The sequence below is a fragment of the Promicromonospora noduliphila genome, from assembly GCF_056951025.1.
In genome coordinates, this window is sequence record NZ_CM167806.1 from 2515771 (window position 1) to 2571648 (window position 55878).

Annotated in this window: 52 protein-coding genes and 1 tRNA gene (2 of these 53 cut by a window edge); 31 read left to right on the forward strand and 22 right to left on the reverse strand. The window is 72.3% G+C overall.

The features are described 5' to 3' along the window. On the forward strand, window positions 1-855 hold the 3' portion of the coding sequence (locus AC0QU1_RS11015; protein WP_483576416.1) for an ATP-binding protein. It extends 2289 nt beyond the left edge of the window; only the last 855 of its 3144 coding nucleotides appear in the window; its start codon lies beyond the left edge, outside the window; it ends in the stop codon at window positions 853-855. Window positions 856-934: 79 nt separating this feature from the next. Here AC0QU1_RS11015 and AC0QU1_RS11020 read toward each other — a convergent pair whose 3' ends face one another. The 5 genes from AC0QU1_RS11020 to AC0QU1_RS11040 all read right to left on the reverse strand — a co-directional run bounded on the left by AC0QU1_RS11020 (window position 935) and on the right by AC0QU1_RS11040 (window position 5115). After that, window positions 935-1882: an ATP-binding cassette domain-containing protein gene (locus tag AC0QU1_RS11020; RefSeq protein WP_483576417.1), complete on the reverse strand. Its 948-nt coding sequence runs from the start codon at window positions 1880-1882 to the stop codon at window positions 935-937. Between the two features lie 142 nt (window positions 1883-2024). Continuing rightward, a complete protein-coding gene (locus tag AC0QU1_RS11025; protein ID WP_483576418.1) occupies window positions 2025-2834 on the reverse strand; it encodes a CPBP family glutamic-type intramembrane protease in 810 nt (269 codons plus the stop codon). An 89-nt stretch (window positions 2835-2923) separates the two neighbouring features. Then, entirely contained in the window at window positions 2924-4168 is a 1245-nt protein-coding gene (locus tag AC0QU1_RS11030; RefSeq protein ID WP_483576419.1) for an acyltransferase, read from the reverse strand. Window positions 4169-4260: 92 nt separating this feature from the next. Further along, complete coding sequence (locus AC0QU1_RS11035; RefSeq protein ID WP_483576420.1) at window positions 4261-4506, reverse strand: hypothetical protein; 246 nt, start codon at window positions 4504-4506, stop codon at window positions 4261-4263. Between the two features lie 198 nt (window positions 4507-4704). Continuing rightward, entirely contained in the window at window positions 4705-5115 is a 411-nt protein-coding gene (locus AC0QU1_RS11040) for a helix-turn-helix transcriptional regulator (protein WP_483576421.1), read from the reverse strand. An 85-nt stretch (window positions 5116-5200) separates the two neighbouring features. Here AC0QU1_RS11040 and AC0QU1_RS11045 point away from each other — a divergent pair, with 85 nt between their 5' ends. Together AC0QU1_RS11045 and AC0QU1_RS11050 are read left to right on the forward strand one after the other, a co-directional pair. Next, window positions 5201-5824: a TetR/AcrR family transcriptional regulator gene (locus tag AC0QU1_RS11045; protein WP_483576422.1), complete on the forward strand. Its 624-nt coding sequence runs from the start codon at window positions 5201-5203 to the stop codon at window positions 5822-5824. 47 nt (window positions 5825-5871) lie between these two features. Continuing rightward, window positions 5872-6729, forward strand: a complete 858-nt coding sequence (locus tag AC0QU1_RS11050; protein ID WP_483576423.1) for an NmrA family NAD(P)-binding protein — start codon at window positions 5872-5874, stop codon at window positions 6727-6729. A gap of 73 nt (window positions 6730-6802) precedes the next feature. Here AC0QU1_RS11050 and AC0QU1_RS11055 read toward each other — a convergent pair whose 3' ends face one another. Beyond that, window positions 6803-7966, reverse strand: coding sequence for an epoxide hydrolase family protein (locus AC0QU1_RS11055; RefSeq protein ID WP_483576424.1), 1164 nt, complete (start codon window positions 7964-7966; stop codon window positions 6803-6805). A 93-nt stretch (window positions 7967-8059) separates the two neighbouring features. On the opposite strand from AC0QU1_RS11055, the gene AC0QU1_RS11060 reads away from it, so the two are divergent. Next, a complete protein-coding gene (locus AC0QU1_RS11060) occupies window positions 8060-8644 on the forward strand; it encodes a TetR/AcrR family transcriptional regulator (RefSeq protein WP_483576425.1) in 585 nt (194 codons plus the stop codon). Window positions 8645-8679: 35 nt separating this feature from the next. Here AC0QU1_RS11060 and AC0QU1_RS11065 read toward each other — a convergent pair whose 3' ends face one another. Beyond that, window positions 8680-9708, reverse strand: a complete 1029-nt coding sequence (locus AC0QU1_RS11065; protein ID WP_483576426.1) for an SDR family NAD(P)-dependent oxidoreductase — start codon at window positions 9706-9708, stop codon at window positions 8680-8682. An 88-nt stretch (window positions 9709-9796) separates the two neighbouring features. Between AC0QU1_RS11065 and AC0QU1_RS11070 the strand changes: the two genes are divergently transcribed. Next, window positions 9797-10255, forward strand: a complete 459-nt coding sequence (locus AC0QU1_RS11070; protein WP_483576427.1) for a MarR family winged helix-turn-helix transcriptional regulator — start codon at window positions 9797-9799, stop codon at window positions 10253-10255. A gap of 78 nt (window positions 10256-10333) precedes the next feature. Here AC0QU1_RS11070 and AC0QU1_RS11075 read toward each other — a convergent pair whose 3' ends face one another. From AC0QU1_RS11075 to AC0QU1_RS11085, 3 genes are all read right to left on the reverse strand, one after another. Continuing rightward, complete coding sequence (locus AC0QU1_RS11075; protein WP_483576428.1) at window positions 10334-10618, reverse strand: SGNH/GDSL hydrolase family protein; 285 nt, start codon at window positions 10616-10618, stop codon at window positions 10334-10336. 223 nt (window positions 10619-10841) lie between these two features. Next, window positions 10842-10915 (reverse strand) — tRNA-Pro (locus AC0QU1_RS11080). Window positions 10916-11067: 152 nt separating this feature from the next. Continuing rightward, the gene (locus AC0QU1_RS11085) at window positions 11068-11628 is read right to left on the reverse strand and encodes a TetR/AcrR family transcriptional regulator (RefSeq protein ID WP_483576429.1); all 561 of its coding nucleotides are present in this window, start codon (window positions 11626-11628) and stop codon (window positions 11068-11070) included. Window positions 11629-11757: 129 nt separating this feature from the next. Here AC0QU1_RS11085 and AC0QU1_RS11090 point away from each other — a divergent pair, with 129 nt between their 5' ends. Continuing rightward, entirely contained in the window at window positions 11758-13623 is a 1866-nt protein-coding gene (locus tag AC0QU1_RS11090; protein WP_483576430.1) for an ABC transporter ATP-binding protein, read from the forward strand. Window positions 13624-13690: 67 nt separating this feature from the next. Here the strand turns inward: AC0QU1_RS11090 and AC0QU1_RS11095 are convergent, their stop codons facing one another. The 4 genes from AC0QU1_RS11095 to AC0QU1_RS11110 all read right to left on the reverse strand — a co-directional run bounded on the left by AC0QU1_RS11095 (window position 13691) and on the right by AC0QU1_RS11110 (window position 17048). Next, entirely contained in the window at window positions 13691-15061 is a 1371-nt protein-coding gene (locus AC0QU1_RS11095) for a phenylacetate--CoA ligase family protein (protein ID WP_483576431.1), read from the reverse strand. After that, a complete protein-coding gene (locus AC0QU1_RS11100) occupies window positions 15058-15687 on the reverse strand; it encodes a TetR/AcrR family transcriptional regulator (RefSeq protein ID WP_483576432.1) in 630 nt (209 codons plus the stop codon). The genes AC0QU1_RS11095 and AC0QU1_RS11100 overlap by 4 nt, the downstream gene beginning before the upstream one ends. Before the next feature lie 73 nt (window positions 15688-15760). After that, complete coding sequence (locus tag AC0QU1_RS11105) at window positions 15761-16027, reverse strand: zf-HC2 domain-containing protein (RefSeq protein ID WP_483576433.1); 267 nt, start codon at window positions 16025-16027, stop codon at window positions 15761-15763. A gap of 223 nt (window positions 16028-16250) precedes the next feature. Next, the gene (locus AC0QU1_RS11110) at window positions 16251-17048 is read right to left on the reverse strand and encodes an IclR family transcriptional regulator (RefSeq protein ID WP_483576434.1); all 798 of its coding nucleotides are present in this window, start codon (window positions 17046-17048) and stop codon (window positions 16251-16253) included. Window positions 17049-17225: 177 nt separating this feature from the next. Between AC0QU1_RS11110 and kduI the strand changes: the two genes are divergently transcribed. The 8 genes from kduI (at window position 17226) to AC0QU1_RS11150 (ending at window position 31023) form a co-directional block, all read left to right on the forward strand. After that, window positions 17226-18044 (forward strand): 5-dehydro-4-deoxy-D-glucuronate isomerase, encoded by an 819-nt coding sequence (kduI, locus tag AC0QU1_RS11115; RefSeq protein ID WP_483576435.1) that lies wholly within the window; start codon window positions 17226-17228, stop codon window positions 18042-18044. After that, on the forward strand, window positions 18041-18832 hold the full coding sequence (gene kduD, locus AC0QU1_RS11120; protein WP_483576436.1) for a 2-dehydro-3-deoxy-D-gluconate 5-dehydrogenase KduD: 792 nt from the start codon (window positions 18041-18043) through the stop codon (window positions 18830-18832). The genes kduI and kduD overlap by 4 nt, the downstream gene beginning before the upstream one ends. A gap of 59 nt (window positions 18833-18891) precedes the next feature. Beyond that, the gene (locus tag AC0QU1_RS11125; RefSeq protein WP_483576437.1) at window positions 18892-19974 is read left to right on the forward strand and encodes a sugar ABC transporter substrate-binding protein; all 1083 of its coding nucleotides are present in this window, start codon (window positions 18892-18894) and stop codon (window positions 19972-19974) included. A gap of 2 nt (window positions 19975-19976) precedes the next feature. Next, window positions 19977-21002: an ABC transporter permease gene (locus AC0QU1_RS11130; RefSeq protein WP_483576675.1), complete on the forward strand. Its 1026-nt coding sequence runs from the start codon at window positions 19977-19979 to the stop codon at window positions 21000-21002. Next, window positions 20999-22570: a sugar ABC transporter ATP-binding protein gene (locus tag AC0QU1_RS11135; RefSeq protein ID WP_483576438.1), complete on the forward strand. Its 1572-nt coding sequence runs from the start codon at window positions 20999-21001 to the stop codon at window positions 22568-22570. Before AC0QU1_RS11130 ends, AC0QU1_RS11135 begins: the two co-directional genes overlap by 4 nt. Window positions 22571-22572: 2 nt before the next feature. Continuing rightward, window positions 22573-23565 (forward strand): ABC transporter permease, encoded by a 993-nt coding sequence (locus tag AC0QU1_RS11140; RefSeq protein WP_483576439.1) that lies wholly within the window; start codon window positions 22573-22575, stop codon window positions 23563-23565. A 48-nt stretch (window positions 23566-23613) separates the two neighbouring features. Further along, complete coding sequence (locus AC0QU1_RS11145) at window positions 23614-25101, forward strand: aldehyde dehydrogenase family protein (protein ID WP_483576440.1); 1488 nt, start codon at window positions 23614-23616, stop codon at window positions 25099-25101. 234 nt (window positions 25102-25335) lie between these two features. Continuing rightward, on the forward strand, window positions 25336-31023 hold the full coding sequence (locus AC0QU1_RS11150) for a LamG-like jellyroll fold domain-containing protein (protein ID WP_483576441.1): 5688 nt from the start codon (window positions 25336-25338) through the stop codon (window positions 31021-31023). 95 nt (window positions 31024-31118) lie between these two features. Here the strand turns inward: AC0QU1_RS11150 and AC0QU1_RS11155 are convergent, their stop codons facing one another. Next, complete coding sequence (locus AC0QU1_RS11155; protein WP_483576442.1) at window positions 31119-31343, reverse strand: tautomerase family protein; 225 nt, start codon at window positions 31341-31343, stop codon at window positions 31119-31121. Between the two features lie 211 nt (window positions 31344-31554). On the opposite strand from AC0QU1_RS11155, the gene AC0QU1_RS11160 reads away from it, so the two are divergent. From AC0QU1_RS11160 to AC0QU1_RS11185, 6 genes are all read left to right on the forward strand, one after another. Further along, entirely contained in the window at window positions 31555-32244 is a 690-nt protein-coding gene (locus AC0QU1_RS11160) for a YcnI family copper-binding membrane protein (RefSeq protein WP_483576443.1), read from the forward strand. Further along, complete coding sequence (locus AC0QU1_RS11165; protein ID WP_483576444.1) at window positions 32241-34004, forward strand: copper resistance CopC/CopD family protein; 1764 nt, start codon at window positions 32241-32243, stop codon at window positions 34002-34004. The genes AC0QU1_RS11160 and AC0QU1_RS11165 overlap by 4 nt, the downstream gene beginning before the upstream one ends. A gap of 93 nt (window positions 34005-34097) precedes the next feature. After that, on the forward strand, window positions 34098-35270 hold the full coding sequence (locus tag AC0QU1_RS11170) for an epoxide hydrolase family protein (RefSeq protein ID WP_483576445.1): 1173 nt from the start codon (window positions 34098-34100) through the stop codon (window positions 35268-35270). 155 nt (window positions 35271-35425) lie between these two features. Beyond that, window positions 35426-35965 (forward strand): hypothetical protein, encoded by a 540-nt coding sequence (locus AC0QU1_RS11175; RefSeq protein WP_483576446.1) that lies wholly within the window; start codon window positions 35426-35428, stop codon window positions 35963-35965. A gap of 102 nt (window positions 35966-36067) precedes the next feature. Next, window positions 36068-36640: a DUF305 domain-containing protein gene (locus AC0QU1_RS11180; protein ID WP_483576447.1), complete on the forward strand. Its 573-nt coding sequence runs from the start codon at window positions 36068-36070 to the stop codon at window positions 36638-36640. Window positions 36641-36698: 58 nt separating this feature from the next. Then, the gene (locus AC0QU1_RS11185; protein WP_483576448.1) at window positions 36699-38156 is read left to right on the forward strand and encodes a copper resistance CopC/CopD family protein; all 1458 of its coding nucleotides are present in this window, start codon (window positions 36699-36701) and stop codon (window positions 38154-38156) included. 10 nt (window positions 38157-38166) lie between these two features. On the opposite strand, the gene AC0QU1_RS11190 is transcribed toward AC0QU1_RS11185, so the two are convergent. Further along, complete coding sequence (locus tag AC0QU1_RS11190) at window positions 38167-39456, reverse strand: prolyl oligopeptidase family serine peptidase (protein ID WP_483576449.1); 1290 nt, start codon at window positions 39454-39456, stop codon at window positions 38167-38169. 173 nt (window positions 39457-39629) lie between these two features. Between AC0QU1_RS11190 and AC0QU1_RS11195 the strand changes: the two genes are divergently transcribed. Next, on the forward strand, window positions 39630-40640 hold the full coding sequence (locus tag AC0QU1_RS11195) for a DUF2157 domain-containing protein (RefSeq protein ID WP_483576450.1): 1011 nt from the start codon (window positions 39630-39632) through the stop codon (window positions 40638-40640). Here AC0QU1_RS11195 and AC0QU1_RS11200 read toward each other — a convergent pair whose 3' ends face one another. Next, a complete protein-coding gene (locus AC0QU1_RS11200; protein ID WP_483576451.1) occupies window positions 40641-41288 on the reverse strand; it encodes a TetR/AcrR family transcriptional regulator in 648 nt (215 codons plus the stop codon). A gap of 94 nt (window positions 41289-41382) precedes the next feature. Between AC0QU1_RS11200 and AC0QU1_RS11205 the strand changes: the two genes are divergently transcribed. Next, complete coding sequence (locus AC0QU1_RS11205) at window positions 41383-42612, forward strand: FAD-dependent monooxygenase (protein WP_483576452.1); 1230 nt, start codon at window positions 41383-41385, stop codon at window positions 42610-42612. An 8-nt stretch (window positions 42613-42620) separates the two neighbouring features. On the opposite strand, the gene AC0QU1_RS11210 is transcribed toward AC0QU1_RS11205, so the two are convergent. Further along, entirely contained in the window at window positions 42621-43118 is a 498-nt protein-coding gene (locus tag AC0QU1_RS11210; RefSeq protein ID WP_483576453.1) for a DoxX family protein, read from the reverse strand. A gap of 70 nt (window positions 43119-43188) precedes the next feature. Between AC0QU1_RS11210 and AC0QU1_RS11215 the strand changes: the two genes are divergently transcribed. Next, complete coding sequence (locus tag AC0QU1_RS11215) at window positions 43189-44133, forward strand: LysR family transcriptional regulator (RefSeq protein WP_483576454.1); 945 nt, start codon at window positions 43189-43191, stop codon at window positions 44131-44133. A gap of 29 nt (window positions 44134-44162) precedes the next feature. Here the strand turns inward: AC0QU1_RS11215 and cuyB are convergent, their stop codons facing one another. Both cuyB and AC0QU1_RS11225 read right to left on the reverse strand, forming a co-directional pair. Further along, the gene (gene cuyB / locus AC0QU1_RS11220; RefSeq protein WP_483576455.1) at window positions 44163-44933 is read right to left on the reverse strand and encodes a cysteate racemase; all 771 of its coding nucleotides are present in this window, start codon (window positions 44931-44933) and stop codon (window positions 44163-44165) included. After that, on the reverse strand, window positions 44926-46188 hold the full coding sequence (locus AC0QU1_RS11225; protein WP_483576456.1) for a carboxylate--amine ligase: 1263 nt from the start codon (window positions 46186-46188) through the stop codon (window positions 44926-44928). Before AC0QU1_RS11225 ends, cuyB begins: the two co-directional genes overlap by 8 nt. Window positions 46189-46319: 131 nt before the next feature. Between AC0QU1_RS11225 and AC0QU1_RS11230 the strand changes: the two genes are divergently transcribed. After that, window positions 46320-46532 (forward strand): alpha/beta fold hydrolase, encoded by a 213-nt coding sequence (locus AC0QU1_RS11230; protein WP_483576457.1) that lies wholly within the window; start codon window positions 46320-46322, stop codon window positions 46530-46532. 119 nt (window positions 46533-46651) lie between these two features. Here AC0QU1_RS11230 and AC0QU1_RS11235 read toward each other — a convergent pair whose 3' ends face one another. Further along, window positions 46652-47746 carry an amidohydrolase family protein gene (locus AC0QU1_RS11235; RefSeq protein WP_483576458.1) on the reverse strand — a complete coding sequence of 365 codons (1095 nt, stop codon included), beginning with the start codon at window positions 47744-47746 and terminating at the stop codon, window positions 46652-46654. A 222-nt stretch (window positions 47747-47968) separates the two neighbouring features. On the opposite strand from AC0QU1_RS11235, the gene AC0QU1_RS11240 reads away from it, so the two are divergent. The 6 genes from AC0QU1_RS11240 (at window position 47969) to AC0QU1_RS11265 (ending at window position 54089) form a co-directional block, all read left to right on the forward strand. After that, a complete protein-coding gene (locus tag AC0QU1_RS11240; RefSeq protein ID WP_483576676.1) occupies window positions 47969-48853 on the forward strand; it encodes an SIS domain-containing protein in 885 nt (294 codons plus the stop codon). A gap of 107 nt (window positions 48854-48960) precedes the next feature. Beyond that, window positions 48961-50289 (forward strand): ABC transporter substrate-binding protein, encoded by a 1329-nt coding sequence (locus AC0QU1_RS11245; RefSeq protein WP_483576459.1) that lies wholly within the window; start codon window positions 48961-48963, stop codon window positions 50287-50289. Then, on the forward strand, window positions 50286-51230 hold the full coding sequence (locus tag AC0QU1_RS11250; RefSeq protein ID WP_483576460.1) for a carbohydrate ABC transporter permease: 945 nt from the start codon (window positions 50286-50288) through the stop codon (window positions 51228-51230). The genes AC0QU1_RS11245 and AC0QU1_RS11250 overlap by 4 nt, the downstream gene beginning before the upstream one ends. Beyond that, window positions 51227-52114, forward strand: coding sequence for a carbohydrate ABC transporter permease (locus tag AC0QU1_RS11255; protein ID WP_483576461.1), 888 nt, complete (start codon window positions 51227-51229; stop codon window positions 52112-52114). Before AC0QU1_RS11250 ends, AC0QU1_RS11255 begins: the two co-directional genes overlap by 4 nt. Beyond that, window positions 52111-53139 (forward strand): carbohydrate kinase family protein, encoded by a 1029-nt coding sequence (locus AC0QU1_RS11260; RefSeq protein ID WP_483576462.1) that lies wholly within the window; start codon window positions 52111-52113, stop codon window positions 53137-53139. The genes AC0QU1_RS11255 and AC0QU1_RS11260 overlap by 4 nt, the downstream gene beginning before the upstream one ends. Continuing rightward, complete coding sequence (locus AC0QU1_RS11265) at window positions 53136-54089, forward strand: PfkB family carbohydrate kinase (protein WP_483576463.1); 954 nt, start codon at window positions 53136-53138, stop codon at window positions 54087-54089. The genes AC0QU1_RS11260 and AC0QU1_RS11265 overlap by 4 nt, the downstream gene beginning before the upstream one ends. Window positions 54090-54185: 96 nt before the next feature. On the opposite strand, the gene AC0QU1_RS11270 is transcribed toward AC0QU1_RS11265, so the two are convergent. Beyond that, the gene (locus AC0QU1_RS11270) at window positions 54186-54992 is read right to left on the reverse strand and encodes a DeoR/GlpR family DNA-binding transcription regulator (protein ID WP_483576464.1); all 807 of its coding nucleotides are present in this window, start codon (window positions 54990-54992) and stop codon (window positions 54186-54188) included. Window positions 54993-55091: 99 nt separating this feature from the next. On the opposite strand from AC0QU1_RS11270, the gene AC0QU1_RS11275 reads away from it, so the two are divergent. Next, window positions 55092-55878, forward strand: partial view of an alpha-glucosidase/alpha-galactosidase gene (locus tag AC0QU1_RS11275; protein ID WP_483576465.1) — the 5' portion only. The gene runs 542 nt beyond the window's last position; only the first 787 of its 1329 coding nucleotides appear in the window; its start codon is at window positions 55092-55094; the stop codon falls past the right edge of the window.

Sequence of the window (55878 nt, forward strand, 5' to 3'; positions counted from 1 at the left end):
GAGGACCCCTGGGCGGGCGCGCTGGCCCGGCTGCAGCTCGGCAAGCTGCGGATCATGGCCGGCGAGGACGAGCAGGACGCGGACCGGTATCTCGAGCAGGCGCTCGCGGAGTTCCGGCCGCTGGGCGAACGGTTCGGGATCTCGTTCGCCCTGTCGGAGCTGGCGGACCGGACCGCGGTCCGCGGTGAGTTCGCCCAGGCGTGCGAGTACTACGAGCAGGCGGTCGCGGCCGTCGCGGCGGTCGGTTCCACGGACGACGTCATGCGGATGCGGTCGCGACAGGCGCAGCTCTACTGGCTGCTCGGCGACGAGGATGCGAGCCAGGCCGCCCTGGCCGAGGCCCGGCGGTGCGCCGAACAGGTCACGTGGCCGGGTTCGCTGGCCATCCTGGCCCTCGCGCAGGCCGAGCTCGCCCGCTGGCGCGGCGACGCCGAGGAGGCGACCCGGCAGCTCGACGTCGCGACGGCCCTGTTCGGTGACACGGCGGAGCAGGCGTACGTCCGCGCGCTGCGCCACGACGTCATGGGCTACCTGGCCGACGACGTCGACGAGGCCAGGGAGCACCGCGCCGCGGCCTGCCGGTCGGCCGCGGAGGCGGGGCAGGCGCCCATGCTCGCGCAGGCGCTCGTCGGGGTCGCGGACCAGGCGCTGCGCGACGGCCGGCCCGAGCAGGCCGCTCGGCTGCTCGCGGCGAGCACCGTCGTGCGCGGGCTGCCGGACCGTTCCCACCCGGATCCGGCGCGGATCGAGCGGGAGGCGCGCAGCCGCCTCGGTGACGCGGGGTTCGCCGAGGCGGCGCGGGAGGGCGCCGAGACGGGCTGGGACGAGCTGGTGGCGGTCACGCTCGGTCCGTGAGGTGTTCGGCCTCCGCGCGGGTTTCGGTCTCGGTGACGCGTTCGGTTTCCGTGCGGTTATCCGACGGCGCGGCACGCGGTCACCGTCGAGCCGGGCCCGCTGCCACCTGTGCGGGGCGCCCGGTCAGGGCGAGCAGGACGTCGTCCAGGCCGGGAGCGTGCACGGAGTACTCGTCGGCGCTGAGCGCGTACTCGTCGAGCCGGTCCAGCAGGGTGCGGAGCGATCTTGTCCCGGTGCCGCCAGGCACCCGCAGCGTGAGCGGATCGTCGTCCCGCATGGAGTCGGTGAGGACCCGGGCGGCGACGTCGCGCTCCGCGGCCGTGCCGAACCGGAGCCGGACGTGCGGTCCGGGAACGCGGCGCTTGAGCTCGTCGGGAGTGCCCTGGGCGACCACGCGGCCCCGGTCGAGCAACCCTATCCGGTTTGCGAGCTCGTCAGCCTCCGCCGGGTCCTGGGTGGTGAGGAAGAGCGTCGCGCCGTCGGCCACCAGGTCGCGGAAGACCGACCGGACGGTGCCGCGGCCGCGGGGGTCCAGGCCCGCCGTCGGACCGTCCAGGAAGATGACCCGCGGGTTGTGGATCAGGGCCATCGCCAGGTCGAGCCTGCGGCGCATGCCGCCGGAGTAGGTCGAGGCGGGCTGCGATGCCGCGTCGGTCAGGTCGAACCGCTCCAGCAGCTCGGTGACGGCTCGCGTGCCGTCGGGCGCCGAGCGTAGCTTCGCCGTCCGCTTCAGGTTCTCGCGGCCGGTCAGCAGGTTGTCCACGGTGGCGAACCGGCCGGCGATGCCGATCGCCCGGCGCACCGCCTCGGCGTCGGTGGCGACGTCGTGACCGGCGACCCGGGCCGTGCCGCCGTCGGCCCTGAGCAGGGTGGTCAGTATGTCGACCGTCGTGGTCTTGCCCGCCCCGTTCGGGCCGAGCAGGGCGAAGACCGTGCCCACGGGAACGTCGAGGTCGATGCCGTCCAGGACGGTCGTGTCGTGGTAGGTCTTCCGCAGCCCTGAGGCCGTGATCGCTGAGTCCGTCATGCGGTCAACTCTGGGCGGCGGTGCTGTCATGGCCCTGCCGTGTCCCTGACACGTCGGCAGTCGGTCTTCCCGCCGTCAAGCCCCGCCGACGTCGGAAAGGGGCGCCGCCCACCATGGACGGCGCCCCTCTCCGGTGGATCTGCTACATGAGCCCCAGCGAGAGGGCGACGAGGCCGCCGGCGGTCATGAGGAGCGCCGACCCGGGGTGCATCCAGATCGATCCCCGGAGGTCGTGCTTGCGCCAGACGAACCAGACGCCCGGGAACAGGAAGACGATCTTCGACAGGACCGTCCACGGGGCCCAGAAGTGGTACACCGAGAACAGGACCGTGTTGACCAGCGGCGCCCACGTGCCGAGCTGAGGCAGGCGCGGCAGCAGGAACCCGCGGAAGTAGTACTCCTCGATCAGCGGCAGAAGGAAGCCGGTGAACGGCAGGCAGATCAGCAGGGTGGTGATCAGTGCCTGCTGCGAGTACCCGTCGAGGTAGGTGGTGGCGGACGGGCCGGCACCCTCGTACTGGATCCAGGTGAAGGCCAGGTCGTAGACGAAGGTGTCCAGCGGGGCGAGCGAGAGGGACACGACCGTCATGTACAGCATGAGGCCGATGCCGATGGCCGTGATCTTCCCGCGGGAGAAGGGCTTGTCGAGGTAGTGCAGCACACCGTGCAGCGAGTAGCGGCCGGTGCGCCGGCGGCCCAGCCACAACAGGCCGAACAGGATCGGGAAGAGCACCACCGCCAGGGCGATGGCCCAGGCGAGGAACGGCGGGAAGCCGATCGCCCGGGTGAACGGTGCGGCGGCGAACGCGTAGACGGCGACGATCAGGGCGCCGGGCACGAGGTGCAGCGCGATGGACAGGGGCAGGGAGTGCTTGTCGGCGAGGAGTCGCTCGACGATGCCGCCGGGGCGGATGTTCTCGGGGGTGGGCGTGAGCCGCTGTGTGTTTTCCATGCGAGAGATGCTGGTCTCGGCCGCGAACACGGGGCTGACATGGCGCTGACACGGTGCGGGGGTGGGCTGACGGCGGCCCGGTGCGTCCCTCAGCGCGGTGCGTCGATCGGCGCCAGCCGGACCAGCGGCTCCGGGCGGTGCACACCGCGCGGCCAGTAGCCCAGGCAGTCCACGAGGCCGAGGTAGTCGGACAGGAGCCAGACGATGCTCAGCCACATCTCGGTGCCGAGCGCGTGGACCGCGCGAACAGGATGCGGGAGCCGTCCGCCGAGCAGCCGGACGGCGTAGCCGACGCTGAGCACGTGGTAGCTCGCGCTCCCGTCCGTCGGGACCAGAGGCTCGCCGGACGGGAGCGGTTGGGCCAGGCCCCGATCGGAGAGGTCGCCCGCAGGGATGAGCCCGGTCGCCGGGTCCTGCCGGGCGGTGAGCCGCCGGACCAGGTCCGCGGCCTCGAAGCCGGGCGGCGCGCCGTCGAGCAGCAGGTCGGCGATCTCGACGGCGTCGGCCCACGGGCGGACGGCCGGTTCGAGCGGTCCCGCGGCGGCGGAGGGGCGGTCGACGAACCGGCCGTCCTCGAAACAGCGGGCCAGGAGATCGCCGGCCTGGTCGCGTGTCCTCGCCGCGAAGGCCTGGAGCTCGGCCGTGAGATCCGAGGGTTGCGGGGCGGTCTCAGCTTGTGGGGCGTGTGTCTTGGTCCGTGGGGCGTTGGTCTGGGGCTGTGGGGTATGGGCGCCGGTCTCTGGGGTGTGGGTCTGTGGTGCGCGGGCCTCGGTCCGGCGGTTGCGGATGACGCGCGCGGGATTGCCCGCGACGACAGCCCAGTCGGGCACGTCCTTCGTGACGACGGCGGCGGCCGCGACCACCACATGGTCTCCCACCGTGACGCCGTCGAGGATCGTGGCGTTCGAGCCGATCCACACGTCGTCGCCGATGGTGATGCCCTTGCTCCAGGTGCCCTGCCGGAAGACCGGCAGCTCGTTGGACATGCGGTGGTTGAAGCCGAGCACCGAGCTGTGCGCGCCGATCCGCACGCCGTCGCCCATCCGGATGTCGCCGCGGACCACGGCATAGGGGTTGATCGAGCAGTCCGCACCGATCGTCACGTCACCCGTGACGTAGGCGAGCGCCGCGACGTAGCTGCGGTCGCCGATGGCGAGCCGGTCGCAGAAGACCGCCGAGTTCGGGGCGATGAAGACGCCCGCACCGACCCGGGCCCCGTCGGCGCGCAGCTCTTGGTGCCGGGCCGCCTGTGCCTCGGCCTCCTCCGACGTCGGGTCGTACTCCCAGGGCATGAAGTCGATACGCCGGACGCCGTCGGCGGCTGAGGGGTGCACGTCGGCAAGACTATCGGCGGGGGCTCGAGCGATCCCGGACGCCCGATCGGCAGCAGTCGTACGGGCAGCGTTGGTGGTCCAGGTTGGGACACTCAGCGCAGCGTCGGCCCTGCCACCTCGACCGGCCCGGGTGCGACCGGGTGCTCGATCTGCAGGTTGACGGTGCTGCGCGACGTCGGAATCACGGCGAGCTGGGCCTCGCTGCCGCTGGTGTCGATGGCGCGCACGTGCAGGTGCCCGTCCTTGAGACGGATCGCGAACTGGTCGGCCCCGGCGACGAAGCGTACCTCGCTGTCGTCGCTGATCACGGTGGGGCCAGAGGGCAAGGTCTTCGGCATGGGTACAGCATGCCTGGTGCGGCGTGGAGGGACCGCCGACGCCCACCGTATGACACGAGCGCCCGGCACGGGCTGCGGGGCGACCACGGCATCGTCCGCCGTCGCAAACCTACGCGGGCACCACGCACGAAGATAGAACGCGGACGCCAGCCGACGTGTCGCCGTCGTCCCATCACCCGGCGCCGCCGGCCTTGCCGGTCAGGGCAGCTCGTGCTCGTCGCGGGCACCGGTCGTGCGCGCGTAGTCGGTCGGCGTCATCCCGAACCGGCGTCGGAATGCCTGCGTGAGGTGGCTGCCGTCGGCGAACTGCCAGCGGGCAGCCAGCTCGGCGACGTTCGGCCGGCCGTGCGGTGCGTCGAGCGCGCGTCGGACGGCGTCGAGCCGCTGGTCGCGAACGTATTCCGCCACCGACGTGCCCTCCTTCGCGAAGGCGCGCTGCAGGGTGCGCCGGGACACCCCGAGCAGCCGTGCCAGCATCTCCGAGGAGAGCTCGGGGTCACTCAGCAGTCGAGTGGCCAGGTCCATGGCTGCGCGGGTGAGGTTCGACGCGAGCTGCGGCTTTTGTACCCACGGCCCGCCGCGGACCCACAGCGTCACGAGCACGCCCATCGCCAGAACCGTGACAGTTGCCAGAGGGCGCACTCCGGTGCTACTTTCGATACGCAACAGTAGCGTATCGAAAGTGAGAGAGGGCATGGCAAGCACATCGAGTGGCTCGCACGGTGACGGTTCGGCCCGGCTACCCGTCATGGGCCGACCACGTGATACCAGCCGCGACCTGGCCATCCTTGATGCGGCGCTGTCGTTGCTGACTGAGGTGGGCTACGAGCAGCTGTCCATGGAAGCGGTCGCGAGCCGTTCGGGGGCGGCGAAGACGACGATCTACCGTCGGTACCGCGACAAGGCCGCGCTGGTCGCGGCTGCGGTCGAGCGCCGCTCCTACGCCACACCTCCCGAGCCTGCCGCCCGCGACCTGCGAGGAGATCTCCTCGGGCTGGTCACCTGGTTGTGCCAGCAGATCGCCGAACAGGAGATCGGACTGCTGGGCGCGCTGTTCGCCGGTATGCGTAGCGACGCGCGGCTCGCAGAGGAGATGCGTCGCATTCTGCGCCGGGACCAGGCGGCGATGACTGACGAGCCCCTGGGCAAGGCGGTCCGGCACGGAGAACATCTGACACCCCAGGCTGCCCAACTCTTCGCCGAGGTCGCACCGGCCGTGATCGTCCACCGCATCGTGATCGTCGGAGAGCCGTGCGACCAACCGTTCATCGAGCACCTCGTCGACGACATCCTCCTGCCGCTCGTTCGCGGCCACTGAGCCCACACCGTGGGCGCGCAGCGCACCGCGGAACGAAAGGAAACCCCATGATCGTCATCACTGGAGCGACCGGTGCCCTGAACGGCGCCACCGTCGAACACCTTCTCGAGCTCGTGCCGGCTGAGGAAGTCGGTGTCAGCGTCCGCGACGTCGCCAAGGCGCGCCACTTCGCCGACCGTGGTGTGCGGGTGCGTCAGGGCTCCTACGAGGACCCGGCCGCGCTGCGGCACTCGTTCGAGGGGGCCGATCAGGTCCTGCTCGTCTCCTCCAACGATCCGCATGCCGATGCCGTCGGCTTGCACCGTGTCGGTATCGAGGCCGCCGTCGCGGTGGGAGCCCGGCGCATTCTCTACACCAGCCACCAGGGCGCCGGCGTCGACAGCCCGTTCCATCCGGCGCGTGACCATGCCGCCGCCGAACAGCTCCTGGCCGACTCGGGCGTCGCGTGGACCGCACTGCGCAACGGTTTCTACGCCCACAGCCTTGCCTGGCTGCTAGGCCCGTGGCAGCAGACCGGCACGATCACAGCTCCGGCAGACGGCCCGGTCTCCTGGACCGACCGGGCCGACGCCGCCGAAGCTGCAGCAGTCATCCTGGCCGGTGACCGAACCTTCGACGGCCCGGTAACGCTGACCGCCCGCGAGGCCGTGACGTTCGAGGACGTCGCCGTCATGGCGTCGAAGGCCAGCGGCCGTGAGATCAAGCGCGTCACCTTGGGCGACGAGGCCTGGATCGCGGAGAAGGTCGCCGCAGGTACACCGGAGGTGATGGCACGGATGAGTCTCACCACCTTCCAGGCCGCACGGGAAGGCCGCTTCGCGGCAGCCGAGCCGGTGCTCGCCGAACTGCTGGACAGGGAACCCCGCAGCGTCGCCGACCAGCTCGCCGACACGAATGCCGCCTGAGGCAGCGCCAGCGGTTTGCCTCGGAGCCCGCACGTGACGGGAAAGCGTGCGTTGCCGAGGTCGAGCGTTGGCGTCAGGCGCGCAGGGTGCGCAGGCCGGCGCGGATCTCGCGGACCAGGATCTCGGGCTGTTCCAGGGCCGCGAAGTGCCCGCCCTTGTCGGCTTCGCCGTAGTGGATCAGATTGCTGTAGGTGTCTTCGATCCAGCTTCGCGGCAGGCGCGGGATGTCCGCCGGGAAGACGGTGACCGCGACCGGAAGTGTCAGCTTCGGTCCGGCGAACGTGGCCGTCCTGTTCTCCCAGTAGATGCGGGCGGACGACGCCGCGCTGTTGGTGAACCAGTACAGGGAGATCGCGTCGAGCATGTCGTCCATGCTGAGGACGTCCTCGGCGAGCCCGTGGTTGTCGGTCTTGGACTGGAACTTCTCGTAGATCCAGGCCGCCTGGCCGGCGGGGGAGTCCGCCAGTGCGAATCCGACGGTCTGCGGCTTCGTGCCCTGAAGGTGGTTCGAACCACCGAGCTCGCCGGTGTAGCGGGCGAGGGTCTCCACGGCGTGACGCTGTTCGGGCGACAGGGTGTCGGGTACCTGTGCGGGAAAGGCGTACTGGGTGTTCAGATGAATTCCGAGGAGCCCCTCGGGGCGCATGGCCCCGAGCGCGGTGGTGACGACGGCGCCCCAGTCGCCGCCTTGCGCGGCCCATCTCGTGTAGCCGAGACGCTTCATCAGCTCCGCCCACGCACCGGCGATCCGCGATGCGGTCCACCCGGTCTCCGTGGGCTTCTGGGAGAACCCGAACCCGGGCAGCGATGGGACGACGACGTCGAACGAGTCGGCGGCGTCCCCGCCGAACGAGACCGGATCGGTCAGCGGGCCGATCAGCTTCAGGAACTCGACGATCGAGCCGGGCCAGCCGTGCGTGAGGATCAGCGGCATGGCGTGGGGATTCCTGGACCTGACGTGGAGGAAGTGGATGTCCAGACCATCGATCTCGGTCAGGAACTGGGGGAAGCGGTTGAGCTCGGACTCGAAGCGCCGCCAGTCGTAGCCGTGCGCCCAGTAGTCGACCAGGGATCTGGCGTTCTCCACGCGGACCCCTTGCGACCAGTCGCCCACCGTTTCCGGGTCCGGCCAGCGAGTTCCGGCCAGTCGCCGCTTCAGCTCGTCGATCTCCGAATCCGGGATCGACACGGTGAACGGGCGGACGAGGGTCGAGGGCGACGGTGTCGGTGCGGTCATTGCCTTCTCCTGAGCTTCGAGGCACAGCGCAACCTTCGTTGCACACTAGTGTGCAATCTACGCCGTTGCACACCAGTGTGCAACACTGGTGCCGTGCCCACCGAGTCCTCCCGTGCGCGCTCGATGAACGAGACACGCGATCGCATCCTCGACGTCGCCCTCGACGTGCTGGGACAGAACCCCGACGCCGGGATGGGCGACATCGCCTCCGCTGCCGGCGTCGTCCGCCGCACCGTCTACGGCCACTTCCCCTCGCGCCTCGACCTGATCCGGACACTCACGCAGCGGGCCGTCACCGAGATGACAGCCGTGCTCACCGAAGTCGACGCCGCCGACGCGGACGCGACCTGGGTCGAATTCGTCGCCCGAGTCTGGCCGGTGGCGCACCGGTACCGCTTGCTGCTGGCGCTGCGCCGCGGCGAGTACAGCGAGGCGATCCACGGCCTGCTCGGACCGGTCGACGAACTCCTCGCCGAGCTCGTGAAGCGGGGCCAGGACAGCGACGTGTTCGCAACTCACCTGCCGGCGGGCATGCTGAGCCAGCTTGCCTACGGCGTCGTGTTCGCCATCGCGGACGGCGACCAGTCGAACGACCCTCGCGCGGCGACGATCACGAGCCTGCTCATGCTCGGAGTCCCCGAAACGCGCGCAATCGCTCTCGTGAACAACCGGCCCTGACCCGCAGCACTCGCAACTCGGGCGTGAGCCGGTTCCTACCGGAGCACCGGTTCGAACAGGGCCGGTGGCTTCGGGGGTTGCGCCAGCAGGGCGGCCAGGCGCGGGATCTGGTCCGCCATGGTCGTGCTGTGCTGCCTGAACCCCTCGATCGAGGTGAACTCCTGGATCACCAGCAACGGTCCGTCGGCCTCGCTGTGGGTGCGGTGCACCGTGTACCGCAGGCAGGCCGGTTCGGCGCGGATCAGCGGGGCGAGCTCGGCGAGCAAGGCGACGAGGTCCTCGTGTCGTCCGTCCTTGGGTTCCATGGTGGACACTGCGACCACCGTGCTCGGCTGGCCGGCCTGTAGCCGTGCCAGTGCGTCGTCCGCTTCGGCCCGGTTGCCCAGCTGGAACTCCCGACTACCGACCTCGGTGGTGGCAGCGGCGACGGCGACCGCGCCGACCTGGTCGGCGCTCACCCGGTCCGGTGCCGCGGGGTCGGTGAGGCGGGTACTGACCGGGTCGAGGACGAGGGCGTGGGCACGCTGCGGACCGGTGAGCTCGGCTTCGGCGACCCGTCGCATCATCAGCAGGGCGGCCTGCTCCATGCTGACCAGGCCGCTGCTAGGAACCGGCGTAAGTGCGGACGTCCCGACGATCACCGTGTAGGTGCCGCGGGTGCTCAGTTTGGGCAGGAAGGCCCGCAGGACGGCCATGTGCGTGGAGGTGAGCCTGACGAAGGCGCCCTGCCAGTCGTTCTCGTCGATCTCCCAGAGCGGTTTGCCGGCCCACCAGCCACCGATCGGAGCCACTACGTGGTCGACGCCGCCGAGTCTGTGCTCCATCTCGTCGGCGAGTTGCGTTGCTCCGGGGAACGTCGTGTAGTCGTGCACCACCAGGTGCAGCCGGTCGCCGGCGGCGTCGCCGAGCAGGTGCCGGAACTCGTCGGCCCGTTCCTGGTTGCGGCTCGGGACCACGACGTCGGCGCCGGCGGTGAGGTAGGCGCGGACGACGCCTCCGCCGACGGCGCCCGTGCCGCCGGGCACGACAACGCGGTGACCGGACAGATCGGGATTACGGGACATGGATCACTCCTCTGATGTTGGGATACCCAACGTTGGTTACACCAACGTAGCACGTCATGTTGGGACGCCCAACAGTTAGAGTGGGTGCATGGCGGTTCCGAACCATGCACTGCAACCCCCGGCCCGACTGCGTGGGCTCGCCAGCTGGCAGGCGAACAAGGTGGCCACCCTGGGCGCCCGGCTGACCGCCCAACGCATGCCGCTGAGCGCTCGCGCCGACTTCGCCGTGCTGGCCGCGCTGGAGGAGTACGGGGCGCTCAGTCAGGCCGAACTCGGCCGCCGCCTCGGCCTGGACCGCAACGACGTCAGCGGCATCCTCACCCGGCTGGAAAGCAGCCGTCGGGTGGATCGTCGGGCCGACCCGGCCAACCGGCGACGCAACCTGGTCACCCTCACCGCCGCCGGAAGGCGGTATCTCGAAGAACTCCAACAGCATGCCGACACCGTCCAGGCCGAGCTCCTCGCCGGCCTCGACCAGACCGAGCAGCGGCAGCTCCAGGCTCTGCTGGGAAGACTGCTCGACAGCCACGCGGCACAACCGGCGTAGGCGGCGCCCGAGCTGGATGCTCAGGCGGCCGACCGACGCGCGGCTTCCGCTCGATATCGCCCGGGGAGCGGTCGCGCGTCAGGGGAACCGGTGGGCAAGGGCGTCAACCATGGTCTGGGCGAGGTGCTTGGAGCCGTTGATGTTGGGGTGGGTGTCGTCGGGGGCGGCGTATTCGGGCTGGAGGCGGGTCGGATCGGTCTGCGAGCGGATCGCTGCGTCGAAGTCCACGCAGGTGTGATCCGAGGAGCGGATCCACTCGCTCAGTCGTTGACGGAGCTCCTCGGCAGCCGCGTCGGCCCGTAGCTCTGGGCCGAGCGGGATCACCGTGGCGAGTGCCACGGTGATCCCTGCTGCTTCGGCCACCCGGACCACCGAGCGCTGACCGACGCTGGCACCACGTTCGGGGCTTGGTGGGCATCGGGCAGTGCGGCAACCGAGACGCCGGCCGCTGACGACGCGGAGACGGCATGAGTCCGGGATCGGGGACGGAGCGGGGACAAGTCCCGTCCGGAAGCGCGCCGCGAGCAGGGGTTCCGAGCCAATGAAAAACGCCCCTCACCTGCGGAAACAGGTGAGGGGCGATCGGTCGGGCTGACAGGATTTGAACCTGCGACCCCTTGACCCCCAGTCAAGTGCGCTACCAAGCTGCGCCACAGCCCGCGGTGTCCCTGAGCACGCTCAAGGCTACCGGTTCGGCCCCGTGGGGCCGACGGAAATACTACCCCACCTCGGGCCCTGCGCCCGACCGGACCACCCGACCAGGCTTGCCCGACAACGCCGCCCGACCCACCGACGTCGACCCGCCCCAGCCCTCAGGGCGCCACGCTACGCCGGAACGACTGCACCGCGAGGTCGGCAGCGACATGCCGTGGCAGATCCTGGCTGCTGACCTCGGCGGCGGAGTAGAGCAGCGCGTAGTACAGCATGATGGCCCAGGAGGTCGGGATCCCTGCTGCGATCGCCCCCTCCGCGCGGGCACGGTCGATGAGGGCCCGCATCTCGTCGTCGCCGTCGTCGGCCGGCCAGTGGGGGTTGCCTTCGAACCTGTTCGGGTCGGCGAACAGGAAGATCACGCGGTCGCCCATGTCGACGCCGGCGCGCAGGTACTGCTCGAGCACGTCCATCGCCGCGACGGTCGCCGCGCCGCCGTCGTCCAGGGTCTCCAGCCGCGCCAGCGAGTCGAGGAGGAGGGCGTCGATGAGGGCCTGGCGATCGGTGAAGTAGCGGTGCAGGGTCGAGCGGCTGACCTCGGCGCGCTCGGCGATGGCGCTCAGCGAGGCGGAGAAGTCGCGCGCCCACACGGCGGCCGCCGCGTCCAGCACCGCCTGCCGCGTGCGGGCGCGGGCCCCTCGCTCGATCTGCTCCGTGGTCACCAGCCTGAGCGTAGGCGGTCACCCTGCGCGGCACAATTCAGTTGCTTAATGCGACAGTCGTGTCGCAGAATAGATCGCACCTGTACGAGATGGCTCGCGGGGTGGTACAGCGATGGATGGAGCGACAACGTGCAAGAGAGCGCAACGACCGACGACACCGCAGAGGGCGGCGTGACGACACCCGAGGAACGGACCACCAAGGACAAGGCGCGGATTCTCTGGGCCTACGCCCGCCCGCACAAGGCGGTGCTCGTCGTCGCCCTGGTGCTCGGTGCGGTGGCCACGGCGGCCGAGCTGGTGACGCCGCTGGTCACCAAGGCCGTGCTCGACGGGCTGGAGGCATCCGACTCCCTGCGTACCCCGATCACGATCCTCGCCGTCCTGCTCGTGGCCGGCTCCGTGATGGGGCTCGTCCAGGGCATCATGCTCGGTACTCTGGCCGAGCGCATCATCCTGGCGGCCCGCACCGGCCTCGTGCGTCACCTGCTGCACGCTCGTGTCCCCGACGTCACGGCACGGCCGGCCGGCGAGCTCGTCACGCGCGTCACCTCGGACACGCTGCTCATCCGCGAGGCGACCACGTCCAGCGTGGTCAACTTCGTCAACGGCATCATCGGCCTGGTCGGCGCGATCGTGCTGATGGCCTACCTCGACGTCGTGCTGCTCGGCGTCACGGTCGCCGTCCTGGCCCTCGCCGCCGTCAGTGTCGTCGCGCTCATGCCGCGGCTGTCCAGGGCGCAGCAGGAGGCGCAGGAGCACGTGGGCGCCCTCGGCGGACGCCTCGAAGGCGTCGTCCGCGCCCTGCGGACCGTGAAGTCGGCCCGTGCCGAGTCCCGCGAGACCGAACGGGTCTCCGGGCATGCCGAGGCGTCCGCCCGGAGCGGCATCCGGGCGGTCAAGCTCGAGAACGTGTCGTGGACGATCACCGGCGTCGGCGTCAACCTGGCCGTGATGCTGCTGCTCGGCGTCGGGGCCTGGCGGGTGTCGACCGAGGCGATCACGGTGACGACGCTGGTGGCGTTCCTGCTCTACGTGTTCCAGCTCATGATGCCGGTCATGCTCCTGACGATGTCGTTGACGTCGCTGCAGTCGGGGCTCGCGGCGGCCGCCCGGATCAGCGAGGTCGAGGAGATGGGCCTGGAGACCGACCACGACGTCCCCGGGTCGGGCGCGCCGCGCGCGGCACGCAACGGCACCGCCTCCGACGTCGAGCCGCCGGTCCTGCGGCTGCACGAGGTCACCTACCGGTATCCCGGGGCGGACGACGCGGCGGCGCCGGCGCTCGACCGCGTGACCCTCGAGGTGCCGCGGCGCGGGCACACCGCGATCGTCGGGCCTTCCGGCGCGGGCAAGACGACGATCATGTCGCTCCTGCTCCGGTTCCTCAGCCCGCAGGACGGGCACGTCGAGCTCGACGGTCATCCCTACGGGGAATGGACCACCGACGAGATCCGGTCGCGGATCGCCTACGTCGAGCAGGACACCCCGATCGTGCCGGGCACCCTGCGGGAGAACCTCGCCTACGCGGCCCCAGGGGCCACCGATCCCGAGCTGTGGGCGGCGGTCGACGCGCTGCGCCTGACCGAGCGGGTCGCGGTGCTGCCGGAGGGGCTGGACACCGAGGTCAGCGCCGCGCAGCTCTCCGGCGGTGAGCGGCAGCGCGTAGCGGTGGCGCGGGCGCTGGTGGCGCGACCGGAGATCCTGCTGCTCGACGAGGCGACGGCGCAGCTCGACGGCCTCACCGAGGCGGCGCTGGCCGCGGCAATCCGGGACGTGGCGAGCACCGGCGCCGTCGTGACCATCGCCCACCGGATCTCGACGGTCATCGACGCCGACCAGATCGTGCTGCTCGACCACGGCCGCGTCCGGGCGGTCGGCCGGCATGCCGAGCTGCTCGAGACGGACGAGCTCTACCGCGAGCTGGTGGCCGCGCTGCGGCTGGACACGAGCATCGCTGCGACCGGCGCGCAGGACCGCGCGCCGGCCGACGCGTGACGCACTCCTTGAGTGCTCTCACGTTCGACCGGCCGCCGGCCCCCGGCCCCGGGCCCCGAGCCCGGGGTCACGATGCAGCGAGCGGGATGACCCTGCGGAACTTGCCTCCGGACGTCTGCTGCGGCAGCTCGTCGGTGAACTCGACAGTGACCTGGTCGGCCTTCTGCTCGGTCAGCAGCCGGCCGATCTGGTCGCGGACGGTTCGGCGCACGTGGTCGACGTCGGCGCCTTCGGTGACCCGCAGGCGTACGCGCAACGTGGCCGGCTCGGTCTGGACGATCTGGAACTGGCCGACGCCAGGGATCTTGTCCAGCAGGGTGCCGAAGTGCATCGGGGACAGGCTGACCGGCGTGGCGTCGCGCGTGGGAAAGGTGAGCATGTCGACGGCGCGTCCCTGCACCTGGACGGCCTGGAGCACGTTCCCGCACGGGCACCGGTCGGGCCGGACCAGGATGCAGTCGCCCAGGTCGTAGCGCAGGTAGGGCTGCACCCGGTTGGCGAGGTTGCTGATCAGCACCGTGTGGGACAGCTCGCCGGGCGGTACGGGCTCGTAGTCGGCGTCGACGGGCTCCAGGAGCGCCCAGTCGCTGTTGATGTGGTACCAGCCGTGCTCGCACCCGAAGCCGAAGCTGCACTCGGTCGAGGCGTAGGCGGCGCGGACCTTGGCCCCGAACGCGGCTGCCAAGCGGTCCCGCAGGTCGGTGGTCAGGGTCTCGCCGCCGGGGATGACCATCGCGGGGCGGATGCGCAGCCGCCCGGCCTCCTGCTCGCCGGCCAGGACCGTGAGCATGCCCAGGAAGCCCGTCAGGACCGCCGGGTTGAACTCGTTGAGCTGCTCGACCAGCTCCGGCAGCGGCAGGCCGATCGAGAAGACCCGCATGCTCCTGCCCAGGCGCGGGTGGTCGAGCTGGAACCGCGCAGTGCCCGCGACGGTGTAGAAGTGCCCGCCGGGTGCCGTGACGACCGCCGTCCGGCCGCCGCGGGTGGCCATCCGCACGGCGTCACGAAAGCCCAGCAGGTTGCCCGCGCGTGACCCGAGGGCGTTCTCCACGGCCATGGTCCGCTCGTCCAGCACGTACAGGCCGCGCAGGCCACTGGTGCCGGACGACGTCGCCACGAGGTACCTGCCGAGGAACCGGTGGCCGACGAGACCCGGATCCGCCACGAACGCCTCGACCTTCTCCCGCGTGACCTCCCGGTCGGTCACCCAGTCGTCGAAGCGCGCCATGAGCTTCGGCTTGTCGGTGACCGGCAGCAGCCGCGGGTCGTCGACGTCGTCCGGCAGGCCCTGGTAGAGCTCCCGGTAGTACGGCGAGCCGGCCCTGGCGAACGCGACCTGCTCGGCGAGGTGGGCCCGCTGTGCCCGGGCGATCCCCTCGCTCCCGCCTCGCAGGGCGCGTCGGGACTCGCGAGCGAACTGCTGTCGCATCGAGGTCATTCGGATCCGGTCCTCTCCCCGTTGGCATCGAGACTGCCGGTGGCGATCTCGACGGCACGCTCGGCCGCTTCCCAGAGCTCCGTCTGGGAACGGCCGAGCCGAACGCTGGTCAGGCTGGCCTGCTGGATCGCGCCCATCACCCCGCCGGTCATCGCCGCGGCGTCGATCGGGTCGAGCTCGTCGCCGAACGCCTTGACCAGTTCGTCGGCCATCTTCTGCTGCACCTCGAGCAGCAGGTAGAGGCCCTTGGCCTGCAGCGCCGGTGTGCTCATGGCCAGCCGGGCCGTCGCTGACAGCTCCTCGGCATCCCTCGCCGGAACCCTGTCCCTGCGTACGGCGGCGAACTCGCCGATCGCGCGGCGCAGCACATCACCCGGGCGCTCCTGCGGCTTGCGGGCGGCGATCGCATCGAAGAGCACGTCCAGGTCCGTCCCCATCCCGGTGAACAGGACCTCGTCCTTGCTGCCGAAATAGTTGAAGAACGTCTTGGGATCGACGTCCGCCGCGGCGGTGATCTGGGCGACGGTGGTCTGGTCGTAGCCCTGTTCCTCGAACAGTTTCACGGCGGCCAGCACGATGCGCTGCCTGGTGAGCTGCTTCTTCCGTTCCCGCCGTGACTCCGCCACCCGAGAAACGTACCGCTCATGGAAACTTCCAGCAAATGGAAAAATATGCGGGCTGGTGCCGCCCGGGCAGCACTCAGGACGTAGCCGCGAGGTGCCTCGTGACGACGCGCGGGTGCCCGTGCGTGTTGCGGTTCCGGCTCGCGCCCTGGTTGATCCAGGAGACCTGGCGGATGTCGATGAACGCGCGAATGCACGCTGGGCAGCGGTACATGTGGCTTTCCAGGCGGTGCTGACGGCGGGGCGCCAGGCGCCGGTTGAGGTAGTCGTGCATGGCGGCGCGCGTCGAGCGGCACTCTGGCTTGAGGCCGCTGACCTCCAAGGGGAGCGCGAGGTCAGGCACCACTGAGATCGCCGGAGCGGAACGAGCCGGAGAAGGCCGGGCAGGATCGTCGGTGTCGAGGTCCCTTCCCGATGCGTTGCCGTGCCGGTCACCTGTTGTCATCACGCGACCTTGCCCCCTGTGCGCATAGTGTCCGGTTTTGACCGGCTGGCTTCATCCTCACTCTGGATGAGGATTCATAGAAATCCAGTTGTGATACGCGGCAGCTACCAGGTCCGCTGAATCACCGCACCATGCTGTTGTCGTGCACGGCCGCCAGCCGCGCCTTCACGCTGAGCAGCGTCTCGATGATGAGCTCGTCACGCCCGTTGCCGAGCCGGCTGATCGGCACCGCGACGCTCATGGCGTCCACGGCGTGGTGGCTGAAGGGGAGCGCGACGCCGAAGCAGCGCACGCCCAGGCACGACTCCTCGCTCTCGGTGGCGTAGCCCTCGTAGGCCGCGCGGTCGATGATCTCCAGCACGGCCTCCTTGTCGGTGGTCGTGTGCGGCGTGATCGCGTCGATCGACTCCGGCACCAGGTCGCGCCGGGACTCGGCCGGCAGCTCGGCGAGCAGGGCGCGCCCCAGCGAGGTCGCGTACGCCGGCAGCCGGCGTCCGACGGCGGAGTGCATGCGCAGCGGGTGCACCGACTCGCGCTTGGCGGTGTAGATGACGTCGGCGCCGTCGAGGCGGCCGAGGTGGACGGTCTCCTGCGTGGCCGCGGCCACCTCGTCGAGCACGGACGTGGCGCGGGCCAGCACCGGGTCGCCGTCGAGGTAGGCCGAGCTGACGACGAGCGAGTGGATGCCGAGCTGGTAGACGCTGCCGGTGGGGTCGGTCTGCAGCCAGCCGCGGTCGACCATGGTCCGCAGCAGCGCGTGCAGGCTGCTCTTGGGGATGTTGAGGCGTGTCGAGAGCTGCAGCTGGGTCCCGGGGCCGTTGGCCGCGATGTCGTCCAGCAGGTCCAGGGCGCGGGCCGCCGACTTGACCGGGCCCGCGTCGTTGGCGCCTGCCGATCGGAGTTCCTTCTGTAGCTGCATGGATGCTCTCCCCTGATCCTTCCGCGGCACGCCCGGGATCCCCGGGGTGATTCTGACCCTACCCCCGAGTTCGCATACATGGACAGGTTTCGACCCCTTGACCCGTGAGCTGGGTCACGTCTATCGTCAGGCGAGTTCACATAGACGAACGCAGTTCACAAACCGAGAGGCGGCCCCGTGATCCAGGTTCGATACTCGACATCTCCGTCCAGCGCGGAGACGGCCACCACTGCGGACCTGCGGGACAGCTTCCTCGTCGCAGACCTCTTCGTCAGCGGTGAGGTCCGGGCCACGTACACCCACGACGACCGGATGGTGATCGGCGGCGCCGTGCCCGGCACCGCCGAGCTCGGCCTGCCGGCCTGGTCCGACGTGCTCGGCACCGAGACCCATCTCGCGCGGCGCGAGCTCGGCGTGATCAACGTCGGTGGCGCGGGCCACGTGGTCGCCGACGGCGAGAAGTTCGAGCTCGACCACCTCGACGGCCTGTTCGTCGGCCGGGGGAGCGAGGTGTCCTTCGGCGGCGCCGGCGCGGCCTTCTACTTCGTCTCCGCCCCGGCCCACGCGACGTACCCGACCCGGGCGCTCGTCCACAGCGAGGTGGAACCGGTGGCGCTCGGCTCGGCCGAGGCGGCCAACGAGCGCAACCTCTTCCGCTACGCCTGGGGCCAGGAGCTGGAGACCTCCGTGCTCCAGTTCGGGGTGACCGTCGTGGCCAGCGGCTCGGTCTGGAACACCGTCCCCCCGCACCTGCACGACCGGCGCACCGAGATCTACTGCTACGTGGACCTCGACGAGACCGACCGCGTCTTCCACTTCATGGGCCGGCCCGGTGCCACGCGCCACCTCGTGCTGCGCAACCGCGAGGCCGTCATCTCCCCGCCGTGGTCGGTCCATGCCGGGGCCGGCACCGGGTCGTACGCCTTCATCTGGGCCATGGCCGGGGAGAACAACGTCTACACCGACCTGAGCCCCGTCGCGCTGGAGGACCTGTGAGCGGCGCGGCGGCCGTCCCGGAGCGCGGCGCGCCGCGCTCGCCCTTCGACCTGCACGGCCGGTGCGCTGCGGTGACCGGCGCCGGGCGCGGCCTCGGGCAGGCGGTAGCTCTCGGCCTCGCCCGCGCGGGGGCCGACGTCGTCCTGCTGGGCCGGCCGGGCAACCAGGAGGCGACCCGCGACCAGGTCGTGGCACTCGGCGCCAAGGCGGACGTCGTGGACCTCGACGTGAGCGACCTCGACGCGGTGGAGCGGGTCAGCGCCGAGCTGAACGACACGCGCCAGATCGACGTCGTGGTCAACAACGCAGGGATCATCGACCGCGAGGACTCCGTCGCCGTCGGCCGCGACGCCTGGCAGCGCGTGCTCGACGTCAACCTGAACGGGCTCTTCTTCCTCACCCAGCGGCTCGGGCGGCCGATGGTCGAACGCGGCCACGGCAAGATCGTCAGCGTCGCGAGCCTGCTGTCCTTCCAGGGCGGCCTGCGCGTGGTGTCGTACGCCGCGAGCAAGCACGGCGTCGCCGGGGTGACCAGGGCGCTGGCCAACGAGTGGGGCCCGCACGGCGTGCAGGTCAACGCCATCGCGCCGGGCTATATGGTCACCGACAACACCACGGCGCTCCGCGACGACGCGGACCGCTCCCGCTCCATCCTCGAACGCATCCCGGCCGGCCGCTGGGGTACGCCGGAGGACATCGCCGGAGCCGCAGTCTTCCTCAGCTCCTCCGCCGCCGACTACGTCAACGGCCACGTCCTGGTCGTCGACGGCGGCTGGATGGCCCGCTGACCCGTCCCCCGTCACCCCCACCGCCGGACACCGGCACCGAACGAAATCGAGGAACGACAATGAAGTTCACCTCTCGAAGCACGGCCGCCGCCCTGGGCGTCGCCCTGGCGGCCGCCGCGCTCACCGGCTGCACCGAGACGGCCGCCGGCGACGGTGGCAGCGCCGAGGGCGGCGCCTGCGACCCGGCCGACGTCACCCTCGTGGGCCAGGTCCGCAACGAGTCCAACCCGTACGAGGCCTCATGGCTCGACGGCGGCGACGCCTTCGCCGAGCAGGTCGGCCTCACCCAGGAGCGGCTCACCTACGACGGCGACTCGACGCGGCAGCAGGAGCAGATCAGCCAGCTCCTCGCGGGCGACACCGAGTGCCTGGTCATGAACATCCTGCCCAACGGCGACTCCGACACCCCGCCCATCGTCGAGGGTGCGCAGGAGGCAGGCGCCTACCTCGTCACCCAGTGGAACAAGCCGGCCGACCTGAACGTCACCGACTACGACCACTGGCTGTCCCACATCACCTACAACGGCGTGGAGTCCGGCAGGCAGATCGGCGACGCGCTGGCCGAGGCGATCGGCGGCTCTGGCGGCATCATCGCCCTCCAGGGCATCCTCGACACCGGCGCCGCCAAGGACCGGTTCGCCGGGCTCGAGGAGTCGCTGGCCGCCAACCCGGACGTCGAGCTGCTCGACGACCAGACCGCCAACTTCTCCCGCGCGGAGGCGCTTGAGGTCACCAAGACGCTGCTCACCAAGCACGGCGAGGACGTCAAGGGCATCTGGGCCGCCAACGACGACATGGCGCTCGGTGCGCTGGAGGCGCTGGAGCAGGCCGGCCGCGACGACGTCGCGGTGGTCGGCATCGACGCCGTGCCGGACGCGCTCACCGCCATCGAGGACGGCGCCATGACGGCCACCGTCTCCAGCGACGGCCCCTGGCAGGGCGGCATCGGCCTGGCCATCGGGTACTGCGTGGCCACCGGCGAGCTCGCCGTCGAGGACATCGCGGACGACGACCGCGCCTGGTTCGCCGAGCAGTTCCTCATCCAGCAGGACAACGTGGCCGACTTCGTCTCCCCGGAGACGAGCGAGGACGACTTCGCCTGCGACAACCTCTTCAGCCGCTCGCAGGGCGCGATCTCGTGACCATGGCACCCCCCACCGAAGCCGACACCGGAGCCGACGCCGACGTCGTGCCCGCGCGGCGCCCCCGGCCTCGGCGGGGGGTGTCGCTGCGGGACGCCGGTCCGCCGGCCGCCCTGGTGGTCGTCTTCGGGATCTTCGCGGCTCTCAGCCCGGACTTCCGCACGCTCTCCAACGTGCAGAACGTGCTCGATGCCGCGGCCGTGCTTGCGGTCGTGACCTGCGGTATCAGCTTCGTGCTGCTGATGGGGTCCATCGACCTGTCCGCGCCGGGGATCATGGGGGCTTCCGCGATCACGGTGGCCCTCCTGATCGCCAACAACCGCAACGACAACGACCTCGGGCTGCTCGGCGTCGGCATCGCCGTGCTGCTGGCGGCCGCGCTCGGCTGCCTCAGCGGGCTCGCCCTGGTGCTGCTCAAGGTGCCGTCGTTCATGGCCACCCTCGGCGTCTCCGCCGTCGGCCTGGGTGTGGCGACGCTGCTGTTCGCGGGCGTGCAGCCCAACATCACCGACGCCACGGTGGGTGGCTGGGCCGTCGAGCGGTTCGGCGGCCTGGCCCACCTGACCTGGATCGCGCTCGCGTGCGTGCTGGTGGGCTGGCTGGTGCAGCGGTACACGCGCCTGGGCCGCTACGCCCTGGCGATCGGTGGCGCCGAGGAGGTGCTCGCGCTGTCCGGAGTGCGGGTCGCGCCGTACAAGGTGGCGGTGTTCACGATGGCCGGTGCGTTCTACGGGCTCGCCGGCGTGATGGTGACCAGCCAGCTCAGCGCCGGGCTCGTGCAGGCGGGCCGGGGGTACGACTTCTCCGCGATCACGGCGGCCGTCGTCGGCGGCACCCTGCTCACCGGCGGGCGGGGCGGCATCCTCCAGTCCACGGTCGGCGTCCTGCTCGTGACGGTGCTGACCAACGGCCTGGTGCAGATCGGGGTGAGCCCGTACTGGCAGGGCGGCGTCCAGGGCCTCATCGTCGTCGCGGCCGTCGCGGCCGCGGTCATCCCGCAGCGTCGTAGGAACCAGGTGACCAAGTGAGCATCGATCCGCAGACCCAGGACCCGCAGACCCGCGACCCGCAGGCCGAGCCCTCGCCCGCCCTCCAGGTGCGCGGCCTGGTCAAGCACTATCCGGGCGTCAAGGCGCTCGACGGCGTGGACCTGGTCGTGCGCCAGAACGAGGTGCTGGGCCTGGCCGGCGAGAACGGGGCCGGCAAGTCCACGCTGCTCAAGGCGCTGGTCGGCCTGGTGCGGCCGGATGCCGGTGAGATCTGGGTGCGCGGGGAGAAGGTGCGGCTGCGGAGCGTCGTCGACGCCGCGAACCACGGCATCGGCATGGTGTTCCAGGAGCAGTCGCTCGTGCCCAACCTCACGGCCGCCGAGAACATCGTGCTCGGCAGCGAGGGCCCTGGCGTGCGCCGCGGCATCTACCGGTGGGGCACCATGCGGCGGCTCGCGCAGGAGCAGCTCGACAAGATCGGGTCGCACATCGACCCGCTGGCCCGCACCGACTCCCTGAGCTTCGCCGACCGGCAGATGGTCGAGATCGCCAAGGTGCTCCGCATCGAGGAGCGCACATCGCACCCGCCGGTGATCATCCTCGACGAGCCGACCTCGGTGCTGGAGGCCAAGGAGATCGAGACCCTCTTCACCCAGGTGCGGCGGCTGCGCGAGTTCGCGTCCGTCGTCTTCGTCTCGCACCGGCTCGACGAGGTGCTCGACGTCTGCGACCGGGTCGCCGTGCTGCGCGGCGGCCGGACGGTGGGGGAGGTGCCCGCGGCGGGCGCGGCCCCGGCCGAGCTGCACCGCATGATGATCGGCTCCACGGGGTCGGACGACCACTACCACGGCGCGGCCGCCGGGCGGTCGGACGAGCCCCGCAGGCCTCGCCTCGTGGTGCGCGGCCTGACCGGCAGGACGTTCCGCGGCGTCGACCTCGACGTGCACGCCGGCGAGATCGTGGGCATCGTCGGCGTGCACGGCTCCGGGCGGGAGGACGTGTGCCGGGCGCTGTTCGGCGCCGAGCCCGTCACGGCCGGCGAGGTGGTCCTGGACGGCAAGAAGCTCGACCTGTCCGGCACCCGCGCGGCGTGCGCCGCCGGCATCGGGTACGTCCCGGCCGAGCGCAAGACCGAGGGCATGGTCGGCCCGATGTCGGTGGCCGACAACATGACGCTCACCAAACAGGGATCCCGGACCACCGGGCCCCTGGTCCGGCCGCGCAAGCAGGCCACGCTGGTGGACGGCTGGATCGAGCGGCTCTCGATCCGCACTCCGCACCGCGGCACCGCCATCCAGCGGCTGTCCGGCGGCAACCAGCAGAAGGTGGTGCTGGCCCGCTGGCTCGTGGCCGGCGACGTCCGCCTGCTGCTGCTCGACCACCCGACCCGCGGCCTCGACGTCGGGGCGCGCTCCGAGGTGTACCGCCTGATGCGCGAGCTCGCGGGCACGGGCGTGGCCACGGTGCTGCTGGCCGACAGCCTGGAGGAGGCGATCGGCATGTCCGACCGGATCGTCGTGATGAGCGACGGCCGCGCCACCACGGAGGTCGCCGCCCCGCCTGGCGGCAAGCCGACCCCGCTCGACCTCGTGAAGGAGATGGTCTGAGCATGTCCACGCCCGTCCTCACCCCGCCGGCCCCGGACGCCGCCGTCACGTCGCGCCCCACCACGGGCCAGCGGCTCACGTCGTTCATGCCCGTCATCGCGCTCGTCGTGCTGCTCGCGGCGCTGACCATAGCCGACCCCGGGTTCTTCTCCCTGAGCAGCCTCACGGCGGTGGTCCGGACCTCGGCGCCCCTGGTCGTGCTCGCGGCGGGCGCCACCCTCGTGGTCCTGTGCGGTGGCATCGACCTGTCGATCGCCGCGCTCTGCTCGCTCGCCACGGTGTTCTTCGCGCTGTGGCTGCCCGACCTCGGCGGCCTCACCACGGTCGCGATCGTCGCGGTCACCGGCGCGATCGGGGCGCTGCAGGGCGCCGCCCACGTGCTGCTGCGCATCCCGTCGTTCATCGTCACGCTCGGCGGCATGAGCATCTTCACGGCGGTCGCCCTGGTGATCTCCGACGCCGGCCCGATCCGGGTGGTCGACCGCGACGCCACCAACTGGCTCACGCTCTACGTCGCGGGCGTCGTGCCGATGGCGTTCGTGGTCGCGCTGCTCGTCGTCGTGGCCGTCTCCCTGGTGCTGCGGCTCACCCCGCTCGACAGCTGGGTCCGCGCGACCGGCTACTCCGAGGCGGCGGCCCGGCTGGGCGGCGCGCCGGTCGACCTGGTCAAGGTCGCCGCGTTCACGGTCTCCGGCGCGTGCGCCGGGCTGGCCGCCGTCATGCTCGTCTCCCGGAACTTCAGCGGCAGCCCGACCATGGCCGACAACCTGCTGCTGCCCGCGGTGGCGGCCATCGTGGTGGGCGGCACCGCCATCACCGGCGGGCACGGCTCGCTGTGGCGCAGCCTCGCCGGGGCGCTCGTGGTGACCCTGCTGCGCGTCGGCCTGCCCATCGTCGGCGTCCCCTCGGCCTACGAGCAGATCCTCTACGGCGCGATCATCGTCGCCGCCGTCGCGCTCACCCTCGACCGCTCGAAGGTGCTGATCATCAAGTAGCCGCGGCCCCACCACCGACCACGAACCCCGATCCAACGGAAGGCTCCCATGTCTGAGAATCCCCAGCTCCTGCCCGCCGTCTCCGCGTTCCTCTCCGCACCCAAGCAGCTCCTGATCGACGGCGAATGGGTGGACGCCAAGGACGGCCAGACCTTCGCCACGGTGAATCCCGCCACCGAGGAGGTGCTCGTCGAGGTGGCCCAGGCCTCCGCCGTCGACGCCGACCGCGCGGTCACCGCCGCCCGCGCCGCGTTCGAGACGGGCCCGTGGTCGCGGATGACGCCGCGCGACCGGTCCCACCTGCTGTGGCGCATCGGCGACCTGATCGAGGAGCGCACCGAGGAGTTCGCTCAGCTCGAGTCCCTCGACAACGGCAAGAGCCTCGCCTCGGCGCGGGGCGACGTCGGCGTGGCCGCCGAGCTGTTCCGCTACTTCGCCGGCTGGGCCACCAAGATGGAGGGCACGACGATCCCGATGTCGGTGCCCGGCCGCGACTTCCACGCCTACACCCGCCGCGAGGCCATCGGCGTGGTCGCCGGCATCGTGCCGTGGAACTTCCCCCTCACGATGGCCGCCTTCAAGATCATCCCGTCGATCACCGCGGGCAACACCATCGTGCTCAAGCCCGCCGAGCAGACCCCGCTCACCGCGCTCCGGCTGGGTGAGCTGCTGCTGGAGGCCGGCGTGCCGGACGGCGTCGTCAACGTGCTGCCCGGGTTCGGGGACGCCGGCGCCGCCCTGGTGGACCACGACGGCGTCGACAAGGTCGCCTTCACCGGCAGCACCGAGGTGGGCAAGAAGATCGCCGCCGGCGCCTCCAAGAACCTCAAGAAGGTGTCGCTGGAGCTGGGCGGCAAGGCGCCCAACATCATCTTCGCCGACGCCGACCTCGACGCCGCGATCGCCGGGGCCGCCCTGGCCGGCTACTTCAACGAGGGCCAGTGCTGCGTCAACGGCTCGCGCCTGTACGTCCAGCGCTCGGTGTACGACCAGGTGGTCGAGGGCGTCGCCGCGGCGGCTCGGGCCATCAAGGTGGGCGACGCCTTCGACCCCGCGACCACCATGGGGCCGCTCGTCTCGCAGGAGCAGCACGAGAAGGTCATGGGCTACGTCCGGGGCGCGGTGGCGGACGGCGCCACGCTCGCCGCGGGCAGCGCCGGCCCGGCCGCCGACCGCGGCTACTTCTTCTCACCCACCCTCATCACCGACGTCACCGAGGGCATGGCCGTGCAGACCGACGAGATCTTCGGGCCTGTCATCACGGCGATCCCGTTCGACACCGAGGACGAGGTGGTCGCCGCTGCCAACAACACGGTCTACGGCCTGGCCGCGGGCGTCTGGTCGCGCGACCTGAGCACGGCCCACCGGGTCGGCGGCCGGCTGCGGGCCGGAACGGTCTGGCTCAACACCTGGCACGCCGACGACGTCACCCTCCCGCGGGGCGGCTTCAAGCAGTCCGGCTGGGGCCGCGAGCTGGGGTCGTTCGGCCTGGACGACTACACCGAGCTCAAGACGGTGATCGCCGAGCTCCGCTGACCCGGCGCCGCGGGCGCCCGAACCAGTAACCCGGCGCCGCGGGCGCCGAACCAACAACACACCACACCCAGAGTCAGGTCTGGGCGGCCGGTCCCGGGGCGGGGGACCGGCCGCTCCGGACCGTCATGTCCATGCACACCATGCGAAAAGGGATCAACGATGAACCTCCTCCGCAGACCCGACCCGCGGCGCCGAGCGCGCCGCCCCCGCAGAACCCGAACCCGCCTGGCGGCCATGCTGGTCGCCCTGACGGTCGCCGCACCCCTCGCTGGCGGCGTCGCGCAGGCCGCGCCGTCGGCCACGGCACCCGCGCAGGCCGCCGTCGGCTCCGTCGACGACGGCGTGCTGCGCGTCCTGCTGTTCTACAAGCCCAACTTCCACGCCTCCAACGTGCAGGCCCGCCAGGCCGTGCGCGAGCTGGCCACGCAGCTCGGCACGGAGTACTCCCAGCCGGTCGAGATCCAGGAGACCGAGGACCCCGCCGCGTTCACCACGGCGAACCTCGCGACCAAGGACGCCGTGGTCTTCGCCCAGACCGGAGGTGTGCTGTTCAACGTGGACCAGCGCGCCGCGCTGGAGGCCTACATCCGTGGTGGCGGCGGGTACATGGGCATGCACTACGCCGGCTGGTCGGTGGGGCAGAGCGAGCACGACGTGAACCCGTTCTACGCCCGGCTCGTGGGCGCGGTGTCCGAGGGACACCCCGAGAACCCCGCCGTGCGCCCGGGCCGCGTGGTGGTCGAGGACACCGCGCACCCGCTCACGCAGGGGCTGGGGACCGAGTTCACGCGCAGCGACGAGTGGTACGACTGGCTGGTCAACCCGGCGCCCAACGTGCGCACCCTGCTGACGGCGGACGAGACGTCCTACGGCATGGGGAACAACGGCAGCACCCACCCGATCACCTGGTGCCAGGAGATCGACGCGGGCCGGTCGTGGTACTCGGCGATGGGGCACGAGGGCACGGCCTACTCGGAGGCCCCGATCCGCACGCACATGAAGCACGGCCTCGCCTACTCGGCGGGCCTGCTGCCGGCCGACTGCTCGGCGCCGGACAAGGCCGAGCAGGGCGCCTGGAGCGCCGTCACGCCCTGGCCGCTGGTCCCGATCAACGCGGCGCTGACCTCCGACGGCCGCGTCCAGTCCTTCGGCAGCGTCTCGTCGGGCTGCACGGACAGCACGCCCTACGACTTCAGCGGCAACTCGTGCGTCACCCAGGGCGGCCAGATGGAGATCGACGTCTGGGACCCCGCGCAGGAGCGCACGGCTGCCAACGTCGCCGACAACGTCGTCACGAACACGACCTACACCGACCTGTTCTGCTCGATGCAGGTCCAGATGCCGCACCGCCGGGCCACCATGACCGTGGGCGGCGACGACGGCCTGGGCGGCAACGCGCCCAACGACGGGTCGGTCGGCGTCACCAGCTACACGACCAACCAGGGCCTGCGCACCGAGGCCCCGATGAACTACCCGCGCTGGTACCCCACGGGCACCACGCTTCCCGACGGCTCGGTGGTGGTCCAGGGCGGCAGCCTCAAGGGCGGCACCGGTGGCCCCGGCGTCCTGACGCCGGAGCTGTACACCCCCTCCGATGGCAGCTCGTGGAAGCTCCTGGACGGCGCCACCAGCGCGGCGGCGTACGGCGACGGGGGGAACGGTAACGGCCCCGACGAGAACCGCTGGTGGTACCCACGCGCGTTCGTCGCGCCGGGCAACGGCAACGTCTTCAACATCACCGGCACCCAGATGTACGAGCTCGACCCCTCGGGCGACGGCGAGGTGATCCTCCGGGGCACCCTGCCCGCCGACATCGCCAACCAGGGCGCGCTCGGCAACCCGGTCGGCGCCACGTCGACGGCGACCATGTACCGCCCCGGCAAGATCCTCCAGGTGGGCGGCGGCTGGTGGGGCAACGGCGGCGGTCCGGACGGCGCCAGGGCCGGCTTCACCGTCGACATCACCGGCGGCACCGACGCGCCGGTGGTCGAGGCGACCCAGCCGATGAAGTACGCCCGGCACTGGGCCACCTCCACCGTGCTGCCCGACGGCAACGTGATCGTCACCGGCGGCTCCCGCGACAACAACGGCAACGGCGGCTACGTCACCAACGCCGAGATCTGGAACCCCGACACCGGCGAGTGGACCGAGGTGGCGGTGCCCTACGCACACGCCCGCCTCTACCACTCGACGGCCCTGCTCCTGCCTGACGGCCGCGTGATGGTGGGCGGCGGCGGCACGCCGGGCCCGCGCAACTACACGGACGTGGAGTTCTACTCCCCGGCGTACCTCTTCGACGGCGACGAGCCGGCGGTGCGTCCCCAGGTCACGGGCGTGCCGAAGAAGGTCGGCTACGCCGGCACCTTCGACGTGCAGGCCGACGGCGCGGTCTCGCGCGTCACGCTGGTCCGCAACGGCTCGGTGACGCACGGGTTCAACAACGACCAGAACTTCCAGGACCTGGCGTTCGCGCAGGACGGCGGCACGCTCACGATCGAGACCCCGGCCGACGGCACGTACGCCCCGCCCGGCGCCTACATGCTGTTCGTCTTCGACGAGGACGGTACGCCGTCGGTGGCCGACATCGTCCAGATCGACCCGACGGTCGAGATGGACGCCCGCTCGCCGCACCTCGTGGACCAGCTCGAGTACCCGCGGATCCCGGCGGAGTGGCGCTCGGCCAACCCGCCGGCCGTGGTGGACGTCGAGCCCGGCAACGGCCGGATGTCCCCGTGGGAGGTCGACAGCACGGTCCAGCTCGTCCGCGCGGCGGCGCCCAGCCAGGGCGGCCTCGGCCTGACGGGCTATCACCTGGCGGTGGGCAGCGGGGGCGACCTGACGCGCACGGTCAAGGGCCTGGACCCGGGCCGCGAGTACCGCGTCTCGCTGCGCTACGCCCGCGACAGCCGGTCCGCCGGTACGGCACCCGGCACGGCTCAGCTCTCGGTCGGCGACCTGTCGGCGACCCTGACGGCGGGCACGGACCTGTCGTCGCAGACCAGGTTCGGCAAGTACGTCGGCACCTTCGTCGCCGGGGCACGGTCGCAGGACCTGACCCTCGCCGCGGGCGACTCGGGTGCGGGCGTCATGATCGACGACCTCGTGATCGTGGGCTCCGACCCCGGCGCCTCCGACGTCCCGGTGCACTACGCGTTCGACGAGGGCTCCGGGACCAGGGCCGCCAGCAGCGGCACCGACATGTCCGTCGGCGCGGCCACCCTCACGGGGGCGACCGGGTGGAGCGAGAACGGCGTCTTCGGCGGCGCCGTCGACCTCTCCGGTGGCAGCAATGCCAACGCGGTGGACCTGCCCGACAACCTGCTCCAGGGCGAGGAGAGCTTCACCACCTCGTTCTGGGTGCGGCCCGACGCGAAGTCGAACTGGACCGGGCTGTTCCACATCGGGGACGGGCTGGAAGGGGCGGGCAGCTTCTTCCAGATCCAGATGCAGACCGATGCCGCTCCGGGCGGCACCGGGCTCGCGGCGACGTTCAAGGCCAAGGGCGCCGCGCTGCAGGAACGGGTCTACGCCACGCCCACCCGGGACGTGGCGGCGAACCAGTGGAACCACGTGGCGTTCACCCGCCAGGGCGGCACCGGCACGCTCTACCTCAACGGCGAGCCCATCGCGTCCCGCTCGGACCTGACGATCGACATGACCGACGTCGGGCCGACGGCCAACAACTGGCTGGGGCGTAACGGCTACCCGGACCCGGCCTACGACGGTCTCATGGACGACGTCCGGGTCTACTCCTCGGCGCTCACGGACGCCGACATCGCCGCCATGTACGCCGACGGGACCGCGCTCGCCACGACCACGACGGTCACGGTCGAGCCGGGCTCCCCGTCGCCGTTCGGCGAGCCGGTCGACGTCGCGGCGGCCGTCGCGGCCGAGTCGGGCGGGGCGCCCACGGGCGTCGCCGAGCTGTGGGTCGACGGGTCCCGCGTGGGCGGACAGGTCGACCTGACGGACGGCGCGGTGCGGTTCACCGACGTCGCGCTGTCGCCCGGCGAGCACGACGTGGAGGTCCGCTTCCTCGCCGACGACGGGTGGCGCGACTCCGCGCAGACCGTGCAGCACACGGTCGAGCGGCCGCCGCCCGGCGAGGGCACGCCGATCCACTACACCTTCGACGAGGGGCAGGGATCGACGGCGGCCAACACCGGACTGGACAGCTCGGTCGGGGCGGCGACGCTCACCGGGTCCACGGGCTGGACCCCGGACGGACGGTTCGGAGCGGCGCTCAACCTGCCCGGCGGGGGTTCGGCGTCGGGCAACCAGGTGGAGCTGCCCGACAACATCGAGGCGGGGATGGACGACCAGTTCAGCGTCTCCGTCTGGGCCCGTCCCGACGCGCTGCCGGCCTGGGTGCCGCTCGTGCAGATCGGGAGCAGCACGGACACGTTCTTCCTGCTCCAGTCCAACACCCAGACCAGCGGCGCCACCGGTTTCGCCGCGACGTTCAAGGCGCCCGGCACCCCGGGCAGCGCCCAGGAGCGTCTGGTGCTGGGCCAGGGCAACGACCTGCCGCTGAACGAGTGGACGCACGTGGTGTTCACCCAGAGCGGCTCGGTCGGGAAGATCTACTTCGACGGCGAGCTCCAGGCCACGCGGAACGACTTCACCGTCACCATCGGTGACATCGGCGTGGGCGGCCAGACGACGACCAACCTCATCGGTGGCACGAGCTGGCCGGACGCCCGCTGGGACGGGCTGGTCGACGACTTCCGGATGTTCGGCTACGAGCTGACCGCCCAGCAGGTCGCCGACCTCCACGCGGGGACGGCGTCCAACACGGCCCCGGTGGGCGCCGCCGATGCCTACGGCACGGTCGAGGACGAGCCGCTCACGGTCGCGGCGCCGGGGCTCCTGGCCAACGACACCGACGTGGACGGCGACGACCTGACGGCGACCGGGCTCACCCAGCCGGCCCACGGCGACGTCGACCTGGCGGCCGACGGGTCCTTCACCTACACGCCCGACGCCGGGTTCACCGGGCTGGACACGTTCACGTACCAGGCGTCCGACGGCGCGGCGACGTCGGCGGCCACGACGGTGCGGATCACGGTGGAGGAGAAGCTGCCGACCAACACGGCACCGGTGGCGGCCAACGACGCCTACTCGGCGGTGGGCGGGGAGCCGCTCACGCTGCCGGCACCGGGCGTCCTGGCCAACGACACCGATGCCGACGGCAACGTCCTGACGGCCACGGGGGTCACCCAGCCGGCCAACGGCCGGGTGGTGCTGGAGGCGGACGGCTCCTTCACCTACACCTCCGACGCCGGGTTCTCCGGCAAGGACGTCTTCACCTACCGGGCCGACGACGGGGAGGACCTCTCCGCCGTGGCCACGGTGACCATCACGGTGAAGTCGCCGGCGGTGACCGCGGTGGCCGGTGTGGCGCTGCCGGTCACGTACGGGACGGCGGGCACGGTCTCGGTGGCGGTGTCGCCGGACACGGCCACGGGCCAGGTCGAGCTGCGCGACGGCGACACGGCCCTCGCGCAGGCCACGATCGCGGACGGGCGGGGAACCCTCGTCCTGCCGGCCAGGTCGCTCCGGCCGGGGGTCTACGACCTGACGCTCCGCTACGGGGGCGACGCCGACCATGCGGCGTCGTCGTCGAGGGTCAGGTTCGTGGTGGAGAAGGTGGTGCCCACCATGGAGATCTCGGCGAAGAAGGCTCCGGGCAACCGGGCCGCGGTCGAGGTGGCGCTCTCCGCGGCGAACGAGGTCCCGGTGACCGGGCAGGTGCGGTTGGCCGTCAAGGACGGTCCGACGCTGCTCGGGACGGTCCAGGACGGCCGGGCCCGCTTCGAGGTGCCCCGGCCGAGGAACGGTGACCTGACGCTCACGGTGTCCTACCTCGGCAGCGAGCTCGCGCTGGCCGCCGAGACCAGGGTGACGCTCAGGGTGCGCTAGCGGGACAAGGGCGTGGGCCCGGAGGAAAGATCCCCCGGGCCCACGCCTGGTCCCTTGTTTCTCTTCGAGACCTCGGTCTCGAAGGGAACCGGACGTCAGTCGTCGGCCAGGGCCGCGACGACGCCGGCGCGGCTCTCGTCCTCGCTGGCGAGCACGCCGCCGTTGGCGACGATGTCGGGGGTGATCTCCTGGAAGACCATGCGGACGTCCTGGCGGCGTGCGCCCAGGATCTCGACGGCGCTGTCGGCGACGGCCTTGGCGAACTCGCGACGCTGCTCGACGGTGCGACCGCGCAGCAGCTCGACGGTGATGTTGGGCATGTCTTCCCTCCGGTGGGAGTCGCTCCGCACCGCCATCGGTTCACGGGTGCGACCTCGATTCATTGACGTGAACCACGGTACGTGGGCCGGGCGGCCGAGTCCATGGGTTCGGGCCCATCGGTTCACACTCTTGACAGCAGTTCGACAGGCTGATTTGGTGTGCGGGCGCCTCGCAACGTCGCGGGTCGCCCTCCAGAGTCGGGGAGTCAACATGAAGCGCACGACCGTCGTGGGTCGCGTGACCCTCTCGGCGCTCGCCGTCGCCGGGCTCATGGCCCTCGGGGCGACGCCGGCGGCGGCCCACGTGACCATCACCCCGTCCACGACCGCGGCGGGTGCCAGGGCCGTGCTCCGGGTCGAGATCCCGCACGGGTGCGAGGGTTCGGCGACGACCGCGCTCACCCTCCGGATACCCGAGGAGGTCACGGATGTCGCGGCGTCCGCCACGGGCCGCTGGGCGGTCGAGCAGGGGGCTGACAGCCTGACCTGGACGACCGGCGAACCGCTCCCGGACGGGGCGCACGACGAGGTCGAGCTCACCCTGCGTTTGCCCGACGACGTGGGCGCGACCCTGGTCTTCCCCGTGGTCCAGCGGTGCGAGGAGGGTGAGGTGGCCTGGACGGAGGTGGCCGAGCACGGCGAGGGCCACGACTCGCTCGACCGGCCGGCGCCGGTGCTCGTCGTCACCTCCGCTGACGGCGACGGCGATGGCGATGGCGACGGCGCGGCGGCGGGCGCGACCGCCGGGGCCGACGAGGCAGATGAGGCCGCCGACGTCGACAAGGCCGCCGATGTCGACGAACGTGACCCGCTGGTCACCTACGGTGCGGCCGGCCTGCTGGTCGCGGGCGTCCTGGTGGGCGGGGCGGTCCTGCTGCGGCGCCGCGGACCACGGCCGTGACACTCCCGAGCGCCAGGAGGAGCGCCGGCGGCTGGCTGCTCCTGCTCGCCGTCGTCTGCGCGCTCGTCCTCGGCCCGGCGCCCGGCGCCGCCGCCCACGCGACCCTGCTGCGCACCGACCCGGCGGAGGGCGCGGTGCTCGACGCCGCCCCCGAGCGCGTCACGTTCACGTTCAACGAGTCCGTGATCGGCGTGCCGGCCGGGATCAGGGTGTTCGACGCGACCGGGACGGAGGTGGACTCCAGCGCCACGGTCCGCGGGTCGCGGCTCCTCGTCGACCTCGACGAGGAGGTCCCTGACGGCACGCTCGTGGTGCTGTGGCGGCTCGTCTCGGAGGACGGGCACCCGATCGGCGGCTCGCTGAGCTTCTCCGTCGGCGCGCCCAGCGATGTGGTGGACGTGCCGGTCACCGGCGCGGACGCCGGCACCGAGGCGCCCGTGCTGCTCAGCCTCGTCCGGGGGCTGGGTTACGTGGGCCTCCTCCTGGCTGCGGGGGTAGCGGCCTTCTCGGTGCTGTTCCTCCCGCGGGACCGCGTCGCCGACCCCGCGCGCGCCCGGCTCCGCCCGGTCGCCCGGGTGGCGGCTGGCGCGGCCGCCCTGGGCTGGTCGCTGGCCGTGCCGCTGGTCGCGCTCTACCAGCTCGGCCTGCCGTCCTCAGCGATCACCGAGGGCTCTACCTGGTCGGCGCTCGCGCCCGCGGAGTACGTCGTCCCTGCCGTCGTAGTCGTAGGCCTCGCGCTGGCCGCCGGGGCGCTCCCGGCGACGGCACCCGACCGGGCGCGGACCGGCCTGGTGCTGGCCGGCTGCGTCCTGGCGGTCGCGGCGCCGTCGTTCACCGGGCACACGAGGGCGGCGACGCCCGAGGCGCTCGTCGTCGGCGTGGACGTGCTGCACGTGGCCGCCGGCGCGCTGTGGCTCGGCGGGCTGGTGGCGATCGCCCTGACCCTCGGCGACCTCGCGCGCGGCGACGCCGGCGCCGTCGTGCTCGGCCGGTTCTCGGCGTCGGCCGCCGTCGTGCTGGCGGTGCTCGTGGCCGCGGGCATGTTCCTGGCCTGGCGGATCGCCGGGAGCTGGGGTGCGCTGTTCGACTCCGACTACGGCCGCCTCCTCCTGGTCAAGGTGCTCGCCGCGCTGGTCGCCGTGGGCATCGCCGGGTGGAACCGGTACGCCCTGGTACCGCGCCTCGGCGCGGCCGCGCGCCGCCGGGACCGCGCGCCCGCCGTGGTAAGCCGCCGCGGCCGCCCGCCCGCCGTGGCACGCCGCCGTGGCCGCGCACCCGCCGCGGTACGCCGCCGGGACCGCGCGCCGGCCGCCGCGCGGCTGGTGCGCACGGCGCTCGTGGAGGCCGCCGTGCTGGTCGTGGTGCTGGGCATCACCGGCTTCCTGGTGGATCGGAGCCCCGAGAGCGGTGTGTCCACCGCCTCCGGCGAGCAGCCGGGCGCGAGCGGTGCCACCGAGTCGGTGCGGCTGGGCGGGGTCTCGGCGCGGATCAGCCTGGACCCGCCGGACGTCGGGCCGGCCACCGTCACCATCACCATGACCGACGCCGCCGGCGAGCCCTTCGAGGGTTACGAGGCCCCGCGGCTGAGCCTGGCGTCCGGTGAGGTGGAGCTGGGGGAGGTCGCGGTCAGCTCGCTGGGTCCGGGCGTCTACGCGGGCGACGTCGTGCTGCCGACAGCGGGGGAGTGGGAGGTGCAGGTGTCGCTGCGCACCACGGAGTTCGACAACCCGGTGGGCACGGTGACGTTCCGCGTGCCCTGACGCCGCGGCCCGGGCCGCGCTCGCCGCGGTCTTTGCCGACCTGGACGGCGGATGCGAGGGTGGGTAGCCGGTTCCCGACGGCCAGGAGGTCCCATGCCCCGTCCGACCAGCGACGTGCACGCATTCGAAGCCCGAGCGACCGACGCCGACCTCGACGGCCTGCGCGCCCGGCTGGCCGCTGCGCGGCTGCCCGAGGCCGAGACGGTCTACCGCGCCGCGCCCGACCCGCGCCGCTGGGAGCAGGGCGTTCCGCTCGCCGACCTCGTCGACGTCGTGCACTACTGGCGTACCGGGTACGACTGGCGGGCGTTCGAGGAGCGTCTGCACCGGATCGGCCAGTTCCGCACGACCATCGACGGGCTGGGCATCCACTTCCTGCACCGCCGGTCCCCGCGCGCGGACGCCACCCCGCTGATCCTGACGCACGGTTGGCCGGGCAGCGTCGCCGAGTTCACCGACCTCGTGGACGAGCTGGCGGATCCGGCGGACGCCGGCGCGCCGGCGTTCCACGTCGTGGTCCCGTCACTGCCCGGTTTCGGCTACAGCGACAGGCCGGCGACCACCGGGTGGGGCATCGAGAAGATCGCGGCCGCCTGGGTCGAGCTGATGGGCAGGCTCGGCTACGAGAAGTTCCTCGCCCACGGCGGCGACTGGGGAGGCCCGATCACCACGGTCCTCGGCGGCAGGTTCCCTGAGCACGTGCTCGGCATCCACACCACCACCGCGCAGGCGCCGCCCGGGCTGACGACGGACGGGCTGACGGCGGCCGAGCGCAGGTGGACCGAGGACACCGAGGAGTTCTGGAGCCACCGGGCGTGGTTCGCGAAGCTGCAGGCGGCCCGCCCGCAGACCATCGGATACTCGCTCGTCGACTCGCCGGTCGGGCTGCTCGCCTGGATCCTCGAGAAGTTCGCCGAGTGGTCGGACACTGAGGACAGCCCGTTCGAGACGATCTCCCGGGACCGCATCCTCGACAACGTCACCCTGTACTGGCTGACACGGACCGGCGCGTCGGCCGCCCGCATCTACTACGAGAGCCACCTGTCGCTCGATCCCGAGCTCCGGGTCGACGTCCCCTCGGCGATCGTCGTGTACCCCCACGACATCGAGAAGTGCCCGCGCCCCTGGGCGCAGGTGCGGTACCGGCAGATCGTCCGCTGGCGGTCGCCGGAGCACGGCGGGCACTTCCCGTCGCTGGAGGTTCCCGAGTACTTCGTCCAGGACCTGCGGGACGGCCTCGCGGCGGTGCTGGCCGCCCGTCGGTGAACCCGGTTCGCCGTTCGCCACGCTGGCAGGGGCCCGGTTGTGCCGACGGTCGGCCGGATCGGGCGGGCCGAGCGGCGGCCAGCCAGACTCGGCCGGTCGCGCCTGCCGGCCGGCCCGATTCGGCGAGGCGTGGGCTGTGGGATAGCCTCCGTGCCGTGCGCGTGATCTCGCCCCTTCGTTCGGTCGTCGCCAGTCCTCGGCGACGCCTGATCGGGGCGCTGGCGATCCTGACGGTGATCGTCGGCGTGGTCACCATGCACTCGATGAGCGGTTCACCGACGTCGCACGCGCACGCGGTGCCGCACGGGGCCCCCGCCGTCACCACGCAGCAGGCCACCGCACAGCAGGCCGTCCCGGCCCAGGCCGCCGAGCCGCACGCGGCGTCCGCACCCGTCGTCGTCCAGGCGACGGCGGCGGACCTGCTGCCCGCCTCCGCGGTGCCCGACCCGCAGGCACCGGACGGTCACGCGGCGGACCAGGACGCGGGCGACTGCTGCGACGGGTGCGGCGGGCACGACGCTGCGATGGCGATGTGCCTCATGATCCTCGTGGCGATCCTTGCGCTGGTCGCGCCCGCACGGCGGCTGCTGTGGCTGGCCCCCCTCGAGCTGGCGATGTCCCTGACGTCGGCGCTCGCCGTCGTCCGCGCCCTCGCCGCGCCCTCCTTGCACGAGCTCTGCATCTCCCGGACGTAGACCCGGGTCCGGCGCGCGCCCCGCGCCGGCCCCCGAGCGTGACCATGCCCCAGCGCGGTCGCGCCAGTGAGTGCTACCCCGAGACGAGTAGAGGAAGATCCCATGAAGCGCACCCTTATGTCCGCGATCGCCCTTGCCGGCACCCTGGCCCTGATGGGCTGCTCGGGTTCCGAGGAGCCCGCGCAGGACACCGCGACCGCGGCCGGCGAGCACGCGGAGCACAACGAGGCGGACATCATGTTCGCGCAGATGATGATCCCGCACCACGAGCAGGCCGTCGAGATGGCCGACGCCGTCCTGGCCAGGTCCGACGCCGATCCGCAGGTCACCGAGCTGGCCACCCAGATCAAGGCGGCCCAGGCGCCCGAGATCGAACAGCTCGGCCAGTGGCTGGACACGTGGGGCGCCGAGCGCACCGGCGACCACTCCGGGCACGCCGGGATGGACGGCATGATGTCGGAGGAGGACCTGCAGGCGCTGAGCGAGGCGACGGGTCCGGAGGCCGACCGTCTGTTCCTGGAGCAGATGATCGTGCACCACCAGGGCGCCGTCGAGATGGCGCAGACCGAGGTCGAGTCGGGCCAGGACGCGGGCGCGGTCGAGCTCGCGCAGACGATCGTCGACACGCAGGCCGCCGAGATCGAGACGATGGAAACCCTCCTCGCCTCGATGTGACCGACGGGTGGTGCGCCGGCCCGAGCCGGCGCACCGCCCCGCTCCTGGAGGAACCCGCATGCGCAGAACGCTCGCCGGAGCGCGCCCTCGCGCGGTCCTGGTCCGGGCCGCCGCCGGGCTGCTCGTGGCACTCGTGCTGGCCCTGTGGTGGGCGCCGTCCGCCGCCGCGCACACCCGGCTCGAGTCGTCGGCACCCGCCGCCGGGTCGACGTCGGACGTGCCGGTGACCGAGGTGACGCTCCGGTTCACGCTGCCGGTCAGCCTGCTCGGGGACGGCGTGGTGATCGAGGGCCCGGGCGGCGTCGTCCCGGCCGATGTCGCCTCGGCCGAGGGCGGTCTGGCCCTGGTCGCGACGCCGTCGCAGGCGCTGACCGCCGGCCGGTACACGGTGACCTGGACGGCGGCCGCCCAGGACGGTCACCCGCTGGACGGCACGTTCGGCTTCGCCGTCGCGGGCGCGCCGGGGGAGCCCGCTGGTGCTGAACCGTCGGCCGACGCGTCGGCGGACCCGGGAGCGGCCGACGGGCCGCACGCCGGGACCGGGCACGACATGAGCGGCATGGACCACGACATGGGCCACGATCCCGAGGCGATGGACACCCCGGCGACCGACGCCGCCGCGGCGGTCACCCGCCTGGGCAGCGCGGCGGCGCTCTGGGGCGGCCTGGTCGCCGCGGGCGGCCTGGTGTTCGCGGGCCTCGTGCTGCGCGGGCGCGACGAGGCGGACGTGCCGGCCGTGCTGGGGCTCGTGCGGTGGTCGGGCGTGCTGCTGCTCGCCGGCCTCGCCGTCCGCGTCCTGGCCGGCTCGGTGCTCGTGGCGCACGGCGATCTCGCGGCGGCCGTCTCGCCGTCGGCGATCGGTGACTCGCTTACCGGCATGACGCGGTGGGACGTCGGTCTCCAGGCCGCGGGCGCCGTCGCGATCGCGGTGGGCAGCCGGCGCACGCTGCCCGGCTCCTGGCTCGCGGTGCTCGGCGCCGCGCTTGCCGCGGCCGGACAGGTCATCGGCGGCCACAGCAACACCGTCGAGCCGCGGTGGCTCGTCGTGACCGCCGACGTGGCGCACCTCGCGGCGGCCGCCACCTGGGTGGGCGGCGTCGTCGCGATGGGGCTCCTGCTGCGCGCGCGGCGCCGGGACGGGCGCGACCTGGACGCCGCGCTGATGGGGGCGCGCTTCTCCGTCGTCGCGGGGGTCTCGGTCGCGGTGGTCGGCGTGGCCGGGGTGCTGCTGGCGGTCGGGATCCTCGACCGCCCGGCGCAGCTCTGGGAGACCACCTGGGGGCTGTTCCTGCTGGCCAAGGTCGGCCTGGTGGTGGCGGTCGTGGCGTTCGGCGCGCACAACCACTTCCGGGTCGTGCCAAGGCTCACGGCACGACGGCGCGACGTGGTGCGGCACGCCGGACGGTCCCGCGCCGCTGGCGGTGCGCTGCGGCGCAGCGCGGGGCGCGAGACCGTCCTGATGGCCGGGATAGTCCTGCTCACGGCCTGGCTGGTGGCCGCATCGGTGGAGGGCTGACCGGCGGTGCTCAGCGCCGCGCGGCCGCCATCCACTCCCAGAGGCTCGCGCCGTCGTGGTGGGGGTCGTTGCGGGCCACGTAGATCCACGACCAGTGTCCGGGGAAGGTGTTCCCGTCCCAGGTGACGTTGTCGTACAGGCTCATGATCGAGCCGTCGATGCGCTCGTGGGCGTAGACGGTGTTGGCCTGGGCGTCCAGGGTGGTGTCGTCGGCCGAGGCCACGAGCCAGGTCGGCGTCGTCATCGCGGCGAGCTCGGCGTCGGAGATGAAGTAGCTGCCGGAACCGTCGCGCGCGCCGATGCCGCAGCAGATCGGCACGGAGCTCGCGAACGTCCCGGGGTACTCGGCGACCATCTTCAGCGACATGTACCCGCCGTTGGAGCAGCCGACGACGTGCACACGGCGCGGGTCGATCCGGTGTGCCGCCGCGACCTCCGCGATCGCCTCCAGGATCAGCGGCGCGAACCCGTCGCCGTCCTGCATCCAGGCCGACGTCGACTGCGGCGCGAGCACGTACGCACCGCCGAAGAAGTCCTGCGCCTCCGGCGTCGCGAAACCGAGCGCGCCCCGGTTGGCCCGCAGCGGGGTCTCGTTGTCGTAGTAGTCGTACCCGCCAGTCAGCAGGCCGCCCTCGCCGCCGCCGTGCAGCCAGACGACGAGCGCCGCCCCGCGCCGACCGCCCGTGCGCGCGGGGGAGAACAGCCGGTAGTTCAGGCCCGACGCCGTCGCGTGGTAGCTGAACGCGTCCACCTCCGGATCCGACAGCCGGCCCTGCCGGAACGAGTCGAGCACCACCACGCCGCCGCCCCGGGCGCGCAGCGGCTCCACCTGCGTCAGCGCGTAGTCGAGGTCCAGCACCACGTTGCGGCCGTACGCGCCCAGGTACTGCAGCGTGCCGCCGCCGTCGACCCCCCACCCGTGCTCGAGCTCCAGGAGGATCTCACCGCGGCGGGTCCAGCTCGCCCCGGTGACCACCCGGTCCTGCTCGTAGCCGACCGCGCCGGTGAGCGGGTTCGTGGCGGTGACGTGCACGGCGAACGTCGACGCCGTCAGCGACGACCGCTCGACCCGGCCCAGCGCGCGGGCGGACAGGACGAGGGACGTGACCTGCTCACCGCCGTCGAGCACCTCGGCGACCGGCGTCACGAGGGTGGTGCCGCGCGCGCTCGCGGCGGCGTCTGTGCCGGCGCCCGTAGTAGTACTGGTGGCGGCGCTCGCTGCCGGTACGCCCAGCAGGGCCGAGGCGCCGAGGGTGGCGCCGGAGACGAGCACGGAGCGGCGGGAGATCGGGGTGCGCATGGCGGAACTCCTTTGTTCGGGGCCAAGTGCGGCGTGCGTCGAGGACGCGGGGCCGACCACCGGAGGCTAGTTATCGGTGTCGAGGCACGTCAACGGATCGCGCACGGAGCGGGCCGTACGAAGGCCCGGCCCTTCCATGGTCATCGCGGGCCGCTGCTGACATGATCGCCCGCATGAGAAACCGAGCCCGGACGTCCACAGGTCGCCTGCCGGACACGGATCCGGTCCCGGCGGACCGGCTCGCCGAGTGGGTGAGCGCTGACCTCATCACGCAGGAGCAGGCCGACCGGATCACCGCGCATGAGGCCTCCCGGGTGGCGCCGCAGCCGGCGTCCGCCGCGCCCACCTCGCTGCTCGTCGAGGCGCTCGGCTACGTCGGCGGCGTGATCATCCTGGTCGGGGCCGTGCTGCTCGCCACGGAGTTCTGGGAGGAGCTCGGCGTGGGCGGCCGCCTGGCCGTCGTCGGCGGGGCCGCCGTCGTGATGGTGGGAGCCGGCGCCGCGGTACCCCAGCGGGCCGGGGAGCAGGGGCGCCGGCTCCGCGCCGTGCTCTGGGCGGCGGCCACCGGCGCGTTCGCCGGGTTCATGGGGCTGCTCACCTCGGAGGTCTTCGAGCTGTCCGGCGACGACCCGGGGCTGCTCACCAGCGCCGCCACCGCCGTCGTGGCCGCGGCGCTGTGGTGGCTCGGGCCGACGAACCTCCAGCACCTCGTGGCCGCCGTGGCGCTGACCGCCACCGTGGCCACGGGGCTCGCGAAGCTCAGCGACGCCGAGTACCTGCCCGGGACCGGCATCTGGGCCGTGGGCCTCGTGTGGTTCCTGCTCGCGCTCGGTCGGGTGCTCCGGCCGCGCAGGTTCGCGCTTACGCTCGGGGCCGCCATCGCGATCGTCGGGGCGCTGCTGCTGATGGTGATGTCGACCGACGCCGGGATCGCGCTCACGCTGGTCTCGGCGGTGGCGGTCATCGCGATGGCCGTCGTGATGACGGATCTGGTGCTCCTGGCGGTCGGGGCCGTCGGCCTGCTCTTCGGCCTGCCGGTCGCGGTCTCGAACTGGTTCGACGGCGCCTTCGCCGCCCCGCTCGCGCTGCTCGGGGCCGGCGTCGTACTGATCGCGGCCGCCCTGTGGATCGCGCGACGGCGGCACCGGCCCGGCGACGACGGCGGGGCGGCGCCGCCGGACTGACTACGTCAGGCTGCGGTTGAACTCGTCGTCGGTCAGCGCGGGGGCCGCCAGCGGTGTCGGTGCCGCTCGATGGCTCTGCAGCCCGTCGAGGACGAGGGTGACGTAGCGCCGCCACAGGTCGGGGGCGACATCGCGGCTGCGTTCGGCGGCGGCGCCGAGCATGAGCTGGATCAGCGGGAAGTCGGTCGGCTCGAGGTCGGTGCGCAGCCGGCCGGCTTCCTGCGCACGGACGATGACGGCCTCGACCGCCGGCCTGATGCGGTCGTGGGTCGCGTCGAGGGCCCCGGTGCCGTGCCCTCCCTCGAGCAGGATCTCGCGCAGGCCGCGGTTCTCGGCGAACTCGGTGGCGGCGGCGAGGAAGAACTGCACGAACCCGTCCCACGGGTCGTCGTCTGCGAGGGCCCGCTCGGCGATGTCGGCGATCCGTTGCACGGCGCCGTCGAGGACGGCCTCGATGAGCTCGGCGCGGCCCGTGAACCGGCGGTACACCGTTCCGACGCCGACCCCCGCGTGGTGGGCGACGTCGTCGAGGGTGACGTCGAGTCCACGGCTCGCGAACAGCTCGCGCGCCGCGGCGATGAGGCGCTGGCGGTTGCGCTCGGCGTCGGCGCGCAGGGGCCGGGTCTCGGAGGCTGCTGACGTGCTCACGACCCCCAGTCTAAGCGGAGATCGTCGCTCCGGTTTGCTGGTAGCGTTGGCGCTAAGCGGAGAAGATGTCTCCGCTTAGATGGGAGTGATGACGATGAGTGCACCGCGAGCCCTGGTCGTGGGGATGGGCATCGCAGGGCTGGCGGCCGCCATGCGCCTGCGGGAGATCGGCTGGGAGTCGGTGGTCGTGGAACGCGCGCCGGCTCGTCGGCCGGCCGGGTACTTCGTCGGCCTGTTCGAGACGGGCCGCGCGACCGCGCAGCGCATGGGCGTGCTGGACGCCATCGGCAACCGGGCCGACCTGGACGGCATCACGTACGACGTCGACCGGTCCGGCACGCGCCGTCGGCCGAGCATGGGGTACGGCGACCTCCCCGGCGACCCCCGCCTCATCCTGCGCGGCGACATCGAGGCCGCCCTCTACCCGCAGGTCGCGGCGGATGCCGAGCTGCGGTACGGCACCACACCGGTCGCGATCGAGGAGCGTCCCGACGGCGTCGAGGTGACCCTGCGCACCGTCGCCGGCCCGGACAGCACCGAGACCACCGAGACCGAGACCACGGAGCGCTTCGACCTCGTCGTGGGCGCCGACGGCCTGCGCTCGACCGTGCGGCGCCTGGTGTTCGGGCCTGACGCGGAGCTGCTGCGACCCCTGAACCACATCATCGGCGCGACGCTCCTCGAGGAGCAGGTGCCCGGCTTCCGGCCGATCGACGGGCTCATCCTCGCCGAGGAGGGGCGCTCGGCCTGGGTGTTCCCCTTCGCCGACCATGCACCCGGCGTGCTGTTCTCCTACCGGACCGACGACGAGGACGCCCAGTTCCGCCGGCCCTCGATCGAGTCGCTGCGCGCCGCCTTCGGTCCGGAGCCGACGGGCCCGATCCTGGAGAACCTGCTCGGCCAGTTCGAGGCCGCCGAGGACGCCCTCTTCGACTCCGTGCACCAGGTCGAGATGCCGAGCTGGCACACCGGCCGGGTGGTCCTGGTCGGCGACTCCGCCTGGTGCCTGACGCTCTACTCCGGGATGGGCGCCTCGCTGGGCCTGGCCGGCGCCGACCTGCTCGGTACCGCGCTCGCCCGCAACCCCGGACAGATCTCCCGCGCCCTGCGGGAGTGGGAGCAGCGGCTGCGCCCGTTCGTCGCGATCCAGCAACGCTCCGGACGTACCGACGGCCTGACGATGTTCGTACCGCAGAGCCGTCGCGACCTGGCCATGCGCACGGTCATGTCCAAGGTCACCAGCAACAAGCTCACCAACAGGGCGATGCGGGCCGTCATCGCGAACAGGTTCAAGGAGAAGTCCCTCGACGTCGCCGCGCCTTGAGGCGGGGTCTAGAACGCTCCGCTGGGCTGTCCCGCGCGGTCGGCGTCCTTGGTGCGGCGGCGGGCGGCGAGCACGCCGTCGACGCCGAACCTGCCCCCGCCCGTGCCGATCAGGGCGAGCGAGGCGGCGAGCATGATGAACGCGAACCCGGATCCGCTGCCGTCCTGCCCCATGACCAGCGGTTCGCCGGGGTGGACGAAGATCAGCGCGCCGGCCATGACGACGGCGAAGCCGGCGCCGACCAGCCGGGTCAGGGCGCCGAACAGCACCACGATGCCGCCGATGAGCTGCATGTAGGCGCCGAAGTATGCGCTGACCTCCGGCAGCGGGATGCCGGCGCCCCGGTAGTTCTCCACGTTCGCGCCGGCCCCGCCCGGCTGGGTCGCGTCGCCCAGGCCGTGCGCGATGAACACGGCGCCGACGGCGAGGCGGAGCACGAGCAGTCCGAGGTCGGTGGCGAGTCGCTGGTTGTCGTCGGTCAGGAAGGTTCTGGTCGAGAGGTTCATGGCTCCACTGCACCAGCCCCACCACCTCGCGGGGAAAGACCGCCTCGGTCCCGATCTATACTCACCGGGTATGGACGGGATCGAGGTGCGCGAGCTGCGCTACTTCGTGGCCGTGGCCGAGGAGCTCAGCTTCTCGCGCGCCGCGGAGCGGCTCGGCATGGCCCAGCCCCCGCTGTCCCGGGCGATCCGGCAGCTCGAACGGCGGCTGGGTGCCCGGCTCTTCGACCGGGACACACGGCGCGTCGAGCTGACCGAGCTCGGGGCGGTGCTGCTCGACGAGGCCCGGTACGCGCTGGACGTGCTCGCCGGCGTCGGACGGCGGGCCGGCCGCGCGGCCCAGGACGTACCCACGCTGACCGTCACGGCCAAACCGGGTATCGCCACGGGCATGCTGCGGCACATCCTGGGCGCGTACGCACGGCTGCCGGGCGCGGTCCGGGTGGAGACCGTGGTCAGCGGCTACCGGGAGCAGGCCGACATGGTGCGGGACGGGCGGGCCGACGTCGCCCTGCTCAGCTCCTACTTCGACCCGCGTGGGCTGGACAGCGAACCACTCAGCGTGGAGCCCCGCGTGGTCGCGCTGCCGGCCGGGCACCGGCTGGTCCAGCACGACGAGCTGAGGTGCGCGGACCTGCAGGGCGAGCCGATGCCGCAGTGGCCCCAGGCCACGCCCGCCGAACGCGCCTACTGGTCCGGCCGCGACAGCCACGACGCCCGGGCGACTGCCCGCTCGGGCGGTCCGCGGCTCGTCGACGACGGCGCCGAGACCGCCGGCCCCATGGTGACCGACCCCAGTCAGCTCATCGAGGTCGTCGCGCTGGGCCAGGCCGTCGCGCTCATACCTCAGAGCCTGGCCCGTGCGCACGTGCGGGCCGACGTCGTCTACCGGCGCGTCACCGACGCCAGCCCGTACACGATCGCGCTGGCCTGGTCCGAAGGCTCCCGCTCCCCGGAGACGGCCCGGCTCGTGCGCATCGCCACCGACCTGCACCAACCGCAGGCAGCGACCGCCTGAGGCATCTGCCTGACGGCGCTCGGCCGGCGCTACCCCTCGGCGCGCGGGCGGCGGCCCGCGCGCAGCACCGTGGCCCGGGCCAGCTCGTCGAGGGAGTCCACGAGCACGACGTCGGGCAGGCGGTCCCGCGGGGTCGCCTCGGCCGCGACCGACAGCTCGGTGCACCCCAGGACGATCGCGCCGGCGCCACGGGACCGCAGGTCGGCGATCACGCCCGCCAGCGCGGTGAGGTCACCGCCGCGGCCCGCCTTGACGCCGTCGTAGATCAGGGACGTCACGGCCGCCTGACCGGCGACATCGGGCAGCAGGGTCTTGACGCCGCGCGCGCTGAAGGCGTCCAGGTAGACGCCCGACGCGATGGTTCCCTCCGTCGCGAGCAGGCCGACCGCCTCCGGCCGTGAGCCGCTGAGGCGGTCGGTCCAGGCGTCGCACGACAGCACCGCCGACACCGTCGCGTCCACCGCGGACAGCAGGGGCACCGACGTCGCCGCGCCGATCGCGCCGGCGAAGGCGTGCGCCGTGTTGCACGGCAGCACGAGGAAGCCGACGCCCGCCGCGGCGAGCCGGCGCGCGTCGTCGGCGAGCACGGGCCCCGGGTCGTCGGTGGAGCGACCCAGCACGAACGCCGTCCGGTCCGGGACGGTCGCGTGCTGCAGCACCACCATGTCGACGTGGTCCTGGTCGCGTGCCGCGTCGGTCAGGCGGACCACGCGTTCCATGAACAGGACCGTCGCGAGCGGGCCGACCCCGCCCAGCACGCCGACGAGTGTCCCGGCGCCCGCCGCGCCGATGTCAGGCAACCTCGCGCTCCGCGGGCGGGAGGGGCGCGCCGGCCCCGGGCTGCGCGGGCTCGCCGTCCGCCTCCCGGGGCGGGTGGAACTGCGCGAACTTGCGCACCTGGTTCAGCTCCGCGAGCCGCACCCAGGTGTCGCGGCGCGGCGACACGTCCCGCCGGTACTTCAGCGGGTGCACGACGCGGGCGCGGCGGTAGGCGGCGCGCACCGACTCGTCGTGCACGTACCGGTCCAGGAGGAAGCCGGGCACTATCCGGTACAGCACCTCCAGCGGCTCCGCGGCCTGCGGCCAGTGCCCGGTGAGGTGGTCCGCCACCCAGTAGGCGGCGGGGTTCAGCCGGCTCGCGGTCAGGTAGTAGTTGGACCGCCCCGTGCGCGGGTTCAGCTCGAAGAAGTGTCCGACGCCGGTCCGCGGGTCCACCTTGACGTCGAAGTTCGCGAACCCGGTCCAGCCGAGGTGTTCCACGAGCCGGCGGGCATCCGCCTCGACCTGGGGGAGCCGGCCGGTGAGGATCGCGGCCGGGTTGCCCAGCGTGCCCGGCGTGTGCTCCTCGAGCAGCACGGTGCCGCCCCACGCCATGCGCACAGCGCCCTCGCGGTCGGAGTAGGTGGTCATGATCCGCATCTGCGCGTCGTCGCCGGGCACGTACTCCTGGATGATCATGGGCCGCCGGTAGCCGGCGTCGCCCGCCGCCTTCAGGAGCGCCGCCAGCTCGGCCCGGTCGGCGACCAGGTGCACCTTCGCCTTGCCGCGGAAGGACACCCGGTGCCACGCCGTGTTGTCGCCGGGCTTGGCGATCACCGGGTAGCGCAGGTCGAGGTCGCCGACCGGCTGCCCGCCGTCGCGCACCTCCGTGCGCGGGTGCGGGACCCCGATCTCGTGGCAGAGCTCGGAGAACCGCTGCTTGTCCATCACCCGGTCGAGCAGCTCGACCGACGGGTAGGGGACGAGCGCCACGTCCTCCAGCCGCGCGCGGTGCTCGGCGAGGGCCCGCACGTACCAGTCCACGCAGGTGAGCGCGATGACCGGCCCCGGTGCCGTCGCGGCGACCCGGCGGATCAGCTCGACCATGACGTCGGGGTCGTCGAGGCGCGGCTCGACGACGTTCCGGAGGATGGTGGAGTGGGCGACGTTCGGCGTCGGGCGGATGGACACGACGGTCGACCTGACGCCGTAGCCCTCGTGGAAGGCGCGGGCGAGGCTGTAGGCGCCGGCGTCGCCACCGAGGATGACCGGGTGGACCGCTGCGAAGTTCCTCATGTCACCTCATACGGCCGGCGGACGAGGAACGTTGTGTCATGAGGTGGGTGAACTGGAAAATTCGGACTCAGCCGAATCCTGGGTAGGGCGCAGGCCGGTCCCCGGCCGGCGTCTGTGGCATGGTGGAGAACGTGACAGCAGGCACGGTCCACCATCGGCGGACCGGCGTCGACGGGCTGGACATCTTCTACCGGGAAGCGGGTCCGCCCGACGCGCCGGTCCTGCTCCTCCCGCACGGCTATCCGGCCTCGTCGTTCGCCTACCGGCACCTGATGCCCGCCCTCGCGGACCGCTGGCGCACGGTGGCGCCCGACCTGCCTGGGGCGCGCATCAGACCCGCCTGACGGAAGACCCACCGGCCGCCGAAGCCGCGCGCCTGCTCGTCTGGCCGGACAGCCTCACGAGGCTCCCAGCAGACGGCCCGCTTGGACTGGGCCCTGGTCGAGGTCTTGCCGAGGTCGTGTCAGCCGAGCCCGAGCACCCGCCGGGCATTGCCCGCGTACAGGCCCGGCAGCAGGTGGGCGGGCAGGTCGGCACCGGCGATCTGCCACCGGCCCTGCGGCGGGATCGCCGCGCCCGGGGCGTAGTCGAAGCACTCGTCGTCCGTCTCCAGGAAGCGGAAGTGGACCTCGAGCTGCTCGGGGGACAGCGGGAAGGCGTCCGTGCCGAACAGGACCCGGTCCGGGAAGGCCTCCACCAACCGCCGGAACCGCCGGGGCTGGCGGCCGAGCTCGCCGAGCCGGCCCGCGATGTCCACCACGAGGTGGGGCGCGGCCCGCAGGAGCCGCTCGACGCGGTCGAGGTCCTCGGCGACGCAGCCGACGTGCGCCCCGATGTACCGGGTGCCCGGCGTCGCCACCAGCAGGCGCTCGAACGCGTCCAGGAGCTGGTCGAAGGACGGGTAGCGGTCCCGGTCGGCGAAGGACCAGTCGGGCTGGCCCGCCAGCTCGTCGAACCGCTCGTTGTGTGCGTCCAGCGGTTCGAAGAACGCCTTCGGGTCGGCGACGTGCACGAGGGCCGGCAGGCCGAGCTCGCCGGCCAGGGTCAGCACGTCGACCACCCGCCGGTCGTCCGGGAGCACGAGCTCGCCGTCCGGCCCCCGGACCGTGAGGCCCACGTTCTTCCAGACCTTGAGGCCCCTGGCGCCGCGCGCGGCGCTGTCGCGGAGCTGGTCCAGGATCTCGCGCTCGCCGCCGGCGTGGCCCAGCAGGGTCCAGTCGACCTGGCAGAACGTGAGGAACCGGCCGGGGTGGGCGCGGTCGTACCGGTCGAGGTTGGCGTCCAGCTCGTCGCCCCACAGCCCGTCCAGGTTGACGACGGTCTCGATCCCGGCGTCGTCCATCATCGCCAGCAGCGCGGCGACGTCGGGCGCGCACCAGTCCTTCGTGAGCCAGCGGCCGAGGTGGTTGTGCACGTCGACCGCGGGCACCGCCCCGCGCCGGACCCGCGTGGTGGGGACCGAGACCTGCGGCCGCGGGGCCCAGTCGACGAGCCGGAGGCTCGGGACCGTGGTGCCGGCGGAGCCGTCGGCTCCCAGCGGGTCGTGAACATGGCTCATGACTGCCTCCTCGGTGAGGGTCAGCGAAAGTGCTCGACGTGAGCGTGACACCGAAGAGGATCGGGCATGCGTGAGCAGATTGCCGACTTGCTACGCGATTCACTCAGTCAGAGTGATCGAATCCGCCAGTCTTGGTGACTGGCGCGCAACTGTCGAGCACCATGGGCGACGACGACGCCCGGCCCCGGGCGCCCCGACGACGACAGGAAGCCGCACGTGAGCATGAGCAGCACGACCGAGCGTGAGATCCGCAGCCAGCCCGAGGTGTGGGCCGGCGCCGTCGCCGCGGCCGCCGACGGCGGGCAGGTGCTCGGCCGCCCCGGCGAGCGCGTGCTGCTGCTCGGCTGCGGCACCAGCGCGTTCGTCGCCGAGTCCCTGGCCGTGCTGCGCGAGCGGGCCGGGCTCGGCGAGACCGACGCCGCCTACGCGTCGGAGTGGTACCCGGGCCGCGCCTACGACCGGGTGGTCGTGATCAGCCGCTCCGGCACCACGAGCGAGGTGCTCGACGCCCTCGCCCGCGTGCCGGCAGGCACCAGCACCGTGGCCGCCGTCGTCGGCGTCGCCGGGACGCCCGTGGCGCTGGCCGCCGACGAGGTGCTGGTGCTGGACTTCGCCGACGAGGAGTCGGTGGTCCAGACGCGGTTCCCCACGTCGGTCCTTGCGCTGGCGCGGACGGCGTTCGGCGAGGACCTGGCGCCCGTCGTCGAGCAGGCCCGGCGGGTGCTCGACGCGCCGCTGCCCGTCGACCCGGCGCGCTACGAGCACTTTGTCTTTCTCGGCAGATCGTGGAGCCACGGCCTGGCGCAGGAGGCCGCGCTCAAGATCCGCGAGGCCGCGCAGGCCTGGTCGGAGTCCTACCCGGCCCTCGACTACCGCCACGGCCCCGTGGCGGTGGCGGGGGAGCGGAGCCTCGTGACGCTCTTCGGCGACGCCGACCCGGCGCTCGCCGCCGACGTCGAGCGCACGGGGGCCACCGTGCGGCACGACGACCTCGACCCCCTGGTCCAGCTCGTGCAGGCGCAGCGGCTCGCCGTCGAGCTGGCCCGCTCGCGTGGGCTGGACGCCGACACCCCACGCCACCTGACCCGGTCGGTGGTGCTCGGCTGAGCCGCGCGGCTCGGGCGCGCCCCGGACAGTACCGAAGGAGAACCGAGGCAGGACCCCAGGAAGTACCACCGCAGACCACCCAGAACGCAGAAGAGACGAGGACGATCATGCTGCGTCAATCCCTCCGAACCCCCCGCGGACGCGGCGCCCTCGGCGCCGTCTCCCTCCTCGCCACGACGGCCCTGCTGGCCGCGTGCTCGTCGGGTGCCCAGGGCGCCACGACGCTCGACAAGGACGCCGAGGTCACGCTGACCTGGTGGACGGGTCAGGCCGACCAGGCCCAGGACATCCTCACCGGGCTGGCCGAGGAGTTCGAGCAGGAGCACCCCAACGTCACCATCGAGGTCTCGTCGGGCGCGCCCTCGACCGAGGACCTGCTGCAGAAGCTGTCGTCGTCGTTCGCGGGCGGCACCTACCCGGACATTTCCTACGCGTTCGGGTCGTGGGCCAGCGAGCTCGCCGAGTCCGAGCGCACGCTCGACATCACCGAGCAGGTGGCCGACCCCGCCGTCGGCTGGGACGAGTTCCCGGGTGCGGCGCGCGCGACGGCGCAGCCGACGGGCGAGGCGACCATCGGGTTCCCGGCCGTGGTGGACAACATCTCGCTGATCTACAACAAGACGGTGTTCGACGAGGCCGGCGTCGACTACCCCACCGAGGACTGGACGTGGGACGACTTCCGGACGGCGGCCCGCGAGCTGACCGACCCGGAGACCACCACCTACGGGTACGGGTATTCCGTCTCGGGCTCCGAGGAGACCACCTGGCAGTTCTGGCCGCACCTGTGGCAGAACGGCGGCGAGATCCTCGACGAGTCCGGCACCGAGGCGACCTTCGACTCGGAGGCGGGCGTCGAGGCGCTCACCCTGCTGCGCGACATGGCCGTCGAGGACGAGTCGGTGTACCTGGACCAGACCGACACCAAGTTCGGACAGATCTTCGCGAGCGACCAGATCGGCATGATCACGTCCGGCCCGTGGTCGCTGTACGACCTCCAGGTGGCCGGGACGGACTACGGCGTCGTGCCGCTGCCCGGGACCGACGGCAAGCACACCACCATCTCGGGCGCCGACCTGTGGGTGCTCTTCGACCACCAGGACGCCAACCGCGAGTACTGGGCGTACGAGTTCACCAAGTGGCTCACCGACGCCGAGCAGGACGTGCGCTGGAACGTCGCGTACGGCAACCTGCCGCTGCGCGAGAGCGAGATCGACTCGCCCGAGTTCCAGCAGCAGGTGAAGGAGATGCCCGGCCTGGACGTGATGGCCGAGAACAGCAAGAACGCGACCATCCCGCGGCCCACGGTGCCCGGGTACGTGAACCTGTCCGAGGCGATCGGCACCGCGATCTCCCAGGTGCTGCAGGGGCAGGGCGAGCCGGCCGAGGCGCTGGAGCGGGCCGCCGACGAAGCGACCGCGGCGCTGGCGGACAAGTGACCGCCACCGCCGCGGTGGCGCGGCCCGGTCCCGCCCCGGGGCGCGTTCGGCGGCCCGGGGCGGCCCGCCGGGTCCGGGAGGGGCTGACCGGGTGGGGGTTCGTCGCGCCGGCGACCCTCATCGTGCTCGGCCTGTCGATCTTCCCGGCGGTGTGGGCGTTCCTGCTCTCGCTGCAGGACTGGAACGGGTTCTCCACGCCCGAGCCGGTCGGGCTGGACAACTACCGCGAGCTGGCCACCGACGCCGACCTCGCAGCGGCCGCCGGGCACACCCTGCTGTACACCGCGCTGTTCGTGCCGGCCTCCGTGCTGCTGGGCCTCGGGCTCGCGGTGGCCCTGAACCGGCGGATCGTCCTGGTGGGCCTGTACCGCACCCTGATCTTCCTGCCGTTCGTGGTGTCCGCCGCCGCGACAGGCATCCTCACCACCTACCTGTTCAACCCGCAGTTCGGGCTGGTCAACAACGTGCTGCGCGTGCTGGGCCTGCCCCAGCAGGGCTGGCTGGAGGACCCGAACCAGGCGATGGTGGTCATCGCGCTGATGTCGCTGTGGGGGCAGGCCGCGTTCACGACGGTCATCTACCTCGCCGCGCTCCAGGACATCCCCGCCGAGCTCAGCGAGGCCGCGCGCGTGGACGGCGCCAACCGCTGGCAGTCGTTCTGGCACGTGACGTTCCCGCAGCTCGCGCCCGTGACGGTGTTCGTGACGATCTGGCAGACCATCCAGTCGATCCAGCTCTTCGACCTCGTGTACACGACCACGCGGGGCGGGCCCCTGAAGGCCACCGAGACGATCGTCTACTACCTGTGGACCTCGGCGTTCAAGGAGCTGGAGTTCGGCTACGCGTCGGCGGTGGCCTACGGGTTGTTCGCCGTCACCCTCGCGATCACCATCGGCGTGACGATCTACTCGCGCCGCAGCACCGTCGGAGGCCTGGGATGACCCTGCTCGCCACACCCGCCCGCGCGTCGTCCTGGCCGCCGTCGGACGAGCCGGAGCCCGAGCCGCGCCGTCGGCGGCGGACGGGCTGGTGGCACCTCGTGCTGGTGCCCGTGGCGCTGCTGTTCGCCACGCCGTTCGTGCAGATGTTCCTCACGTCGCTGACGCCGGAGGCGGAGATCAACCGGTTCCCGCCACGGTTCTTCCCCTCGTCGCTGACCCTCGACGGGTACGTGAAGCTGTTCCGCGACTCCGACGTGCTGCTGTGGACCGGCAACACGATCCTCGTGTCGGCGGTCGCCGTGGCCTCGCACCTGGTGCTGTGCTCGCTGGCGGGCTACGGTTTCGCGCGGCTGAAGTTCCCGGGGCGGCAGGTCGGGTTTCTCCTGATCGTGGCCACGATCATGATCCCGACGCAGCTCCTCATGGTGCCCACCTACGTGATGTTCGCGCGCGTGGGCATCATCGACACGCTCGCCGCCGCGATGGTCCCGTGGCTCGCGTCGGTGTTCGGCATCTTCCTGATGCGCCAGTTCTTCCTGTCCCTGCCGGCGGAGCTCGAGGAGGCGGCGGTGCTGGACGGCTGCTCGCGCCTGACCACGTTCTGGCGCATCATCCTGCCGCTGGCCCGGCCGGCGCTCGCGACCCTGGCGATCTTCACGCTGCTGGGCTCGTGGAACGACCTGGTCTGGCCGCTCATCGCCATCAACGACCCCAACGCCTTCACGCTGCAGCTCGGCATCACCAACTTCCAGGGCGCCCGGCGCACGGACTGGTCGCTGCTCATGGCGGGCAACGTGGTGGCGACGCTGCCCCTGATCCTCTTCTTCGTGTTCGCGCAGAAGCAGTTCATCGCGACCATGACCTTCACGGGAGTCAAGGGATGACCGACCAGCAGAGCGGTGCGGTGCCGCAGGGGGCCGCGGCATCCGGAGGCGCCGCGGCCGGGGCCGCGCCGCCCTCGCCCCGGCCCGTGGTCGTGGTCGGGGACGCGAACGTCGACCTCGTGCTGCGCGGCGACGTCGTGCCGCGGTTCGGCCAGGCCGAGCAGCTCGCCGACTCGGGCGACCTGGTGCTCGGCGGTTCCGCGAGCATCGCGGCGTCGGGCGTTGCACGCCTGGGCGTGCCGACGGCGCTGGTCGCGCGAGTGGGCGCCGACACGTTCGGCACGTTCACGCTCGACGCGCTGCGCGGGTGCGGCGTGGACGTCGGATCCGTCGAGGTGGCCGACGACGAGCCCACCGGGCTGTCGGTGATCCTCTCCACGCCGCACGACCGGGCGATCCTCACCGTGCCCGGGACCATCCCGACGCTCACGGGGGAGCGGGTCACGGCGGTGCTCGACGTGCCGACCGCGCACCCGGGGCTGCTGCACGTCGCCTCCTACTTCCTCCAGCCGGGCCTGGCGCGGGCCCTGCCCGGCGTGCTCGCGCGCGCCCGGGAGCAGGGCTGGACCACGAGCCTGGACACCAACTGGGACCCGGCGGAGGAGTGGGCGGGGCTCGCCGACGTCCTGGGTCACCTGGACCTGCTGCTGCCCAACCGCAACGAGCTGCGCGCCATCGCGGCCGCCCTGGGCGAGCCCGGGGGTCTGGACGACGTCGAGCTCGCGACCCGTCTGGCCCGGCGCGGCCCGCGGGTCGTGGTCAAGGACGGCGCCGACGGCGGATGGTCGGTGGGCGCCGACGGCGACGTCGTGCGCGCGCCGGGCGTGGCCGTCGACGTCGTGGACACCACCGGCGCCGGGGACAGCTTCGACGCCGGGTACCTGGCGGCGCTCGCGTACGGGGTCTCGGACGAGTCGGAGCGCGTGCGGTGGGCGACCGCCGCGGGGTCGCTGTCGACACTCGGTTCCGGCGGGACCGGGCGGCAGGCCACGCGCGCCGACCTGGAGCGGGAGCTCGCGCGGTGATCTCGGCGCTCGCCCTCAGCCCGTCGCTCGATGTCACCTACGTGGTCGACGAGCTGGCCGGGATCCAGCGCCCCCGCTCGGTCCACCGGGTGGCGGGCGGCAAGGCGCTCAACGCGGCCCGGGCGGCCGCCGCGCTCGGCGCCCGGGTCTCGGCCGTCGCGGTGCTCGGCGGGGGCGCGGGGCAGGACGTGGCCGACGGCGCGCGGGCCGACGGCGTCGACCTGCACGTGGTGCCAGGGGAGCCGACGCGGAGCTGCGTCTCGATCTTCGCGCGGGACACCGGGCGGCTCACCGAGATCTACGAGCGGGCCGTGGCGCTGTCCGCCGATTCGGCGCGGGCTGCGCTGGACACCGCCGTCGAGCTGGCCGCGGCCCGGCCGGGGTGGTGGCTCGTCTCGGGCGGCCTCCCGGGTTCGGCGTCTGCCGGCCTACTCGCTGACGTCGTCCGCCGGCTGCACGACGCCGGGGTGCGCGTCGCGGTCGACAGCCACGGGAAGCCGCTGCGCGGTGCCGTGGGAGCTCGTCCCGACCTGGTGAAGGTCAACCGGGGGGAGGCGCTGGAGTTGGTCGGCGGTGGCGTGGAACAGGCAGTGCCGGACCTGCTCGCCGCCGTCCACGCGCGCACGGGGGGACTGGTCGTGATCACCGACGGCGCCGCCGGGGCCTGGGCGACCGACGGCGGCCGGGTGCTGCGCGCGACCCTCGCCGGTCACACCGGAGGCTTCCCGGTGGGCAGCGGCGACTCGTTCCTGGGCGGCCTGCTTGTGGGGTTGGACGGCGGCGCCGACCTGGCGGAGGCCTTGGCACTCGCGACCGCGACGGGCACGGCGAACGCCCAGGTCCCGGGCGCGGCGGTGCTCGACAAGGAGCTGGCGATCCGCCTGGCGCAGGACGTCGAAGTAACCCCCGGCGCCGAACCGCAAGACACACGTCCATCGCGTGCCAGATAGACCAGGATCCTTCGGCTCGGCGGCATCCATCACACGGATCTTGCGGTTCGGCGGCTGGGGTGACGAGCAACTTGCGGTTCGGCGTTGTCGGCCCGATCAGTCCGGAACGACCTGGATCTCCACGCCGGCCGCCTCGATCGCCGCGAGGGCCTCCTCGTCCGCCGACGAGTCCGTGACCAGCACGTCGATCTCCGCCAGGTCGGCCACCTTCGCCAGGGTCACCCGGCCCACCTTCGAGCCGTCCGCCACGACCACCACGTGCTCGGCGTGCGCGAGCATCGCGTGGTTGGTGCGGGCCTCGGTCTCGTCGTGGGTCGTGGCGCCGCCGCGCACGCTGATGCCGTCGGTGCCCAGGAACGCGGTGCCGACGTTGATGGCGTTGAACGTGTTCTCGGCCAGTGCCCCGACGGCCTCGAACGAGCTGGACCGGACGAACCCGCCGGTCATGATCACCTTGAGGTTGCTGCGGGAGGCGAGCTCGGTGGCGGTGGTCAGCGCGTTGGTCACGATCGCGAGGTCGGGCCGGGTGGCCAGCGCGCGGGCGACGGCGGCCGCCGTCGTGCCGCCGCTGATCGCCACCGAGTAGCGGCCCGCCGGGAGCAGGCCCGCCGCGTGCTCCGCGATGCGCACCTTGGCGTCGCGGAACCGGTTGTCCCGCAGCAGCACGGGCACCTCGGTGGTGGGGTCGAGCGCGCGGACGCCGCCGTGCGTGCGCACCAGCAGGCCCTGCTCCTCCATGGCGGCCAGGTCGCGCCGCATGGTCGCCGACGAGACGTCGAGCTCCCGGACGAGGTCGGTGAGCCGGGTGGTGCCCTGCTCGTTGACGTAGGTCAGGGTGCGCATCATGCGTTCGGTGCGCTTGTGCGAGATGGCGTGTGGTCCCGGTCCCGCCGTGGTCGCCATGCCGTTCCCTTCTCGAATCGCTCACTCAAACTGATCGTTTATCGCGAATTCTGATCGCATTCTTGCACAGGTCGCGCGGGTCCATCGATGATCAACGCCATGGTCAGCATCGCGTTCATCGGCGCCGGGAGCGTCGTCTTCACCCGGCAGCTCGTCGCCGACATCCTGCGCTTTCCCGAGCTCACCAGCGCGCGGCTCGTGCTCCACGACATCGACCCGGAGCGGCTCGGGATCGCCGAGGCGACCGCCCGCCAGGTGGACCGGCAGCTCGGCGCCCGGGCGACCGTCGTCGCGACGCAGGACCGCCGGGCCGCGCTCGACGGCGCGGACTTCGTGATCAACATGATCCAGGTCGGCGGCGTCGACGCCACGATCAAGGACCTGGAGATCCCGGCCCGGCACGGCCTGCGCCAGACCATCGGCGACACGACCGGCGTCGGCGGCATCTTCCGTGCGCTGCGAACCTTCCCGGTGCTCACGGCGCTGGCCGCCGACATGCGCGAGCTGTGCCCGGACGCCTGGCTGCTGAACTACACCAACCCCATGGCGATGAACGTCTGGTGGCTGTCCACCGTGGCCCCCGAGCTCAAGGTGGCCGGCCTGTGCCACAGCGTCTACTGGACGGCGCACGACCTCGCCGAGCTGGTCGGGGTCCCGGTGGAGGAGACCAGCTACCGCGCGGCCGGCGTCAACCACCAGGCCTGGCTGCTCCAGTGGGAGTACGGCGGCAAGGACCTGTACCCCCTGCTGCGCGACCGTATCGCCGCCGACCCGGAGCTGGAGCGCCGCGTGCGCGTCGAGATCTTCCGCCGCCTCGGCTACTACCCCACGGAGACCAGCGAGCACTCCTCGGAGTACCTGTCCTGGTTCCTGCGCTCGGACGCGC

Excerpts from the sequence above, each read along its gene's own strand:
- AC0QU1_RS11160 (WP_483576443.1), top strand. The coding sequence starts at position 31,555 with ATGAAGCGCACGACCGTCGTGGGTCGCGTGACCCTCTCGGCGCTCGCC.
- AC0QU1_RS11070 (WP_483576427.1), top strand. The coding sequence starts at position 9,797 with ATGGCGGTTCCGAACCATGCACTGCAACCCCCGGCCCGACTGCGTGGG.
- AC0QU1_RS11235 (WP_483576458.1), bottom strand. The coding sequence starts at position 47,746 with ATGAGCCATGTTCACGACCCGCTGGGAGCCGACGGCTCCGCCGGCACC.
- AC0QU1_RS11150 (WP_483576441.1), top strand. The coding sequence starts at position 25,336 with ATGCTGGTCGCCCTGACGGTCGCCGCACCCCTCGCTGGCGGCGTCGCG.
- AC0QU1_RS11185 (WP_483576448.1), top strand. The coding sequence starts at position 36,699 with ATGCGCAGAACGCTCGCCGGAGCGCGCCCTCGCGCGGTCCTGGTCCGG.
- AC0QU1_RS11130 (WP_483576675.1), top strand. The coding sequence starts at position 19,977 with ATGGCACCCCCCACCGAAGCCGACACCGGAGCCGACGCCGACGTCGTG.
- AC0QU1_RS11020 (WP_483576417.1), bottom strand. The coding sequence starts at position 1,882 with ATGACGGACTCAGCGATCACGGCCTCAGGGCTGCGGAAGACCTACCAC.
- AC0QU1_RS11155 (WP_483576442.1), bottom strand. The coding sequence starts at position 31,343 with ATGCCCAACATCACCGTCGAGCTGCTGCGCGGTCGCACCGTCGAGCAG.
- AC0QU1_RS11035 (WP_483576420.1), bottom strand. The coding sequence starts at position 4,506 with ATGCCGAAGACCTTGCCCTCTGGCCCCACCGTGATCAGCGACGACAGC.
- AC0QU1_RS11145 (WP_483576440.1), top strand. The coding sequence starts at position 23,614 with ATGTCTGAGAATCCCCAGCTCCTGCCCGCCGTCTCCGCGTTCCTCTCC.
- AC0QU1_RS11245 (WP_483576459.1), top strand. The coding sequence starts at position 48,961 with ATGCTGCGTCAATCCCTCCGAACCCCCCGCGGACGCGGCGCCCTCGGC.
- AC0QU1_RS11260 (WP_483576462.1), top strand. The coding sequence starts at position 52,111 with ATGACCGACCAGCAGAGCGGTGCGGTGCCGCAGGGGGCCGCGGCATCC.
- AC0QU1_RS11205 (WP_483576452.1), top strand. The coding sequence starts at position 41,383 with ATGAGTGCACCGCGAGCCCTGGTCGTGGGGATGGGCATCGCAGGGCTG.
- AC0QU1_RS11095 (WP_483576431.1), bottom strand. The coding sequence starts at position 15,061 with ATGACCTCGATGCGACAGCAGTTCGCTCGCGAGTCCCGACGCGCCCTG.
- AC0QU1_RS11045 (WP_483576422.1), top strand. The coding sequence starts at position 5,201 with ATGGCAAGCACATCGAGTGGCTCGCACGGTGACGGTTCGGCCCGGCTA.
- AC0QU1_RS11050 (WP_483576423.1), top strand. The coding sequence starts at position 5,872 with ATGATCGTCATCACTGGAGCGACCGGTGCCCTGAACGGCGCCACCGTC.
- AC0QU1_RS11110 (WP_483576434.1), bottom strand. The coding sequence starts at position 17,048 with ATGCAGCTACAGAAGGAACTCCGATCGGCAGGCGCCAACGACGCGGGC.
- AC0QU1_RS11190 (WP_483576449.1), bottom strand. The coding sequence starts at position 39,456 with ATGCGCACCCCGATCTCCCGCCGCTCCGTGCTCGTCTCCGGCGCCACC.
- AC0QU1_RS11125 (WP_483576437.1), top strand. The coding sequence starts at position 18,892 with ATGAAGTTCACCTCTCGAAGCACGGCCGCCGCCCTGGGCGTCGCCCTG.
- AC0QU1_RS11025 (WP_483576418.1), bottom strand. The coding sequence starts at position 2,834 with ATGGAAAACACACAGCGGCTCACGCCCACCCCCGAGAACATCCGCCCC.
- AC0QU1_RS11240 (WP_483576676.1), top strand. The coding sequence starts at position 47,969 with ATGAGCAGCACGACCGAGCGTGAGATCCGCAGCCAGCCCGAGGTGTGG.
- AC0QU1_RS11225 (WP_483576456.1), bottom strand. The coding sequence starts at position 46,188 with ATGAGGAACTTCGCAGCGGTCCACCCGGTCATCCTCGGTGGCGACGCC.
- AC0QU1_RS11170 (WP_483576445.1), top strand. The coding sequence starts at position 34,098 with ATGCCCCGTCCGACCAGCGACGTGCACGCATTCGAAGCCCGAGCGACC.
- AC0QU1_RS11195 (WP_483576450.1), top strand. The coding sequence starts at position 39,630 with ATGAGAAACCGAGCCCGGACGTCCACAGGTCGCCTGCCGGACACGGAT.
- AC0QU1_RS11065 (WP_483576426.1), bottom strand. The coding sequence starts at position 9,708 with ATGTCCCGTAATCCCGATCTGTCCGGTCACCGCGTTGTCGTGCCCGGC.
- AC0QU1_RS11140 (WP_483576439.1), top strand. The coding sequence starts at position 22,573 with ATGTCCACGCCCGTCCTCACCCCGCCGGCCCCGGACGCCGCCGTCACG.
- AC0QU1_RS11255 (WP_483576461.1), top strand. The coding sequence starts at position 51,227 with ATGACCCTGCTCGCCACACCCGCCCGCGCGTCGTCCTGGCCGCCGTCG.
- AC0QU1_RS11040 (WP_483576421.1), bottom strand. The coding sequence starts at position 5,115 with ATGGGCGTGCTCGTGACGCTGTGGGTCCGCGGCGGGCCGTGGGTACAA.
- AC0QU1_RS11210 (WP_483576453.1), bottom strand. The coding sequence starts at position 43,118 with ATGAACCTCTCGACCAGAACCTTCCTGACCGACGACAACCAGCGACTC.
- AC0QU1_RS11180 (WP_483576447.1), top strand. The coding sequence starts at position 36,068 with ATGAAGCGCACCCTTATGTCCGCGATCGCCCTTGCCGGCACCCTGGCC.
- AC0QU1_RS11215 (WP_483576454.1), top strand. The coding sequence starts at position 43,189 with ATGGACGGGATCGAGGTGCGCGAGCTGCGCTACTTCGTGGCCGTGGCC.
- AC0QU1_RS11270 (WP_483576464.1), bottom strand. The coding sequence starts at position 54,992 with ATGGCGACCACGGCGGGACCGGGACCACACGCCATCTCGCACAAGCGC.
- AC0QU1_RS11055 (WP_483576424.1), bottom strand. The coding sequence starts at position 7,966 with ATGACCGCACCGACACCGTCGCCCTCGACCCTCGTCCGCCCGTTCACC.